This window comes from Undibacterium sp. TC4M20W (assembly GCF_049340245.1).
Lineage (GTDB): Bacteria > Pseudomonadota > Gammaproteobacteria > Burkholderiales > Burkholderiaceae_D > Undibacterium.
This window is the reverse complement of the sequence record NZ_JBMPPI010000013.1, coordinates 57,672-113,166: the sequence shown is the minus strand read 5'-3', so window position 1 is coordinate 113,166 and position 55,495 is coordinate 57,672. Positions and strand designations below refer to the sequence as shown.

Annotated in this window: 58 protein-coding genes (2 of these 58 only partly in view); 38 read left to right on the top strand and 20 right to left on the bottom strand. The window is 52.3% G+C overall.

Features of this window, described 5'->3' with window-relative positions; genetic code table 11:
* Positions 1-808: the 5' portion of a sigma-54-dependent transcriptional regulator gene (locus ACO0LL_RS16825; protein ID WP_422952002.1), read on the bottom strand. 539 nt of this gene lie to the left of the window's left edge; 808 of the gene's 1,347 nt are visible here — the first part of the coding sequence; the start codon lies at positions 806-808; the stop codon falls past the left edge of the window.
* A 4-nt stretch (positions 809-812) separates the two neighbouring features.
* Positions 813-2,693, bottom strand: coding sequence for an ATP-binding protein (locus ACO0LL_RS16820; protein WP_422952001.1), 1,881 nt, complete (start codon positions 2,691-2,693; stop codon positions 813-815).
* 210 nt (positions 2,694-2,903) lie between these two features.
* Here ACO0LL_RS16820 and ACO0LL_RS16815 point away from each other — a divergent pair, with 210 nt between their 5' ends.
* The 3 genes from ACO0LL_RS16815 (at position 2,904) to ACO0LL_RS16805 (ending at position 5,371) form a co-directional block, all read left to right on the top strand.
* Positions 2,904-3,434 (top strand): hypothetical protein, encoded by a 531-nt coding sequence (locus tag ACO0LL_RS16815; protein WP_422952000.1) that lies wholly within the window; start codon positions 2,904-2,906, stop codon positions 3,432-3,434.
* Positions 3,435-3,448: 14 nt separating this feature from the next.
* Entirely contained in the window at positions 3,449-4,348 is a 900-nt protein-coding gene (locus ACO0LL_RS16810) for a fatty acid desaturase family protein (RefSeq protein ID WP_422951999.1), read from the top strand.
* A gap of 108 nt (positions 4,349-4,456) precedes the next feature.
* Positions 4,457-5,371: a hydroxymethylglutaryl-CoA lyase gene (locus ACO0LL_RS16805; protein WP_422951998.1), complete on the top strand. Its 915-nt coding sequence runs from the start codon at positions 4,457-4,459 to the stop codon at positions 5,369-5,371.
* 51 nt (positions 5,372-5,422) lie between these two features.
* On the opposite strand, the gene ACO0LL_RS16800 is transcribed toward ACO0LL_RS16805, so the two are convergent.
* The 5 genes from ACO0LL_RS16800 to gstA form a co-directional block, all read right to left on the bottom strand.
* Positions 5,423-5,713, bottom strand: coding sequence for a DUF427 domain-containing protein (locus ACO0LL_RS16800; protein ID WP_422951997.1), 291 nt, complete (start codon positions 5,711-5,713; stop codon positions 5,423-5,425).
* A gap of 4 nt (positions 5,714-5,717) precedes the next feature.
* Positions 5,718-6,986: an ergothioneine biosynthesis protein EgtB gene (egtB, locus tag ACO0LL_RS16795; protein WP_422951996.1), complete on the bottom strand. Its 1,269-nt coding sequence runs from the start codon at positions 6,984-6,986 to the stop codon at positions 5,718-5,720.
* Positions 6,949-7,926, bottom strand: coding sequence for an L-histidine N(alpha)-methyltransferase (gene egtD, locus ACO0LL_RS16790; RefSeq protein ID WP_422951995.1), 978 nt, complete (start codon positions 7,924-7,926; stop codon positions 6,949-6,951). The genes egtB and egtD overlap by 38 nt, the downstream gene beginning before the upstream one ends.
* Before the next feature lie 756 nt (positions 7,927-8,682).
* Positions 8,683-9,060, bottom strand: a complete 378-nt coding sequence (locus tag ACO0LL_RS16785) for a nuclear transport factor 2 family protein (RefSeq protein ID WP_422951994.1) — start codon at positions 9,058-9,060, stop codon at positions 8,683-8,685.
* A 98-nt stretch (positions 9,061-9,158) separates the two neighbouring features.
* Positions 9,159-9,764 (bottom strand): glutathione transferase GstA, encoded by a 606-nt coding sequence (gstA, locus tag ACO0LL_RS16780; protein WP_422951993.1) that lies wholly within the window; start codon positions 9,762-9,764, stop codon positions 9,159-9,161.
* Positions 9,765-9,892: 128 nt separating this feature from the next.
* Here gstA and ACO0LL_RS16775 point away from each other — a divergent pair, with 128 nt between their 5' ends.
* Positions 9,893-10,807 carry a LysR family transcriptional regulator gene (locus tag ACO0LL_RS16775; RefSeq protein ID WP_422951992.1) on the top strand — a complete coding sequence of 305 codons (915 nt, stop codon included), beginning with the start codon at positions 9,893-9,895 and terminating at the stop codon, positions 10,805-10,807.
* Here the strand turns inward: ACO0LL_RS16775 and ACO0LL_RS16770 are convergent.
* The 3 genes from ACO0LL_RS16770 to ACO0LL_RS16760 all read right to left on the bottom strand — a co-directional run bounded on the left by ACO0LL_RS16770 (position 10,770) and on the right by ACO0LL_RS16760 (position 14,077).
* Positions 10,770-11,558 (bottom strand): alpha/beta fold hydrolase, encoded by a 789-nt coding sequence (locus ACO0LL_RS16770; RefSeq protein ID WP_422951991.1) that lies wholly within the window; start codon positions 11,556-11,558, stop codon positions 10,770-10,772. The two genes, ACO0LL_RS16775 and ACO0LL_RS16770, sit on opposite strands and share 38 nt — an antisense overlap.
* A complete protein-coding gene (locus ACO0LL_RS16765; RefSeq protein WP_422951990.1) occupies positions 11,555-12,565 on the bottom strand; it encodes a M14 family zinc carboxypeptidase in 1,011 nt (336 codons plus the stop codon). The genes ACO0LL_RS16770 and ACO0LL_RS16765 overlap by 4 nt, the downstream gene beginning before the upstream one ends.
* Positions 12,566-12,688: 123 nt before the next feature.
* Positions 12,689-14,077: an ankyrin repeat domain-containing protein gene (locus tag ACO0LL_RS16760; protein ID WP_422951989.1), complete on the bottom strand. Its 1,389-nt coding sequence runs from the start codon at positions 14,075-14,077 to the stop codon at positions 12,689-12,691.
* A gap of 131 nt (positions 14,078-14,208) precedes the next feature.
* Between ACO0LL_RS16760 and ACO0LL_RS16755 the strand changes: the two genes are divergently transcribed.
* The 7 genes from ACO0LL_RS16755 (at position 14,209) to ACO0LL_RS16725 (ending at position 19,226) form a co-directional block, all read left to right on the top strand.
* The gene (locus tag ACO0LL_RS16755; protein WP_422951988.1) at positions 14,209-15,384 is read left to right on the top strand and encodes an aminotransferase class V-fold PLP-dependent enzyme; all 1,176 of its coding nucleotides are present in this window, start codon (positions 14,209-14,211) and stop codon (positions 15,382-15,384) included.
* 77 nt (positions 15,385-15,461) lie between these two features.
* On the top strand, positions 15,462-16,019 hold the full coding sequence (locus ACO0LL_RS16750) for a helix-turn-helix domain-containing protein (protein WP_422951987.1): 558 nt from the start codon (positions 15,462-15,464) through the stop codon (positions 16,017-16,019).
* 35 nt (positions 16,020-16,054) lie between these two features.
* On the top strand, positions 16,055-16,582 hold the full coding sequence (locus ACO0LL_RS16745; protein WP_422951986.1) for a GNAT family N-acetyltransferase: 528 nt from the start codon (positions 16,055-16,057) through the stop codon (positions 16,580-16,582).
* Between the two features lie 31 nt (positions 16,583-16,613).
* The gene (locus ACO0LL_RS16740) at positions 16,614-17,351 is read left to right on the top strand and encodes a metallophosphoesterase family protein (protein ID WP_422951985.1); all 738 of its coding nucleotides are present in this window, start codon (positions 16,614-16,616) and stop codon (positions 17,349-17,351) included.
* A 7-nt stretch (positions 17,352-17,358) separates the two neighbouring features.
* Positions 17,359-17,907: a cysteine hydrolase family protein gene (locus ACO0LL_RS16735; protein ID WP_422951984.1), complete on the top strand. Its 549-nt coding sequence runs from the start codon at positions 17,359-17,361 to the stop codon at positions 17,905-17,907.
* A 138-nt stretch (positions 17,908-18,045) separates the two neighbouring features.
* Positions 18,046-18,837, top strand: a complete 792-nt coding sequence (locus ACO0LL_RS16730; RefSeq protein ID WP_162061251.1) for a TIGR00266 family protein — start codon at positions 18,046-18,048, stop codon at positions 18,835-18,837.
* Between the two features lie 164 nt (positions 18,838-19,001).
* On the top strand, positions 19,002-19,226 hold the full coding sequence (locus tag ACO0LL_RS16725; protein ID WP_422951983.1) for a hypothetical protein: 225 nt from the start codon (positions 19,002-19,004) through the stop codon (positions 19,224-19,226).
* 90 nt (positions 19,227-19,316) lie between these two features.
* Here the strand turns inward: ACO0LL_RS16725 and gshA are convergent, their stop codons facing one another.
* Positions 19,317-20,957 carry a glutamate--cysteine ligase gene (gshA, locus tag ACO0LL_RS16720; RefSeq protein WP_422951982.1) on the bottom strand — a complete coding sequence of 547 codons (1,641 nt, stop codon included), beginning with the start codon at positions 20,955-20,957 and terminating at the stop codon, positions 19,317-19,319.
* 264 nt (positions 20,958-21,221) lie between these two features.
* Between gshA and ACO0LL_RS16715 the strand changes: the two genes are divergently transcribed.
* Positions 21,222-23,369, top strand: coding sequence for a S9 family peptidase (locus tag ACO0LL_RS16715; RefSeq protein ID WP_422951981.1), 2,148 nt, complete (start codon positions 21,222-21,224; stop codon positions 23,367-23,369).
* 76 nt (positions 23,370-23,445) lie between these two features.
* Positions 23,446-23,838, top strand: a complete 393-nt coding sequence (locus ACO0LL_RS16710) for a VOC family protein (protein ID WP_422951980.1) — start codon at positions 23,446-23,448, stop codon at positions 23,836-23,838.
* A gap of 65 nt (positions 23,839-23,903) precedes the next feature.
* Here the strand turns inward: ACO0LL_RS16710 and ACO0LL_RS16705 are convergent, their stop codons facing one another.
* Positions 23,904-24,656 (bottom strand): substrate-binding periplasmic protein, encoded by a 753-nt coding sequence (locus ACO0LL_RS16705; RefSeq protein WP_422951979.1) that lies wholly within the window; start codon positions 24,654-24,656, stop codon positions 23,904-23,906.
* 457 nt (positions 24,657-25,113) lie between these two features.
* On the opposite strand from ACO0LL_RS16705, the gene ACO0LL_RS16700 reads away from it, so the two are divergent.
* The 7 genes from ACO0LL_RS16700 (at position 25,114) to ACO0LL_RS16670 (ending at position 31,825) form a co-directional block, all read left to right on the top strand.
* Positions 25,114-25,626, top strand: coding sequence for a DUF1269 domain-containing protein (locus ACO0LL_RS16700; RefSeq protein WP_422951978.1), 513 nt, complete (start codon positions 25,114-25,116; stop codon positions 25,624-25,626).
* A gap of 140 nt (positions 25,627-25,766) precedes the next feature.
* Positions 25,767-26,501, top strand: coding sequence for an ABC transporter ATP-binding protein (locus ACO0LL_RS16695; RefSeq protein WP_422951977.1), 735 nt, complete (start codon positions 25,767-25,769; stop codon positions 26,499-26,501).
* Positions 26,501-28,060 carry a putative ABC transporter permease subunit gene (locus tag ACO0LL_RS16690; protein ID WP_422951976.1) on the top strand — a complete coding sequence of 520 codons (1,560 nt, stop codon included), beginning with the start codon at positions 26,501-26,503 and terminating at the stop codon, positions 28,058-28,060. Before ACO0LL_RS16695 ends, ACO0LL_RS16690 begins: the two co-directional genes overlap by 1 nt.
* A gap of 105 nt (positions 28,061-28,165) precedes the next feature.
* Complete coding sequence (locus ACO0LL_RS16685; protein WP_422951975.1) at positions 28,166-29,407, top strand: efflux RND transporter periplasmic adaptor subunit; 1,242 nt, start codon at positions 28,166-28,168, stop codon at positions 29,405-29,407.
* Positions 29,407-30,162 carry an ABC transporter ATP-binding protein gene (locus ACO0LL_RS16680; RefSeq protein WP_162043854.1) on the top strand — a complete coding sequence of 252 codons (756 nt, stop codon included), beginning with the start codon at positions 29,407-29,409 and terminating at the stop codon, positions 30,160-30,162. The genes ACO0LL_RS16685 and ACO0LL_RS16680 overlap by 1 nt, the downstream gene beginning before the upstream one ends.
* Positions 30,159-31,382 (top strand): ABC transporter permease, encoded by a 1,224-nt coding sequence (locus tag ACO0LL_RS16675; protein ID WP_422951974.1) that lies wholly within the window; start codon positions 30,159-30,161, stop codon positions 31,380-31,382. The genes ACO0LL_RS16680 and ACO0LL_RS16675 overlap by 4 nt, the downstream gene beginning before the upstream one ends.
* Positions 31,383-31,429: 47 nt before the next feature.
* Complete coding sequence (locus ACO0LL_RS16670; RefSeq protein WP_422951973.1) at positions 31,430-31,825, top strand: YccF domain-containing protein; 396 nt, start codon at positions 31,430-31,432, stop codon at positions 31,823-31,825.
* A 68-nt stretch (positions 31,826-31,893) separates the two neighbouring features.
* Here the strand turns inward: ACO0LL_RS16670 and ACO0LL_RS16665 are convergent, their stop codons facing one another.
* Positions 31,894-32,550 (bottom strand): thiol:disulfide interchange protein DsbA/DsbL, encoded by a 657-nt coding sequence (locus ACO0LL_RS16665; RefSeq protein WP_422951972.1) that lies wholly within the window; start codon positions 32,548-32,550, stop codon positions 31,894-31,896.
* Between the two features lie 408 nt (positions 32,551-32,958).
* On the opposite strand from ACO0LL_RS16665, the gene ACO0LL_RS16660 reads away from it, so the two are divergent.
* The 6 genes from ACO0LL_RS16660 to ACO0LL_RS16635 all read left to right on the top strand — a co-directional run bounded on the left by ACO0LL_RS16660 (position 32,959) and on the right by ACO0LL_RS16635 (position 39,740).
* Complete coding sequence (locus ACO0LL_RS16660) at positions 32,959-33,462, top strand: hypothetical protein (protein WP_422951971.1); 504 nt, start codon at positions 32,959-32,961, stop codon at positions 33,460-33,462.
* Between the two features lie 144 nt (positions 33,463-33,606).
* Positions 33,607-34,740: an SMP-30/gluconolactonase/LRE family protein gene (locus ACO0LL_RS16655; protein WP_422951970.1), complete on the top strand. Its 1,134-nt coding sequence runs from the start codon at positions 33,607-33,609 to the stop codon at positions 34,738-34,740.
* Complete coding sequence (gene glpD / locus ACO0LL_RS16650) at positions 34,737-36,299, top strand: glycerol-3-phosphate dehydrogenase (protein WP_422951969.1); 1,563 nt, start codon at positions 34,737-34,739, stop codon at positions 36,297-36,299. The genes ACO0LL_RS16655 and glpD overlap by 4 nt, the downstream gene beginning before the upstream one ends.
* A gap of 229 nt (positions 36,300-36,528) precedes the next feature.
* Positions 36,529-37,407 (top strand): DUF1700 domain-containing protein, encoded by an 879-nt coding sequence (locus ACO0LL_RS16645; RefSeq protein ID WP_422951968.1) that lies wholly within the window; start codon positions 36,529-36,531, stop codon positions 37,405-37,407.
* A gap of 68 nt (positions 37,408-37,475) precedes the next feature.
* A complete protein-coding gene (locus ACO0LL_RS16640; RefSeq protein WP_422951967.1) occupies positions 37,476-38,279 on the top strand; it encodes a head GIN domain-containing protein in 804 nt (267 codons plus the stop codon).
* Between the two features lie 438 nt (positions 38,280-38,717).
* Positions 38,718-39,740, top strand: coding sequence for a substrate-binding domain-containing protein (locus ACO0LL_RS16635; protein WP_422951966.1), 1,023 nt, complete (start codon positions 38,718-38,720; stop codon positions 39,738-39,740).
* Positions 39,741-39,908: 168 nt separating this feature from the next.
* Here the strand turns inward: ACO0LL_RS16635 and ACO0LL_RS16630 are convergent, their stop codons facing one another.
* Positions 39,909-41,075, bottom strand: coding sequence for a diguanylate cyclase domain-containing protein (locus tag ACO0LL_RS16630; protein ID WP_422951965.1), 1,167 nt, complete (start codon positions 41,073-41,075; stop codon positions 39,909-39,911).
* Between the two features lie 112 nt (positions 41,076-41,187).
* Here ACO0LL_RS16630 and ACO0LL_RS16625 point away from each other — a divergent pair, with 112 nt between their 5' ends.
* The 8 genes from ACO0LL_RS16625 (at position 41,188) to ACO0LL_RS16590 (ending at position 46,268) form a co-directional block, all read left to right on the top strand.
* Positions 41,188-42,456, top strand: a complete 1,269-nt coding sequence (locus ACO0LL_RS16625; RefSeq protein WP_422951964.1) for a TIGR03862 family flavoprotein — start codon at positions 41,188-41,190, stop codon at positions 42,454-42,456.
* A 95-nt stretch (positions 42,457-42,551) separates the two neighbouring features.
* A complete protein-coding gene (locus ACO0LL_RS16620) occupies positions 42,552-42,878 on the top strand; it encodes a hypothetical protein (protein ID WP_162043845.1) in 327 nt (108 codons plus the stop codon).
* A gap of 134 nt (positions 42,879-43,012) precedes the next feature.
* Positions 43,013-43,504, top strand: coding sequence for a YbaK/EbsC family protein (locus tag ACO0LL_RS16615; protein WP_422951963.1), 492 nt, complete (start codon positions 43,013-43,015; stop codon positions 43,502-43,504).
* Positions 43,501-43,716, top strand: a complete 216-nt coding sequence (locus ACO0LL_RS16610; RefSeq protein WP_422951962.1) for a DUF1289 domain-containing protein — start codon at positions 43,501-43,503, stop codon at positions 43,714-43,716. Before ACO0LL_RS16615 ends, ACO0LL_RS16610 begins: the two co-directional genes overlap by 4 nt.
* A 55-nt stretch (positions 43,717-43,771) precedes the next feature.
* Positions 43,772-44,410, top strand: coding sequence for a 2-hydroxychromene-2-carboxylate isomerase (locus tag ACO0LL_RS16605; RefSeq protein ID WP_422951961.1), 639 nt, complete (start codon positions 43,772-43,774; stop codon positions 44,408-44,410).
* Positions 44,407-45,315 (top strand): MBL fold metallo-hydrolase, encoded by a 909-nt coding sequence (locus tag ACO0LL_RS16600; protein WP_422951960.1) that lies wholly within the window; start codon positions 44,407-44,409, stop codon positions 45,313-45,315. The genes ACO0LL_RS16605 and ACO0LL_RS16600 overlap by 4 nt, the downstream gene beginning before the upstream one ends.
* A gap of 38 nt (positions 45,316-45,353) precedes the next feature.
* Positions 45,354-45,731 (top strand): VOC family protein, encoded by a 378-nt coding sequence (locus ACO0LL_RS16595; RefSeq protein WP_422951959.1) that lies wholly within the window; start codon positions 45,354-45,356, stop codon positions 45,729-45,731.
* A gap of 3 nt (positions 45,732-45,734) precedes the next feature.
* A complete protein-coding gene (locus ACO0LL_RS16590; protein WP_422951958.1) occupies positions 45,735-46,268 on the top strand; it encodes a GNAT family N-acetyltransferase in 534 nt (177 codons plus the stop codon).
* Here ACO0LL_RS16590 and ACO0LL_RS16585 read toward each other — a convergent pair.
* Together ACO0LL_RS16585 and ACO0LL_RS16580 are read right to left on the bottom strand one after the other, a co-directional pair.
* Positions 46,261-46,647 carry a DUF488 domain-containing protein gene (locus ACO0LL_RS16585; protein WP_422951957.1) on the bottom strand — a complete coding sequence of 129 codons (387 nt, stop codon included), beginning with the start codon at positions 46,645-46,647 and terminating at the stop codon, positions 46,261-46,263. The genes ACO0LL_RS16590 and ACO0LL_RS16585 overlap by 8 nt on opposite strands.
* 80 nt (positions 46,648-46,727) lie before the next feature.
* Positions 46,728-47,033 carry a putative quinol monooxygenase gene (locus ACO0LL_RS16580; RefSeq protein ID WP_422951956.1) on the bottom strand — a complete coding sequence of 102 codons (306 nt, stop codon included), beginning with the start codon at positions 47,031-47,033 and terminating at the stop codon, positions 46,728-46,730.
* Between the two features lie 142 nt (positions 47,034-47,175).
* Here ACO0LL_RS16580 and ACO0LL_RS16575 point away from each other — a divergent pair, with 142 nt between their 5' ends.
* On the top strand, positions 47,176-48,135 hold the full coding sequence (locus ACO0LL_RS16575) for a GlxA family transcriptional regulator (RefSeq protein WP_422951955.1): 960 nt from the start codon (positions 47,176-47,178) through the stop codon (positions 48,133-48,135).
* A gap of 596 nt (positions 48,136-48,731) precedes the next feature.
* Here ACO0LL_RS16575 and ACO0LL_RS16570 read toward each other — a convergent pair.
* Positions 48,732-49,586: an enoyl-CoA hydratase-related protein gene (locus ACO0LL_RS16570; RefSeq protein WP_422951954.1), complete on the bottom strand. Its 855-nt coding sequence runs from the start codon at positions 49,584-49,586 to the stop codon at positions 48,732-48,734.
* 94 nt (positions 49,587-49,680) lie between these two features.
* Between ACO0LL_RS16570 and ACO0LL_RS16565 the strand changes: the two genes are divergently transcribed.
* From ACO0LL_RS16565 to ACO0LL_RS16555, 3 genes are all read left to right on the top strand, one after another.
* A complete protein-coding gene (locus ACO0LL_RS16565; RefSeq protein ID WP_422951953.1) occupies positions 49,681-50,679 on the top strand; it encodes an NAD(P)H-dependent flavin oxidoreductase in 999 nt (332 codons plus the stop codon).
* 22 nt (positions 50,680-50,701) lie between these two features.
* A complete protein-coding gene (locus tag ACO0LL_RS16560; protein WP_162043836.1) occupies positions 50,702-51,004 on the top strand; it encodes a DUF1330 domain-containing protein in 303 nt (100 codons plus the stop codon).
* Between the two features lie 123 nt (positions 51,005-51,127).
* Complete coding sequence (locus tag ACO0LL_RS16555; RefSeq protein ID WP_422951952.1) at positions 51,128-52,243, top strand: carbonic anhydrase; 1,116 nt, start codon at positions 51,128-51,130, stop codon at positions 52,241-52,243.
* 26 nt (positions 52,244-52,269) lie between these two features.
* Here ACO0LL_RS16555 and ACO0LL_RS16550 read toward each other — a convergent pair whose 3' ends face one another.
* The 3 genes from ACO0LL_RS16550 to ACO0LL_RS16540 form a co-directional block, all read right to left on the bottom strand.
* Entirely contained in the window at positions 52,270-52,704 is a 435-nt protein-coding gene (locus ACO0LL_RS16550) for a DUF3052 family protein (RefSeq protein WP_422951951.1), read from the bottom strand.
* A gap of 120 nt (positions 52,705-52,824) precedes the next feature.
* On the bottom strand, positions 52,825-53,283 hold the full coding sequence (locus ACO0LL_RS16545; RefSeq protein WP_422951950.1) for a cache domain-containing protein: 459 nt from the start codon (positions 53,281-53,283) through the stop codon (positions 52,825-52,827).
* Positions 53,284-53,431: 148 nt separating this feature from the next.
* Positions 53,432-55,495: the 3' portion of a molybdopterin cofactor-binding domain-containing protein gene (locus ACO0LL_RS16540; RefSeq protein ID WP_422951949.1), read on the bottom strand. 183 nt of this gene lie beyond the right edge of the window; only the last 2,064 of its 2,247 coding nucleotides appear in the window; its start codon lies off the right edge, out of view; its stop codon occupies positions 53,432-53,434.

Below are 55,495 nucleotides of genomic sequence, written 5' to 3'. Positions count from 1 at the left end.
CACCTATCGGAAAGAAACTGCCAGACTGCAAGAAGCGCAATAGCTTGACTTGCATGGGCAGAGGCATTTCACCTACTTCATCAAGGAATAGCGTGCCGCCATCGGCAGCGGCAATAAGCCCTTTGCGGTCACGGTCGGCACCGGTGAAACTGCCTTTGCTGTGACCAAATAGTTCACTCTCGAATAATTCTGCAGGTATGGCACCGCAATGCACCGCAATAAATGCTTTGCCTGCGCGTTTGCCCTGGGCATGCAGGGCGCGTGCCACCAGTTCCTTGCCAGTACCACTGGGGCCAGTAATCATGACTGGTACATCGGTAGGCGCAATGCGGCGTATCAGCGAGCGCAATTCTGCCAGTTCAGCACTGATGCCTATCAGGCCCATGCTGTTGTCGTCTGGCAGGGCGCGGGCGCGCCATACGGCAAGTTCTCGTTCCAGTCGGCTTTTGTTGAGCGCGCGGTCAACCACGACGCGCAAGATGTCGGGATCAAGCGGCTTGGGTAAAAAATCCCAGGCTCCAAGACTGATGGCACGCAGCGCCAGTTCACGGTCTGCATGACCAGTCATGACGACCACGGGTACAGGGGCGAATGCTGGCAATAGCGCCAGACCCTCATCGGGTGTGAAACTAGGTGGCAAGGCCAGGTCCAGCAAGACCAGATCAAAGCTGTTCTCCGCCAGCAGGGCATGTACCTGTTCTGCCGTGGCCGCGACCTTGACGACATAACCGAGGCTGGCCAGCCAGTTGCCACACAGGCGTTGAAAGGCTGGCTCATCATCGACCAGTAAAATAGTTTGCATGCTCATGGTGTCATGGTGATGTGGGTAAATAAAATTCAAAACAGCAATTCCAGCCGGGACAAGTGATCAGCGCAACGCTGCCGCCATGCGCCTCCACCAGCCTGCGCACTATCGCCAGGCCCAGGCCAGTACCACCGGGGCGGCGGCTCTTGAAAGCCTGGAACAAATCGGCTTTTTGTTCTGCCGGTATGCCGGGGCCGTTATCGCAGATGCGCAGTCTCAGCATCTGTTTGTCTGTCGTTGCTTCGATATGGATGCGCGCATCTGGTCTGCCGCGCAACATCGCCAGTGCATTATTGAGCAGGTTGTTCAGAATTTGCTCAGTACGCATGCGGTCTATATTGCCGCGTAAATTCTCTTCGATATCGCTGCTGATTTGTACGCCATTCGCCATGGCAGTAGGGCGTAGTTGCGCGATGATGTTATCAATCAGTTCTGCCATATCGACAGGCTGGCAATTCAGGCGCACCTCACCGGAATAACTGAGCAAATCCTGTATCAGATGATCGGCTCTTTCTATCTGCTCGCGTATGTCATTTCGTACATCAGCAGGACAGGAAACGGCAGCCATACTGATGATGTTCAGGGGGTTGCGCAATTCATGGGCAACGGTAGCAGCCAGCCCGCCCAGCTCCGTCAGATGTGCCTGTTGCAGGCGCTGTTTTTCTTGATCTGCATAGCGCAGCAACTGGTCAAGCCGCGCGGCGGCGGCGGCCAGCAGGGCACCGAATACTGCACCCACTTTTTGCACACTGGGGGTCGCGCCCTCCCAGTGTCGCAATTCGTAATGCCATTCTGCGTGGGCAGACTGTGCCTGCTGCCGGTAACAGATGACGCAGGTTTGCTCAGCAGTGTGGCTGTCTGGTGCTCCAGCGTGGAATAGCAAGACAGGCATAGGTTGGCGCAAATGGGTTTCCAATAACGCTGATGCAACCGAGCTCAGTTCCTGCCAGTTCGTCGCCGACTCTAACTGCATGCGCCAGTTGCTGAGCACGGCTGCTTCCAGATGCGCGCCGGGAAAAACCAGTTTTTCCATAAAGCTGCGCATCGGTCTTTCCAGTATCAGCATGATGAGCAGCATGCCTGTACCCAAAAGCCATAACTGCCACAACGGTAAGGCCGCCAGCGGACTAAAGCCGGTTTGCGCCACCAGGCTCAACACCAGACCTGCAATGGCGACTGTCAGCACGCTCAGGGCCAGCCAGGCCAGGAAACGGTTGGCCCACAGGTTTACTGCCATCATGTCATAACGCAAGATGCCGAGCACCAGCAAGACCGCATAGAACGGCAGCAAGATCACGCTGTAGGGGAAGATGTCTATGCCAAACGAGGCATTCAAAAACATCAGCGTAGAGGCCGAGCCCCAGACCCCGGCCAGGCAAACCGCCAGGATTTGCCCGCGCTTTTTCGGCGCTGCAGCAGGCCATGCCATCAGCAACAGCAGATAAGCCCAGGTACTCAGGCCACTGACAAAAATGCCGGGTATCCAGCCCCAGGCTGGAAATACGTAATAGCGCTGGAATTCCAGCCAGGGCAACAGACTGCCCATATCAAAGATGGCAATGCCCAGCATCAGTGTGAGAGCCGCTGCATACCAGGCAATGATATGAGCAGGCCGCAAACGACCCAAAAAGCGTAGTACAAAATGCAAAAAGAACACGGCATTCACAGGGCCGGTATTGACCAGTATCTTGCCCAGTTCACTGATCCTGGCATCGCCCAGATTGATCGCCAGCTGGCCTGTTGCCCACAGGCCTATGCTCACGCAAAACAGCGCCAGCGCCTTCATGCCCGGCTGTTGCCCTGCCTTTACCCACAGCCAGATAGCCAGCAAGGGGCTGATGGCGCCTTGCAAGGCGAGCGAGAAAAAATAAAGTCCGTAGGCATTCATGACTGATAGCTGTTAAGCATCTTGATAGCAAATTTCAGTCAACTATATAGCAAGCTTACAGTTTTACTGAGGCATAAATTAAATTTTCTTAAGAAACAAGGGCTTATGAAAAATCTTTGACTGGCACGCAGTTTGCGAATAAGGAGACAGGCAGTTTTTATACCTGCCAACCGAAAAAGCCGTAAGCAATCAAGCGCAGCAGGAAAAATCATGGCCTCAACTACATCAAGCTTCTCCCATTTCAATTTGCTGTCAAAGGCCAACTGGCTCAGGTTCAACCGCCTCCTGGCCTGGTCCATGCTCGTCACACCTGTGTTGCAATTTTTTATCAGATCAAACCTTGCTTATGCCTTGTTGGTGGATTTTGGTCTCTTGCTCGCGCATGGGATTTTATCGCTGATCTTGTTTGGTTTACCCAAAGTCAAGCGGCAAAAATTTGCGTTTTCCATGCATGTGATGGGTTTTCGCCGGTATTTACTGAGCCCGCGCAATGAATTCCTGCTGACTGGTTACCGCATCGTCCAGGCTCTTTCTGTGTTTCCACTACTGTTCATTCCTGGCGCCAGATGGCTGGCATTACTGTTGTTTTATCCACTATTGAGAATGCCGGTTTCTTTCATACAGCATTTGTACAGAGCGATGAACTTTGCTTTTCAGCGCTGGGGTATCAAGTATCTCGATGCTGGCCTGGTCGTGTGCATCTACCTGTTCTTTTTCTTTGCCAACTTACTGCGTCCCTGATCAGGAGTAGGAACATGAACCATAGTGCTACCCTGACTGATGCGGTATTTCCTGTCGTTCGCCATAGCGCAGTCGCATCCCGCCAACATACTGCTGTAAGCACGCTGAACCGGCGCGAAGCTGGCTTGCCGAATCTGAGCAGCCTGGGCCTTGATTTGTTAAATGCCAGCAAATTACAAAGCATGATCTGGCCAGTGCTGCCACTGCTTACCCTGGCTGTCTATGCCATGGTTTTTTCCATGCAGTATTACCTTTTGCTGCCGCTGGTTTTCATCTTGCATTTCCTGGTCTCGGTGACTTTTACCCATGATGTCTTGCATGGCGCTGCCGGTTTCAAGCCGCGCAGCACAGAATGGGTCTTGTTTGCCATGAGTATCCTGTTGCTGGAGAGTGGTCATGCCTTCCGCCAAGCGCATCTGCACCACCATAGTCATTGCCTGGAGCATGATGATTTTGAAGGTAGCCCTGCACACCTGAGTTTGCTGGGCGCGCTGAAAGCCGGGCCTACCTATCTGGCCCGTCATTGGCTGCATGCTTACCGGCTCGCCAAAAGCCCGGTACAAAGGCGCTGGATGCTGGCCGAACTGTGTGCTGCCATCCTCGGAATTGTGATTGCCATACTTGTTTTGCCCTGGACTGCTGCGCCGCTGACTTATTGCGTATTCATGTACATAGGTTCTTGCCTGTATCCGGTCACTACGGCCTGGTTGCCGCACTTCAAGCCTGACAACTGCATACTGGGGCAAGCCAGGAGCTTGCGTGGCAAGATCATACCGGCCTTGCTGTTCAATCTTTCTTATCATCTTGAACACCATCTGTACCCGCAAGTGCCCAGCTATAACTTGCCGCAATTGGCAGACAGGCTGGACCCATATTTCGACAAGTTGGGTGTTGCCGTATTGCATGTGGTTTGAATTGGTCTTTTGGCACAAGTAGAAATACGGGGGAGGTTCAGGCTTTAGCCAGCTTGGGGGTAAAATGATGTTATTGCCTGCCTTTACTGGCGCCCTAGGAAAAACAACATGAATGCATCACTGCCCAAGCAAGTCAAAATTGTCGAAGTAGGACCGCGTGACGGCTTGCAAAATGAAAAAGAAAGCATACCCGCCGACGTCAAGATAGAGCTGGTGAACCGCCTGACTGCGGCTGGCTTTGTGAACATAGAGGCCGCCTCTTTTGTCTCGCCCAAATGGGTGCCGCAAATGGCGACCTCGGCAGAGGTCATGGCAGGCATTACGCGCAAGCCTGGTGTCATCTATTCTGTGCTGACGCCGAATATGAAAGGCTTTGAAGCTGCACTGGCAGCCGGTGCCGATGAAGTAGTGATTTTCAGTTCAGCCTCGGAAGCCTTTGCACAAAAAAACATCAATTGCTCGATTGCTGAATCAATAGAGCGTTTCCGCGAAGTGGCTGAAGCCGCAAAAGCAAACAAGATACGCTTGCGCGGCAGTATCTCTTGCGCCTTCGGTTGCCCTTATCAGGGTGAAGTCGCCATTGATAGTGTCTCTGATGTGGTACAGCGTTTGCGTGATCTCGGTTGCGATGAAATCGACATCGCTGACACCATAGGTGTAGGCACAGCGCGGCAAGTGCAAAACGTCATGCAAAGAGTATCGCAGGACTTTCCTGTTGAGGCTTTGTCCGGCCATTTCCACGATACCTATGGTCAGGCGCTGGCGAATATCTATGCGAGTCTGGAAGTCGGTATTTCCATCTTCCATTCATCCGTTGCTGGCCTTGGTGGTTGCCCATATGCCAAAGGTGCAACCGGCAATGTATCGACAGAAGACGTACTCTTCCTCATGCAGGGTCTGGGCATACAAACTGGCATAGATTTGAATGCCGTGGTGGATGGAGGGCAATTCATTTCTGCCCATCTGGGGCGCAAGGCAGTCAGCCGTGCTGGTAATGCTTTGGCGGCGAAACGTCTTGGCTAAAATCAGTGTCATATATCATGCAAGCAAGTTGATGCTTGCATGAGGCCATGTTCAGGCAGAAACTTCTACCCCGCGCCAGAAGGCAATGAAACCGTTTATTTCTTTAGCCGCATCCTTGGGTTCAGGGTAATACCAGGCAGCATCTGCATTGACTTCACCGTTGACGACAACATCGTAATAGCTGGCTGTGCCCTTCCATGGGCAGACCGTGTGTTTGTCACTATCGCGCAAGTGTTCGGGATTGACGCTATTTTTAGGGAAATAGATATTGCCTTCGAGCTTCACAATCTCGCCATCGCTGGCCTGGGCGATGACAGTATCTTTCCATTTTGCGGTAGGCATAAAACTATTCCTCAATAAGTGATCGTGCCAGGCGCAGGCCGGTCAACTGCCAGCGTGCTGTTGCCGGGAAAAAATTGCGGTAACTGGCGCGGCTGTGGCCTGCCGGGGTAAAGGCAGAAGAACCGCGCAAGACATACTGGTTGACCATGAATTTGCCATTGTATTCACCCACTGCACCTGCTGCCGGGACAAAGCCGGGGTAGGGGCTGTAACTGCTGCTGGTCCATTGCCAGCCATGACCAAACAACTGGCTCAGTTGGCCTTCAAGTTCATGCTGCTGTGCTGCATATTCCCATTCAGCTTCGGTAGGCAGGCGCGCCCCTGCCCAGGTCGCAAAGGCACTGGCTTCAAAATACGAGATATGTCCAAGCGCCTGCTGCGGATTCAGCGGCAGCAAGCCATGCAGGCCAAATTCTTGCCAGCCTTGCTGGAAATCATAGCGCCAGTACAACGGGTGACGCAGGTCTTGCTGTTGTATCCAGTCCCAGCCTTCAGACAGCCACAGGGCGGAATTCTGGTAGCCACCATCTTCTATGAATTCCAGGTATTCAGCATTGCTGATCAAACGCGTTGCGAGCTGGAAAGGCTCAAGGAATTGGCGGTGGCGCGGCCCTTCATTATCAAAGGAAAAGCCCTTGCCCTCGTGGCCAATTTCACACAGGCAGGCATCATAGTCTTGCCAGCTCAGGGTGTTGGAGGCGGGCATGGGTTTGCGCATGTCTGCTGCGGGATACAAAGCCGGGAATAAAGGATTGCATGACAGCAGATGCTTGATGTCAGTCAGCATCAGTTCCTGATGTTGCTGTTCATGTTGCATGCCCAGTTCCAGCAGGGATGCAAAGCGGGCATCGCTGAGCTTGTCCTGGCATTGCAATATGCGTTCATCGACATTGCGCCTGTAGGCCAGCACGGTGTCCAGCGATGGACGTGTCAGCAAGCCACGTTGCGCACGCGGGTGTTTGTCACCGACACCGTTGTAATAGGAATTGAACAGTACTCTGAAATCAGTGTGAAAAGCCTGGAAATCGTCTTCAAACTGCTCAAGGATAAAGGTTTCGAAAAACCATGTCGTATGCGCCAGATGCCATTTGATGGGGCTGGCATCGGGCATGGATTGCGCCATGCAGTCTTCGGCAGAAAGAGGCGCAGCGATCGCGACTGAGCGCAGGCGGATTGCTTGCCAGCGTTCAACTATGCCTGCCTGCTGCAGGTTTTGCCCAAGCTCTGTGAGGTGATCAAGCAGCTTTGGCATGGATAACGGCGAACCATTCATTTTTGTCCGTCCAGTGACAGCTATGGGAAAAACCAGCATCGGCCAGCAAGGCATTAAAGCCCTGTATGCTGTATTTATAGCTGTTTTCCGTGTGTATGTGTTCACCCTTGATAAAATTTCTTTGCCCACCCGGCCAGGTGACCTGGATATTTTCCCTGGCGCGCAAATGCATTTCTATGCGGGATTTTTCTGTATTGAAAAAAGCCTCATGCTGCCATTGATTGACATCAAAATCAGAATGCAGCAAATGATTGATGTGACGTAACAAATTCAGGTTAAAGGCCGAGGTAACACCCAGGCTGTCAGCATACGCCGCATCCAGCAAGGCTTTGTCCTTGATCAGATCTACGCCGATGAGTATACCCGCATCATTGTCACACGCCGCACGCAAATGGCACAGAAATGCCAGTGCTTCTTCCGGTTCAAAATTACCTATGGATGAACCAGGGTAAAAGAACAGCCGCTTGTCGCGTCTTACTTCTGCTGGCAGTTTCCAGTCCTGTGCCAGATCCAGCCCCAGTGCCGTCATCTCTATATGCGGGAAGCGCTGCTGCAAGCGGCGTACCGCATCTTGCAAATGATGGACAGAAATATCAATGGGGACGTACTGGTCAGGGTGCAATACCGGGAACAGCCGCGCTGCCTTGGCGCAATTACCCGCGCCCAGATCAATCAGGCTGCCACCCAGACCAATGACCCGCGCCATGTCGCCCATGTGCTGGGTAAAAATTTCTGCTTCAGTGCGGGTGGGATAATATTCCGGCAACACGCAAATCGCTTCAAACAGGACCGAGCCTACCGCATCATAAAAATACTTGGGTGAGGTATGGGCGGCATCGGCCAGCAGGCCATTTTCCAGCTCGCGGATAATATGGGGTGCGGTGGTGCGCGCAGTGGTGACGTTGTTGGCCGTGTTAGCCAGGCTATTGGATTCGGGCATGGTTTTGGGGCTAAGAAATTCAATCGGCAGACCAACAGGTTTTGGTCTGTGCTTGATACTCAATACGGCCTTGCTTTCAGCCCGTCTTTATGCGGAGCTTGCCTGTGAGTCTGGTTGTGGACTCTGGTGTGGCACAGTGTACAACTTATTGTTTGAAAAATCTTGGGACGGTGTTTTCTCGGGTGGTTTTCCTACAAAGTGGGGTAATCTCAATAACGTGATTTCTTTGAGTTATTGAAGGAGTTCACTAGACAGGCATCCCACGCCAATTTTTTCCAAGCACTAACCTAGTTGGATGCTTTCAATTACCAAGAACTTTATTAACGTCATTCCAGCATGGGGTTAGCTGGAATCCAGCGGCGTTCGTCGTATACTGTTGTAGCGTCTAATGTTTGATTCGTATTGCGCAAGTCTTTGCTTTTCAAATACATGTATCGTCATTTAAGATTGCAGGCCGGTGGTAGACCGGCAGCTACTCACTTTTCTTGCTTTCGCCAAGAAAAGTAAGCAAAAGAAGGCGACCCAGGCGTCGCCGCCCCCTAAAGGGGGTTCCCGTTTGTGCAGTACAAAAAATGGGAAGGCCCGAAACTCGCTACGCTCAAACAGCGGTCCTTCTCTTTCCATTTTCTGTACTGCACAAACGGCGTCGACACATGGGAACTGCTAAGGTCAAAAACAACATCAAGGTCAAAAGCAACGTCAAAAGCAACGTCAATACGACCTGAGTCCATATTTTTGAAAATCAATTGATTTTATTCAGGCATCCATCAACTCAAAATGAAACACCTTACTCACAATCTGCCACCTGCCATCCAGTTTCACCAGCGTTAAAAAATCAGTAAAAAACTTGTTGGCAATTGCGCATTCGACGCGGGCGAAGGCGGTGACGGGGCCGGCGATTTCCAGGGAGATGATGCGGTCGCGGCGGGTTTCGTTTTTGCTGGCGGGGGCGGGGCGTTTGTCGACGGCGGGGAAGTATTGCTGCATGTCCAGGTGCAGTAGGTGTCCTTCGGTGGCGCAGTAGTAATGGGCTTCGGGGTGGAATACCTGGGCGAGTATGCTGGTGTCGCTGTGGTACAGACCATCGAAGTAGCGATTCAGCATGGCGATAATGTCGGGGTATGCAGTTTCCATTGTTGCCTTTATAAATGTGAATACGGTAGCGTCATCCATGAGCTACCGTATTGTCTGCCGTTTCGGGATTTTTTGCCAAAGCGGCTTTCGTTTCAGATTCAGGCAGGCAAACCTTCTGCTTTCAGCGCAGCTTGTACATGCGGCCTGGCCTTGACGCTGGCGAGAAATTTTTGCAGGTGGGTAAAGTCACTGATATCAAGGTTCACATGTTTGCTCCAGCCGCTGACGGTGAACAGATAAGCGTCGGCGACGGTGAAGGTGTCACCGGTCAGGTAAGTGCGGCCTTCGAGACGGCTGTTGACCCAGGCGAATTTTTTGCGCAAAAGTTCTGCGACTCGCGTCTTGCCTTCCGCGGGCATGTCCGCATCAAACAGTGGTGCGAAGGACTTGTGCAATTCTGAGCTGATGTAGTTTTGCCATTCAAGCACGCGGTAACGTGGCAAGCCAGATGCTGGCAGCAAATCGCGGTTTTCTGCGCTTTCAGCGATGTACTGGGCAATGATGGAACCTTCAGTCAGTATCTCGCCATTATCAAGTTCTACCGTGGGCACCTGGCCTTTGGGATTGATGGTGTAGAAATCCACTCCATCGGCAGTTTTGTGAACATAGGTATCGACTTTTTGCAAAGTGAAATCCAGGCCAGCTTCACGCAGGATGATGTGTGGGGACAAAGAGCAGGCACCGGGGGAGAAATAGAGTTTCATGGGTTTGGGCTTTCGATAAAGGTTGACTGATTGCGCTGTCACGATGAGCAGGGCGTGACGGCATACTATGCCAAACGAAATAGTTGATAAACTAGGCGAAAGTTACTTTATAAATTACATGGTGTAATGTGAATCGACATTTTGCAGATGTATTGCTGGGCAGCATAGAATTGTTTTGCCTGGCGGCAGAGCTGGAAAGCTTCAAGGATGCGGCCAATGCGGCCGGCTTGACGCCAGCAGCGGTCAGCCGTTCTATAGCCCGACTGGAAGAGCGCATAGGTGTGCGCCTGTTTGTGCGCACCACGCGGCAATTGCGGCTGACCGAGGCTGGGCGTGCCTACTTCGTTCAATGCCGGCAGGCGCTGAACCAGTTGGTAGAGGCTGAGCGTGAGGTGTCCGGTCAGCAAATGCAACCGGCTGGCCTGGTGCGCATCAGCATGCCCACGCCTTATGGGCATTACCGGGTATTGCCCCTGTTGGCAAAATTCCGCCAGATGTACCCGCTGGTCAAACTCGATTTGCAACTCAGCAACCGCAATGTTGATCTGACCGCCGATGGCTTTGACCTGGTCATACGTGGCCGCAACCCGCCGGATTCAGGCATGATTGCGCGCCGTCTGGAAGACACTGAAATTGTCGTCTGTGCCACGCCAGAATATCTACAGCGTTTTGGCGTGCCGACCAGACTGGAAGACCTGGACAGGCATGAATGCCTGCAATTTGTCTTGCCCAGTGCAGGACAAAACATCGTCTGGATATTCAGGCGCGATGGCGTGGATGTCGATTGGCCGACCAAAGGTGGCCTGACCTGTTCAGAAGATTTGCTGGGCATCATCACCCTCGCAAAAAATGGCGCTGGCCTGTTGCAGGCTTCCCGCTTCATGGTCGAAGATGATTTGCGTATGGGCCGCATGGTCGAGGTGCTGCAAGAATTCAAAGGGCGCACCCGGCCATTTTCCTTGCTCTACCCGCGTGACCGTCACCTGCCCTTGCGCGTCAGGGTGTTCATTGATTTTCTGGTGGCAGAACTGGCGCAAAATTGACATCCACCTGCCAGTTCACAACTTGTTGTATGACCCAGTCCGCATCATCGAGTGGCAAGTCATGGCCTGCCGTGGGATGCATGTGCAGAGGGCAATGCCATAAGCCTGCGAGTTTGCTTGAGCAAGCTGCATTGACGAGTTTGTCCTGTTTACCTGCGAGCAAGAGCAACGGAACATTACCCGAATATGGTGGTGCACGAAAACGCATGGCGGCCAGTAATTGCCGCAGGATATTGCCGACGCTAATAGGTTTTTCCTGTGCATATGCAGTCCAGCGCTTGATGATTGCTTTGGCCTGTTCTGCAGTTTGCAGATTGCTGGTGATGCGCAAGATCAAGCGTTCGCGCTGCTCGCTTGAGCCAAATAACATGGTTGCAATCAATGCCGGATAATTTGCTGGTCTCAGTCTATGGTAAAAGGGATTATGCGGTGCCACGCTGGTGTTGATCAGCACCACGCGTTGCAAATCATCGGGATACCGGTCTGCCCAGGCTAGCGCCACCATGGCACCCAGTGACACGGCCAATACCTGCACGGGCTCTGCTATCCCATGCACCTGCAATTGCCGGTGGCAATGCTCTGCCATTGCGGCTACCGTGGTCAGGCTGTGCTCAGCATGTAATTGACCGTTGCCAGGGAAGTCCAGGCATAGCACGCGCTCCGCCCCAACAGTTTGCTGGAAGCGTGCAGGAAAATCTCCCCAGTGCCTGCTCTCGCGCATGAGACCGCGCAATAGCACCCAGGTCGTCATGGTCTATACCAGCGTGCGACAGCCCGCTCCTGCAAGCGCAGGCGGGTAGGGCCCTGTGCCAGCCATTGCGCATGGCCGCAGGTTGCCCGCATCAGAAAATCCAGCCAGGAATTATGCCGTCGTAAAACCCGGCTCAATCTGTGTTGCGCTACCGGGTTGAACATGCCATGCCGCGAAAATAACTGGCGAGGGTTTTTCTTGACCCATAGCCACGATCCCATTTCCAGCGTCAGTGGCAAAAAGGTTTTGCTGCTGTCCTGTTGCGCCTGCAGGTAGAGGTAATCCCAGATATCGCCATGGGTGCGGTATTGCAGGCTTTGCGGTTCAAACAGGTAGGAATGATTCGGGTGGGTCTGCTCAAATAATTCTTCCAGCGCCAGGATGTCAGCCAGATGGTCTATGGGATGCACACTGTGCGCATGCGGGAACCAGACGCGGTCACGCAAGCCAAAGCCTGAATGGCAATCTATCGCCATGCTGAAAGGGCGGGCCAGCAATTCCTGTTGCACGGTGCGGCACAGCGCCAGGTTCTCTGCCTCCATCTCTGCGCCGGCAGCACCGCGATACCATGGCAGGCGCGGGCTGTAACGATGTCCACCGAGCAGGAACGGCACCTTGTCCTGCGCTTCGACCGGCGCATTGCGCATCAGATCGACACCGCTGGGATTGCAGCGCGTCGCCTGCCACATGCCACCCGGATTGATCAGCGGCATGAACACCAGACGCACATCCTGCAACATGTGCTGCAAACTCTTGTCCCACGACAAGCGCGTCAGCAAGCCGCGCAGGAAAGTCAGCAAGACTTGCGTGCCTATGCGTTCCAGCCCGTGTATGCCACCAAAAAAACCGATGGCAGGCAGACTGGGATCAGGGTTGCCGAGCGCCAGTTTATACACCGGAAATTGCCTGCTCTTGACCGCGACCTCGCACAAGACATCGACCTCCAGCTGTCCACGACCCAGGGCGATAATACGTTCCAATTCATTCAGTTCAGGCAGGGCAGACATGGCGCGTGCTTAAAAGTTAACCACGCCATGCTAGAGGAGCTATAAGCAGAATGCAAGAAACACGCAGCTTTTACCGAGAATTGATCAATTATGACCAACAGATGACAGATTTTTAAAATAGATTTATATAACCGACCAAACAGCAGTTTTCAGGCATAGCTGATAATTTTTGGTATTGGCTATATAGTCTTCTTTACCATCTATGATGACAATCTGCTTGCCGCCGGACACAAAAATCTTGTCATTTTTGAGTCGTGCCTTGTGACGGCTGATAAAACCTGGGTCATCGCCCTGGGTATCAAACGGGCTGATTTTTAGTGACTTCGTATCCAGTTTATAGACGGCTGTGTGACCAGCAATTCTCGCATCCTGATAGCCTAATCTGCCGATGATGAAAATCGCATCATCAACCAGGGTCGCTGTATGAAAATCCGTGGGCGGAAAAATTTCTCTGGCATAGCTATAGATATTGATGTCACCGCTCTTTTCAAACACAGTGACATCGTTATAGATACAGAAATCAGGGTCATAAAAGTCTTCGTGCTCACCACCAATTTCTATGATGCGGCCATCTGGCAAAATGCTAGTTGTCCGGCCATAGCGTTCATAGCACCAGATGATGTTGTCATCGTGACTTCCATCATCATGAAACGTTTCACTTGCACGCCATGCAGACGCGCCCGAGCGTATCATCGCCAGCCAAAACGGCTTATTGGTCTTGACCGCATTTCCTGTACCGAATTCCCTATATCTTGCTGCAAGATAGTCTGTTTTACTTACCTGCGGGTTTTCCTTGTAGGCTATTCCCAGTAATTGCGCGTGCATTTCTGCGCTGATGTCGTTGATATCTTCTCCCATGTTGACCAGGAGTTTGATGACATCCATATTGCTTGCTACTTCTATAGCGCGTTCGGGAATATGATTTTCCGTGTAGATATCAGCACCATGCTCAATAAGAAAGCGGACACAATCCAGTTGCCCAAGTGAGGCGGCGCTGATAAGAGGTGTGTTCAGAAATTCATCGCGGGCTTCAATGTCAAATCCAGTATTGAGCAAGAATTGCAGCATTGCTACATGATTATTCTTGATGGCATATTGCATGGCGCTTGCACTGCAACGACCAACTGCGTTTTTGTTTGCGCCTAGTTCCAGTAGTAATAAAACTTTCTGATCATCACCAAGTTGCACTGCCATCAAAAATGGCGTACGCGACCAAAAATCTACTGTCTCCAGGTTTCCAGTTTCTGAGATTTTTTGTCTAATGCTTGCATTCGTCCCAAACACTACTTCATGCATCACATCTGTCCACTCAAGCTGGTATTCTGCTGCACCTGCATCCAGCAGTAATTTGACTATGTCAAAGCGACCATTGTTGGACGCGACTCTGAGTGCAGACTCTCCATACTCAGTGATGTGATCAATATCTGCACCTTGGGCTATCATCTGCCTTACTTCGTCGTATAGTTCAGTACCATTTTTATAAACGGTTTGTAACAAATTTGGTGTATTCATTTTATCTATTCAAAGGAACTTTTCATCTTCGTGCATATCTCTTATAGAGACGCATGCTGAAATGAAAGCAGGACATTTGAAAACAGATTAACACACGCTTAATCTAGGTTAATTTAAAACAGGAGTTTGTTTTGTCTAATAATTTGCAACACATCGCGGCAGATGATGAAACCTACTGGTCAGGCATACGTGATCAGTACACAGTCTCACCCGATTTCATCAATCTCGAAAACGGCTATTTCGGTGTACAGGCGCGGCCTGTGTTTGAAGCTTTCCAGCGTTATCAGGCGCAGGTGAATGCCGAGACTTCGTATTTCTTGCGGGTGCGTTATGCGCCGATGTTTGTGCAAGTCATGCAGGCGCTCAAGGATTTTTGTGGCGTGGATGAGGGCGAGCTGGTACTGACCCGCAATCTGATCGAGGGCATGAATATTCTGTTGCAAGGTTATCCCTTGCATGCGGGGGATGAAGTCATCCTCGCTACCCATGATTACGATCTCGTCATCGATACCCTGCTGATGTTGGAACAGCGCAAACAGATACAACTGCGGCATTTGCAATTACCTTTCGACCCTGTCAGTGATGAAGAAATCGTCGCCCAGTATGAGCAGGCGATTACACCCAGGACCAAACTCATTCTCGTCACTCATATCGTGCACAGGACAGGGCAGATCATGCCAGTTGCCAAAATCACTGTCATGGCGAAACGTCACGGTGTTGATGTCATGGTTGATGCGGCGCATTCCTTTGCTCATCTGAACTACCGCATGACCGAGCTGGGGGCTGACTTTGTCGCCGTGAATTTGCACAAATGGCTGGGTGTGCCGCTGGGCGTGGGCATGCTGTATATACGCAAGAACCGGGTCGCGGATATTGCGCCGCTGTTTGGCAATGCCAAATTTGCCGACAATGAGATTTTCAAATTCACGCAAGTCGGTACGGTGCCGCCAGCAAATATCCTGACGGTGGTCGATGCGCTGCAGTTTCATGCATCCATAGGTTCCGCCAACAAGGAAGCGCGCCTGCGCTACCTGACGCAATATTGGGTCAATCAGGTGCGTGGTTTGCCCGATGTGCGCATCATGACCCCTACCGATCCACAACGCTCGTGCGCGATTGCCGGTTTTGGTATCGCTGGCAATTCTGGTCATGCGATTGTTGATTACCTCATGCGCGAGCATAAGATATTTACCGTCACGCGCGATCTGGATGGGCATGACATCGTCAGGGTGACGCCGCATTTATATACCAGCCTGGAAGACCTCGACAAGCTGGTGGCAGCGATTAAACAACTGACGCAAGCCTGATCGCGCGGGATGTAAGCACAAAGGCAATAAAATAATTTCCAGTTTACAGGATTTAATTATCCTATATAATGGAAATAATGGATATCAATACGATTATTGCCCGCAGGGTGCGTGACTTGCGCGATCAGCAAAAGCTGTCGCTGGATGCGCTGGCCAAGCGCAGCGGCGTCAGCCGTTCGAATATTTCGCTCATAGAAAGAGGCGAGAGCAGCCCCACCGCAGCCGCGCTAGACAAACTGGCGGTGGGCCTGGGGGTGACTCTGGCGTCTCTGTTTGAAGACAGCACGCCTGCTGCCGCGGCTTTGCCAGTCTCGCGTCTGGCCGAGCAGGTATGCTGGACTGATCCCGCTTCTGGCTACATGCGCCGCAACCTGTCTCCCGGCCTGCCTTCACCCCTGCAACTGGTCGAAGTTGAATTCCCGGCGGGGCAAACCGTGCGCTATGACAGTTTCCACCGTGATGTCGATATACAGCAGCAAGTCTGGATACTGGCGGGCCAGATGCGTCTCTCCGTTGGGGAGCAGGTCTGGGACTTGCAGACCGGCGATTGTCTTTCCATGGCGCTGGATAAGCCGATTACTTTCCATAATCCTGGAAAAATCGTGGCACGTTATCTCGTTGCACTGTGTAAGTAGCAGTCTCTTTCAGTTTTCAACTCATGGAGTAAATCATGTCTGAGCAAGTCCACATCCAGATTCTCGATGCCGCAGCAGCGCAGGCAAATGTAGCTGCATTGACCGATGTCTTGACGGACTGTGTAGCCGGTGGCGCATCCGTCAGTTTCATGTGGCCTTTGCCGCGCGAACGTGCGCTGCAATTCTGGCAGGGCGTGGCTGAAGGCGTGGCGCGCAAGGAGCGGGTCTTGCTGGTTGCCAGCGATGACAGCGGCGATATCCTGGGCACGGTACAATTGATCACCGCCATGCCAGACAACCAGCCGCACCGCGCCGATGTCGCCAAGATGCTGGTACACAGGAGGGCGCGTCGCAAGGGCATTGCACAGGCACTCATGGCGGCAGTTGAGCAAGCTGCCAAAACCGCAGGCAAGTCTGTGCTGGTGCTTGATACCGTCACAGGTGGCGATGCCGAACGCCTGTATGAACGTGCAGGTTGGCAGAAAGTGGGCGTGGTACCCAATTATGCCCTGATGCCGGATGGCGAATTTTGCGGGACGACTTTCTTTCACAAACAGATATAGCAGATTCAGCAGATAGAGTGGAGTAAACCAAATGCGCATCGCAGTGATTTCAGATATACACGGTAATCTGGCCGCACTTGAAGCAGTGACCGCTGATCTGCGTTTGCGTGCTGTTGATCAGGTCGTCAATCTGGGCGACAGCCTGTCTGGCCCCTTGCTGCCAAAGGAGACTGCAGATTTCTTGATGGCGCAAACTGGCTGGATACATCTGGCAGGCAATCATGAACGCCAGATACTGGAGCTGAACGAGCGCTCACGCTCTGGCGATAAGTATGCGCACCAGCAAACCACGGCAGAACAAAAAGCATGGATGGCTGGTTTGAAACCAGTGCTGCAACTCAATGCAGAAGTCTTGCTCTGTCATGGCACGCCAGCCAGCGACACCACGACCTTGCTGCAGGTAGCAGACAGGAATGCCACTGCGCAAGAAATTGAAGACAGGCTTGGACAGCAGGCCTCCACTGTCATCGCCTGTGGCCATAGCCATGTCGCCCGCAGTGTACGTACGGCGGCAGGGCAACTCATCGTCAATCCTGGCAGTGTTGGTCACCCTGCTTATGAATATGATTACCCTTACCCGCACAGGATAGAGTCAGGTTCACCCGATGCGCGTTATGCCATCCTGGAAAAGATGCCGCATGGCTGGACAGCCAGCCTGATCAATGTCCCTTATACCTGGCAGCACATGGCAGAACTTGCAGCCTTGCGTGGGCGTGAAGACTGGGTCAGTGCCTTGCAAAGCGGTTACGTGAATCAAGTCAGTCACTAAAATACTTATGAAAAATCAAAACACGGCACTCATCATCATCGACATGCAGCGTGGCATGGCTACACCAGAAGCTGGCCCTAGAAATAACCCCGGCGCTGAAGAAAATATTCGTCAGTTGCTGCTGGCCTGGCGTGTAGCTGGCAGGCCAGTGGTATTTGTCAGGCACATGTCGCGCACGCCAGGTTCATTATTCTGGCCGGGGCAGCCAGGTAATGAGTTTCAAGAAAATTTACTGCCGCTGACCAGTGAACATGTAGTCGAGAAGAATGTGACGGATGCCTTCGTCAATACCGGTCTGGAACGCTGGCTGCATGTGCGTGCGATCAAAGACTTGGTCATCGTCGGTGTCAGCACCAATAATTCAGTCGAGGCAACAGCCCGCAGTGCTGGTAACCTGGGTTTCAACACTATGGTAGTGGCTGATGCCTGCTTCAGTTTTGACAGACTGGATTTTAATGGCAAACCACAGACGGCAGAAGAAGTGCACATCAATGCGCTGAGCAATCTGCAAGGTGAGTATGCGACTGTGCTCAATACGGCAGTCTTGCTGGACTAAAGACACAGTCAGACATGCGCTGCGGTAATTTGCAACGAATATTACCGCTGCCACCACCTACCCCAAAACCCAAAAATTTCATAAAATGCCCGCACTGCCGCATGGGTCTGCGGATTAATTTACTGTATGGGAACTACCATGGCGATGGATGTCATAGATTACGAAATTTTTGGCGACGATATGCAATTCGTCGAAGTTGAACTTGACCCAGGCGAAGCCGCCATTGGTGAAGCCGGCACCATGTTCTACATGGAAGACGACATACAGATGGAAACCATCTTCGGTGATGGTTCTGCCGGTCAGACTGGCATCTTTGGCAAATTGCTGGGCGCTGGCAAACGCCTCGTAACAGGTGAATCCCTGTTCACCACGGTCTTCATGAACGGTGGTGTTGGCAAGAGAAAAGTTGCCTTTGGCGCGGCTTATCCTGGCAAGATCATTCCCATGCATCTGGATCAGCTCGGTGGTACGCTGCTGTGCCAAAAAGATGCCTTCCTTTGTGCTGCCAAAGGCGTGTCACTGGGCATCGCCTTTCAAAAACGTCTAGGTGCCGGTTTCTTTGGTGGCGAAGGTTTTATCCTGCAAAAGCTTGAAGGTGATGGCCTGGCATTTGTGCACGCCGGTGGCGCCATCATAGAAAAGACCCTGCATCCCGGCCAGACCCTGCGCGTCGATAGCGGCTGCGTTGTGGCGTTTACCCAAGAAGTGGATTTCGACATCAAGTTTGTCGGCGGCGTTAAAACAGCCTTGTTCGGCGGTGAAGGCATATTCTTTGCCCACCTGCGCGGCCCTGGCAAAGTCTGGCTGCAATCCCTGCCTCTGGCACGTCTGGCTAACCGCATCGTCGGCGCATCAAAAATTGGTGGCAGCCAGGGCGGTGAGCAAGGCTCGGTACTTGGTGGTCTTGGCAATTTGTTTGAAAAAGATTAAACCAATTTTTATGAGACCAGCCCGCTTGTGCTCTGCATAAGCGGGCTTTTTATTTTTGCGGCTCGATAAGCAATCTTTGCAGGAACTAAATTCGGCTTACTCCTGTCTATCTTCCTGCTTATAGCAGATTACTACTTTGATTTAACAAATTTACCCAGGTTGCCATGTTTAAAAAAATACTCGTTCTGTCCTTAGTACTTTCCAGCCAGCTGGCTATGACAGGCTGTGCCGTTGTCTATGACCTGGGGCAAGACTCCAACCAGCGTCAATGTGAAAAACTGCAGGACTGGAACGAGCGCAAGACTTGCCTGCAACAAAACAAGACGAGTTACGAGCAATATGAAAAGCAGCGCGAAGACTTGCGCAACAAGGGGACGGAAAAGAAATGAGGCAGGGGCTGGTGGCAGCCGGCAAGGTGCGCAACAGCCCCTGATAATAGAGGAGAAATGAGTAGAAATCAGTAGAAAAAGAAGCTGGAATTAATTTGCAGCTTGCGTTTCGATATTTTGCAGCAAGGATGCTTCATTAAAAGATTCGCAGCATATTTCACTGGAAGTGCGCGAGCCGTAATGCGAAATAAACTCATCAAAGCTGCCGCTTTGCGTGCTTTCCATCTCTGCCTGTTCCGCCAATGATTTTTCTGCCATTTTGGTATACAAGGCAAGTTGCTCAGGTGCAGGCGGGCGAGCGCGGAATTCATTTGCGAGGCGCGTGCTTTGCTGCAGGGCGAACTCGGTGAAAGAATTATTTGCGGCGCGTATCGCATCCAGTACCTTGGCTGATGGTGTCAGTTCAGGGTGCTGCAGTTTTTCAGTTTGTACCTGCATTGCCTGCGCGTGACAGGTGTCGCCACGCTGGGCATCAAGCAGGGCTGCTACCGGGGCAATACGTTCCAGTAATTCCTTGCCCCAGTCTTGCAATGAAATGGGTTCGCCATGGCGCGACAACATCAGGCCAGGGCGGCGGCCTTGTTTGACGGTCAGCGCAAAATTCTCGACATTTTCATCGCCTTCAACCTGATTGGTCAAAGGGCTTTCTTCCAGCGCACAGAACAACAGGAAGGCATCGAGGAAACGTGAAGTCTCAAGGCTGATGCCGAGCGGGTCGAAGGGATTGACGTCCATGCAGCGTACTTCTATGTATTGCACTCCACGTGCGCACAGCGCCTCTACCGGGCGCTCGCCGGTTTTGATGACGCGTTTTGGCCGTATCGTTGCATAAAACTCGTTTTCTATCTGCAGCACATTGGTATTGATCTGTACCCATTCACCGTTTTGCCGCGTGCCTATCTTTTCATACTCAGGGTAGGGCTGGCGCACTGCCAGCGACAGGCTGCGCATGTATTCCAGCAAGGTGTTATATGGCGGCACCAGGCCGGACTGGGCATTGTTCTGATAACCCAGGTCACTCATGCGCAGGCTGGTCGCATATGGCAGGTACAGGGTATCGTCCGATAAAGTTTCCAGTTGATGCGGGCGGCCACGCAGGAAAGGTGTCGATAGCGCAGGTGAAGCGCCAAACAGATACATCAGCAACCAGCTATAACGATGGAAATTGCGTATCAGGGCGATATAACTTTCAGACTGCACATGCATGGCACTGCCGCTGCTATGTTCGGCCTGCTGCAAGACTTTCCATAAATCTTCAGTCAGCGAATAGTTGTAATGGATGCCAGCGATGCATTGCATGCTCTTGCCATAACGCAGCGCCAGGCCGCGGCGATAGACGTGCTTGATCATGCCTATATGCGAATTGCCATACCAGGCGATAGGGATGTCTTTTTCTTCCGGCAGGCTGCAAGGCATGGATTGATGCCACAGCATTTCATTGCCCATGACGGTATAGGCAAAGCGGTGGATATTGTCGAGTTCGTCCAGCGCGGTGGCGATGTCTGGCTCCGCCGGGGTGATGAACTCCAGCAGGGATTCAGAATAATCGGTCGTGATCTGTGGATTGGTCAAGGCCGAACCCAGTGCCGGTGAGTGTGGTGTCAAAGCCAGTTTGCCATCCGCATGCACGCGCAGGGTTTCTCTTTCTATGCCACGCAGGCCACCAGCAAGCAAAGGACGGTTTGCATCACTATCTAGTAGCGCCAGGCGTCGGTTTAACAGAGTGCTCACGGTGTCTTCCTTCAAGATTTTGTTGTCTTTGCAATCAGATTTGCAAAAAATATCGAGCAAGCATAGCCGAAAAATGAAAATGGCATACGACAGCGCTCAAATTTCAAATATGAAAACTTTTTTAGTTTATAACAGTCTCATGACCAGCCGGTTTCAAGGTCAATGAAGTCCAATCAATCCCGCAATGCAGCAATGAAAGAAAAATTTCCTTGTTTTGTTGGCATCGCTTTAGAATGCTCTAATTAATTTCATACAGGAGTTGAAGTGTCTATCAAAAAGATGTCTGTACTCATGTCAGCCAGTGTACTTGGTCTGGCAACTTCCGGTCTGGTGCTGGCTGCTGAGCCCACACCAGGTTCTTCTCCCGTGCCACCCGTGGCAGCAAAGATCAAATGGCAGGAAACCCGACATGGCGAGGTCGTCACTGACGATTATCGCTGGCTGCAGAAAAAAGAAAATCCTGAGGTCATTGCTTACCTGAATGCAGAAAATGCCTATACCGAAGCACTGACTGCAGACATCAAACCCCTGTCGGAAAAACTGTATGCAGAAATCAAGGGCAGGATGAAAGAGGTGGATTTGTCCGTACCTGTGCGCCGTGGCAATTACTATTATTACTCGCGTACCGAGGCGGGCAAGCAATATCAGCTGTATTGCCGCCGTCGTGCAGGCTCTGACATGGCCTATGACGACAAGGCCGCAGAAGAAATCCTGCTCGATCAGAATGAAATGGCCAAGGGACAAAAGTTCTTTGCCGTTGGTGGCAGCTCCATCAGCCCGGATGAGCAATTGCTGGCTTATACGACAGACACGGTGGGTTATCGCCAGTACCAGTTGCAAATCAAGAATCTGCGCACCGGGCAAATACTCAGCGACAGTCAACCGCGTATAACCTCAATGGCCTGGGCCGCTGACAACAAGACCCTGTTCTATGTGCAGGAAGATGCCACCACCAAACGCTCTGACCGCCTGTTCCGCATGGAGATAGGCAAGCCGCCAGTAGAAGTTATGCACGAAGCCGTTGAGCAGTTTGACCTGCAGGTGAGCACCACCCGCGACAGGAAGTTCATCGTCGTCAATATCCACGCTACCGATACCAGTGAAGTCATGCTGCTGGCGGCAGATAAACCGCAAGAAAAATTCCACAGCGTGCTCGGTCGTGAGAAAGGTCATCGCTATCTTCTGGAACACCGCAATGGCGATTTGTATATCGTTACCAACAAGGATGCCAAGAACTTCCGCGTTGTGCGTGCACCACTGGCAACACCGGACAGCAAGCACTGGCAGGAAGTGGTCAAGCATGATCCTGAGGTACTGGTCTTTGGTGCCGACCTGTTCAAGGATTATATGGTTGTCACTGAAAAGACCCAGGCTCTGAATCGCGTCCGTATCTATGACTTCAACAACAAGCAATGGAAGACAGTAAAGTTTGATGACCCTGTGTATCTCGCCACCGGCGCAGGTACTCCCGAGTTTTCTGCCACCCGCTTCCGCATGTCGTATCAGTCACCGGTAACGCCAGTGACCACGCTGGATGTGGATATGGCGACAGGTCAGCGCTATGTACTCAAGCAGCAGGAAGTCGTCGGCGGCTATGATGCCAGCAAATATGAGAGCCGCCGCCTGTGGATGACGGCCAGGGATGGTGTCAAGGTACCCTTGTGGGCGGTGTATAAAAAGGGTGTGAAACTCGATGGTTCTGCACCTTTGCTGTTGTACTCGTATGGCAGCTATGGTTATTCCACCGAAGCGACCTTTACCTCCAGCCGCCTTAGCCTGCTGGACCGTGGCGTCATCTATGTGCAGGCACATATACGCGGTGGCCGTGACATGGGTGAGCACTGGCATGAAGATGGCATGCTGATGAAAAAGAAAAACACTTTCTATGATTTCATCGACAGTGCTGACTACCTCATCAAACAGAAATGGACCAGTGCAGACAGGCTGATCATCCAAGGCGGCAGTGCCGGTGGTTTGCTGATGGGGGCAGTTGTCAACATGCGTCCTGACTTGTTCCATGCCGTGCATGCTGCCGTGCCTTTTGTCGATGTCATGAACACCATGATGGATGCCAGCCTGCCCTTGACCACAGGTGAATACCTGGAATGGGGTAACCCGAATGAAAAACCGGCCTACGACTATATGCGCAGCTATTCACCGTATGACAATATCGCGCGCAAGGCTTATCCAGCCATGCTCGTGACCACAGGTTTGAATGACAGCCAGGTCATGTATTGGGAACCAGCCAAATACGTGGCCAAACTGCGTGATTTTAAAACCGATAAAAATCCGCTGCTGTTGAAAACCAATATGGCAGCAGGGCATGGTGGTGCATCAGGTCGTTACGATGCCCTGCGCGAAAATGCATTCAATATGGCCTGGATGCTGTCGCAATGGGGTATTAAAGAATAATTGGTTTGTCATTAATCTGGTCTCATCCTGCATGATGAGACCAGCTTCAGTCTGTTGAAAATATAAGGAATGAGGCATGAACTTCGCTTACACCATTATCTATGTCCCTGACGTTGCCGCATCGCTGGCCTTCTTTGAAAAAGCCTTTGGATTTGCTACCCGTTTCCTGCATGAATCAGGCATGTACGGCGAGCTTGATACCGGTGCTACGACGCTGGCTTTTGCTGCGCATGCCATGGGCGATATGAATTATTCCTGTGGTCATGTAGCTGCACACAGTTCAGAAAAGCCATTGGGAATGGAAGTCGCGTTTACCACCGCCAATGTAGCTGCTGCTCATGCGCAGGCGATTGCTGCGGGTGCCAAGGAATTGTCTGCCCCGGCTGAAAAACCCTGGGGCCAGGTAGTATCTTATTTGCGTTGCCCTGATGGCAGCCTGGTGGAATTGTGCACGCCTATGGGCGGCTAGTATCATTCAAACCGATGATGAGAAAATCCCGCTTGATAATGAGCCGAAGCTCGTCAGCGGGATTTTTATTCCCATGAAAAATATTTCTTTTGCAGTTTCTGTACCGTGCCATCTTTTTGCAAGTTTTCATAAGCCCTGCGCCAGGCACGTTCTTCTTCTTCGCTGACGCCTAAAGAACTTGCCATATACAGCTCGGCACCACCCATGGTCAGCCCGGTGTTAAAGTCTTCAAGACGATAACCAAATTCTTCTATCGCAGAGACCATCACCGGATAACCTGAATAAATCGCATCGAGCCCGCCCAGTTGCAATAACTTCAGCAGGCTTTGATAATCTTTTTCAAAGCGAATATTCCGAAAATTTTGCGCATGTAATTCTTGTTCAAGTGAAGAGCCACGTATGATACCTACCCGCAAACCGCGCAATTGCTCCAGTGAGGCAATTTCAATATTGATACTGCCAGCGGTCATCGTACGTTTGCCAAAAAACCGGTTGGGTGTCGAGGTCAGGTGGATCAGCCACTTGAAGCTGGTTTCCCGCTCTGCCGTTCTGTCCAGGGGGAAAACCCCATAAGTCTGGCCGTCTTTGGTCATCTTGACTGCTCTGGCCCAGGGATAAACACTCAGATCGGGTTTGCGCCCCAGTTGGGCTGACATGGCCGTAATTAATTCATGCACATAGCCTTGCGGAGCATTTTTCTGCAACCATAGATAAGGGGGAAGTTCGGCAGAGACCCATTTGATTTGCCCGTCGGCAGCGGGCTGCGCCTGACCGGGCAGGTTGAATAGTAAAGCAAGCAGGAAAATGAATTTTCTCATCTTAGTCCCATACTGCAAATGTAGCCAAAATGTAGTCCAATATAGCTTGATGTAGCCATTTTTTGGTCGTTTTACCAAGCTTGCAAGTCTGAGTAAAAATCATGTTCCCAGAGAAATTCCAGTATTCAGGCTATGGCCGGTCAGGTCAAGCGAATTTTTATCACGTAGGCTGTTTTTTTCTGCCAAATAAGTGTCCAGAACGAGAGTAATTTGCCATTTGTATTTTGCCTGGAATTGTCTATAACAATGATTAAGGCAGTTGCACATCCTGTCGTTTTTTTCTGCTGGAGATTATTGTAAAACCAAGATGGCCAGGCAAGCTTCAACGACAGGCCAACTGATCTTGCAATTAACCAGGCAGAGCATACGATGCTTGCTGTCTTGTCCCCTGACCATGGTGGTCACCGCGATATTCTCGCAACTGCCTCAGTGCTTTCTTACCTTAATGGAGATAGTCATGAGACGCAGACTGTATTTCATGTTGCCTGATCTGGCCAGCGCCAGGGCCATGCTCGATGAACTTTTACTTGCACGCATAGATGAGCGACACATGCATTTTTGCGCCAGGGAAGGCATGCTGCCAGCCGATATGCCGGAAGCTAATTCTTTCCAGAAAACGGACCTCATACATGGTGCTGAAGTTGGCATGCTCATCGGCGGTATCGCAGGCTTGCTGGCGGGTGGACTGTGGCTGATCTTTCCGCCCGAAGGCATAGAAATGCGCATACTGGCGGTACTGGTCTCTGCGATAGGTGGTTCGCTGTTTGGCTCCTGGGCATCTGGCAAGGCGGCCAAGTCCATACCCAGTTCCAGTCTCCAGCCTTTCATGGATGACATAGACAGCGGCAAAGTCTTGCTGATGGTGGATGTGCCCTTCAAGCGGATAGCAGAAATCCAGCAGCTGGTCAGTAATCGCCACCCTGAAATCCGCTTTGGTGGTGTTGATCCGCATGTGCCGGTGTTCAGTTAACAGTTAATTGATTGCTTTCTGCATGCGCGCACTCTGTCCTTTGTGAGCAGGGTGCGGCATCTTTGTTCCTCCAAAACGACCCGCTTGCATAAGCGCCAATTCGGCATACAATGACTGGTTTTTATACAACATTGCCGAACATGACAGTGAATGCCCTTGAGTTGCACCAGCTGTGCAAGAACTTTGGCCGCCCAGCCGTAGAGAACCTGAACCTCACCGTGCGTCGTGGTGAGTTATATGCCTTGCTGGGGCCCAATGGTGCGGGCAAGACCACGACATTGCGCATGGTGGCAGGGTTGATCTCTCCCGATTTTGGCAGCATCCATATACTGGGGCAGGAACTGGCTGCCGACCCAGCACTGGCCAAGAGCAAGCTCGCTTACCTGCCTGACGACCCCATGCTGTACAACAAGCTCAAGCCATTTGAGTATCTGGAATTTGTCGCTGGCCTGTGGGGTGTCCCGGCAGAAGTCGCTGAACCCAAGGCGCGTGAATTGCTGGAATGGCTGGATTTGTTGAAGCATGCAGACGAGCTGACCGAAGGTTTCTCGCGCGGCATGAAGCAAAAGCTGGCGCTGGCCGGTGCCCTGATACATCAGCCTGAACTGATCATCCTTGATGAACCACTAACGGGTCTGGACGCTGCCGCTGCCAGACAGGTCAAGGATGTCTTGTTGAACCATGTCAAACAGGGTGGCACGGTTATCCTGACCACCCATATTCTCGACGTGGCCGAGCGCCTGGCAGAACGCATAGGCATCATACAAAACGGCAAGCTCATTGCGGAAGGCACGCTGGAAGAATTGCGCAACCAGACCAGCCAGACTGCGGGTACTCTGGAAGAGGTTTTCCTGCAATTGACGGAGCCCGCATAATGGCGCGTGTTTTGCAATTCAAACCAGGCAGTGCCGCCTGGTTGCTGGCGCACGAGTGTCGTCTGGCTTACTACGATATGGGCGAGAACAAGCCTGGCCGCAAGGCGGCGCGTGGCATGGCTGCATTTAGTATTTGCTTCCTGGGGTTCATGTATCTGTCTGCCCACTTTGGTGTCTGGCTGCTCATGCGCAAGATGCCAGTCTTGCAAGATGCGCTGCCAGCACCCATGCTGATTGGCGCAGGTCTCGCCATGCTGGTGATTTTCAGTTTCATGCTGTCGCTGGGTTTGACGCGCAGCGTGCGGGCATTGTTCGAGCGTGGCGATCTGGATTTGCTGTTGTCGTCGCCGCTGTCATCACAGACCATATTCAAGGTCAGGCTGACCGGCATTATCTTTTCTGTAGGCATCTGGTTCTTTGCCTTGCTGACGCCAGTGGCGAATACAGGATTGATCTTGGGTCAATGGCGCTGGCTGGGTATTTATCCTGCCTTGTTTGCCATGGCTGTACTGGCCGCAGCTCTGTCGATGTTGCTGACCTTGGCGCTGGTCAAGAGCCTGGGGGTACGCAAGACCAAGACGGTGGCACAAATCCTTGGTGCCCTGACTGGTGCAGGCATGTTTATCATCACTCAGTTATTCGGCAATCTGGGCAAGGACATGCGTGAAGGCATGCTTCAACATATCATGCCCTGGTTCCAGCCCGGTGGTATGCTGGATGCAGACAGCATCGTGTGGACACCCGCAAAGGCCTTCTTTGGTTCACCAGGTGCCATAGCGGGTTTCCTGCTTTTCAGTGCCCTGATCTACTGGCTGACAGCACAGTCCACCCACAAGTTTTTTATCACTGGCGTGCAACAGGCAGTTGGACAAGTCCGCAAAGCTGTCCCTCAGGGGCGGGAGCAGGGTAGGGCAGGGCATGCCACCCACTTTGGCCGCAGCCTGCGCAGTACCATCATACTCAAGGAGTGGCGTCTGATAGCACGCGACCCTAACCTGATTTCCCAGGTCTTGCTGCAATTACTGTATATCGCTCCCTTGTTCTTTTTGATTTTCAAATCCAAAGCGCTATTACCAGGTGCCGCATCCGGCCTGGTGTTCCTGGCTGCATCGCTGGCCGGTTCACTGATCTGGATCATCATCGCTGCGGAAGATGCGCCTGACCTGTTGCAGGCAGCGCCAGTCAAAGGCAGTTTCATCCTCAGCAGCAAATTGCTGGCGGCAGTTTTGCCTATATTGATACTGATTTTACCTGCACTGCTGTGGTTGCTGATGCAACAATTTTTACTGGGCCTGGCCGTCATCGCCTGCACCCTGGCAGCGATGCTGAGTTCGGCGCTGATCCATCTGTGGCAATCCAAACCGGCCAGCCGCGCCCAGTTCAACAAGCGCGGGCAGACGCAATTGATGGCAAATCTGCTTGAGGCTGCCACCAGTTTTTCCTGGGCTGCCTGCATCTTTGTTGGGATGCAATATGGCATCTGGGTGTTTGCACCTATTGCCGTTGCTACACTTGCCCTGGGTGTCGCCTGGTTTAGCCGTATTGAACGAAATCTTTAATCATTAGTCTATTATCATCAGCCTATTATTGGTCTTTTTTTTGTGTTTTTCTGGCTTCTTTCTGCTTCATTGCTGCGTACCTAACAACCTGGGAAATCTCTTACCATGCCTGTGTTCACGAAGAAACGCGTTTTTGTAGCCCTTGCCGTACTGCTGGTTGGCGGTGCTGTCGCCATGTACTATCAAAAGGAAAACAGCAAGGCCAAGGAAGAGGAACCCAAGTACAAAACTGCTGCCGCTGACAAAGGCAATATCACCCAGACTGTCACGGCCAGCGGCACGCTCAATCCGGTGGCACTGATCAATGTAGGTTCGCAGGTATCTGGTACGGTGGTGGAATTGAAGGCCGACTTCAATGACCGCGTCAAGCAGGGCCAGGTTTTGCTGAAGCTCGACCCGACCATCTTCAATGCCCAGATCAAGCAAAGTGAAGCCAGTCTGGCATCTGCCGAGGCATCAAAACGCCTGGCGCAAGCCACGCTGGATCGTAACCAGAAGCTGGTCACACAAAACTATATCTCTGGCACCGCCATGGACCAGGCCAAACGCGAAGTCGAAGTGGCAGATGCCAATATCAAACTGGCGCGTGCACAACTAGACCGTGTCAAGGCTGACCTCAACAACAGCGTCATACGTTCACCTATAGATGGCGTCATCATCAAGCGCACGATTGATATGGGGCAGACTGTGGCAGCCTCTTTCCAGACGCCTAACCTGTTCCAGATTGCGCGTGACCTGACCAAGATGCAGATCGATACCAGCGTATCAGAAGCCGATGTCGGCTTGCTCAAGGATGGTTTGCCTGCGCGTTTTGTCGTCGATGCCTACCCTGACCGTGAATTTGAAGCCAAGTTGCGCCAGTTCCGCCTCGCGGCGAATGTGCAGCAGAATGTGGTGACCTATAACGTGGTGCTGGATGTCGATAACAAGGATGAATTGCTGAAACCCGGCATGACAGCGCAGGTGCGCCTGGTCGTTGGCAGCCGTGAAAACGTCGTGCGCATACCTACCGCTGCGCTGCGTTACAAGCCCAGCGAAGAAGAGCAGGCCAAAGAAGCCAAGGCGCTCAAGGACAAGGAAAAAAATGCCAGCGGATCGGCTGCTGCCTCAGCTTCCGCCAGTGCCAATTTGCCAGCGCCTGACGTTGATGATGACGTGGCCTTCCGTACCAAAAAAGACCTGACCCGCACCTTCAAACTCTACAAACTCGATGACAAGAATCAGGCCAAAACTGTCGATGTCAAAATCGGTTTGTCGAATTTTAAATACACCGAAGTCATTTCCGGTGATTTGAAACCTGGTGACAAAGTCATTACCCGCGCACTGGATAAAGCCGGGGCACGCTGATGAGCGATACCCTGATAGCGATACGCCAGGTGACCAAGAGTTATTTCTCTGGCGGCGTAGAAACCAAGGTCTTGCATGGCATAGATGTGCAGGTGCCGCGTGGCGATTTTTTGGCCGTCATGGGCCAGTCCGGCTCCGGCAAATCCACGCTGATGAATATACTTGGTTGTCTCGACCAGGCCAGTAGCGGTTCTTATCTGCTCAATGGGGTTGATACCCTGAGCCTGTCGCGTGCTGAACTGGCAACCATACGCAACCGCACTATCGGTTTTGTATTCCAGAGCTTCAACCTCATCAAGCGCATGAGCGTGGCAGAAAATGTCGCCCTGCCTTTGATCTATGCGGGTGTCGGGCGTGACAAGGCACACAAGAAGGCGCTGGTGGAACTTGAAAGAGTGGGGCTCAAGGAGTATGCCAAACGCCTGCCGAATCAATTGTCTGGCGGCCAGCAACAGCGTGTGGCGATTGCCCGTGCCCTGGTGGCTGATCCGCCATTGATACTGGCAGATGAACCTACCGGCAACCTGGATACACAGACCAGTGAAGACATCATGCGTTCGCTACAGCAATTGAATGCAGACCGTGGCATCACCATTTTGCTGGTCACGCATGAGCCGGATATTGCCGCCTATAGCAAACGCCTGGTACGGCTCAAGGATGGTCATGTGTTATATGATGGCCCGGCGGCAGAGGGCTTGCGCCAGCTGGCGGCCTCACATGCTGAATACTCAGAAGCACAGGGAGGTAGCAAATGAATTTCCTCCAGGTTTTTATAGAGGCATTCCGTTCCATGAATGCCAATCGCTTGCGCACGGCCCTGACCATGCTGGGCATTATCATCGGTATTACCTCGGTCGTCATGATGCTGGCCGTTGGTGAAAGCGCGAAAAAATTCATCGCCAAGGAGCTGGAAGTATTGGGCAGCAATCTGATGATTATCTCGCCAGGCGCGAACCGTACCCAGGGCGTGCGCGCACGTACTGGTACTGCCCCTTCTTTGTCGGTAGAAGATGCATTGGCCCTGAATGACTTAAGCAGCCTGAATGGTGCCGCGCCTGCCTTGCAGGGCTTTTTCCAACTGACGGTAGGGAATGACAATTCCAATAATGCCGTGCTTGGTGTCACGCCAGAAATGTTCAAGGTGCGTAACTGGAAAGTCGATCAGGGCAATGAATTCAGTGATTCCGACATCCGTGGTGCGGCACGCATGGTCATCATAGGCAAGAAACTGGCTGATCAATTTTTTTACAAAGATAATCCCATAGGCCAGTTCGTGCGCATCGACAATGTGCCCTTCCAGGTGGTTGGCGTATTACAGGGGGAGGGCCGCATGTTTGATGGTGGTGACCTCGGTGAGATGGTGCTGATCCCGATTACCTCTGCCCGCGCGACCCTGATGCGCAGCCCTTTCCCGCGCAATGTGCATTATGTCGTGGTGCAGGGCAAGAGCGACAAGCAGTTGAAGGACGCAGAAGAAGACATCAAGGACATGCTGCGTGACCGCCACCATATCAAGGCCGGACAGGAAGATGATTTCCGCATCGATAACCTGGCCTCGATTGCCGAGACCGGTGCCAAGATCAGTGCGGGCCTGGCTGCCATGCTGGGTGCCATTGGTGCCATCTCTCTCATCGTAGGGGGCATAGGCATCATGAATATCATGTTGGTGTCAGTCACTGAACGTACCCGAGAAATAGGTATACGCATGGCGATAGGTGCCAAGCCACGTGACGTGTTGTTGCAGTTCCTGACCGAGGCTGTGGTGATTTGCCTGGTTGGCGGCATCATAGGCATTTTGCTGGCGATGGCGGGTGCGGCGGCGATTACTTCTACCGGTAAACTCGAAGTCGTCATAGGTTTGCAAGCGATGGTTGTGGCCTGCGGCTTTGCCAGCTTTGTTGGCATCTTCTTTGGTTTTTACCCTGCACGTCGCGCTTCACGTTTATTACCTGTAGATTGTCTGCGCTATGAGTGATATATGTTTACCACTAAGAAATGAAAAAAAATAAGGAGTAGCGAGCGATGAGTTTACTAGGTAATATTTTGTGGCTGATACTGGGTGGATTTTTTACTGGCCTGGCATGGTGGTTTGCAGGTCTGCTCGCTTTTATCAGCGTCATAGGCATACCCTGGGGCAGGGCCTGTTTTGTCATAGGTCAGTTGAGCTTCATGCCTTTTGGTAAAGAAGTCGTCAACCGCGCCGATGTCAGCGGGCAGGAAGACATAGGTACCGGGGCACTCGGCCTGGTGGGCAATATTATCTGGTTCATCTTTTTGGGCCTCTGGCTGGCATTGGCCCATTTGATGTCTGCTCTGTTTTGCTTTATCACCATCATAGGCATACCTTTTGGCATACAACATCTGAAGTTGGCAGCAATTGCCATAGCGCCTATAGGTAAGACGGTCGTGGATAAATAAAGCCAGAACAAAAAAACAAAAAAGCTCAGGATTTTTAGTCCTGAGCTTTTTTGTTTTGGTGCAGCGGATTATTTCTTGCTCTTCGCCATCAGGCCTTCAAGTACCTGCATGGTCGCTGCGCCCAGCTGGTCGCGTGAAATATTGCTATTAGCGCCACCTACCATCGCCGGATTGGTCAGGAAACGGCCATCGACAATAAAGGTCGGGGTGCTATCGACCTGGTAGCTGGAAACCAGCTTGCCCAGACTTTGTAGTTTGCCAAGTACAGAGAAAGAATTATAAAAACTCACGAACTTGGCTTTGTCTATGCCATTCTTGACTGCCCATGCAATATTGTCATCGTCGCTGGACAAACGGTTTCTTTCCACATGCCAGCTAGCCAGTACCTTCGCATGCAGGCTGGCTTCCAGATTCATGGCTTCCAGTGTCAGGAACAGATGTGCTTCTGGGTCTTTGGCACCGGTCAGTGGCAAATGGATGCGGCGGAAAACGATATTGTCGCCCTGCTTTTTCACCCACTCATTGATGGTTGGTTCCAGCGCATTACATGCCGGGCAGTGGTACATGAAAAACTCGATGATTTCAATTTTCTTGCCCGTGGCCTGGGTGGCTTGCGGGTTTTTGAGGGTAATGAAATCGCTACCTTCTTTTGGGGCGGCTGGAGAGGCGAGCGCTGTCGCAGAGACAAAGCCCAGGGTGACAAGTAATAAGCGTAAGAAGCGCATGGGTTCCTTTTATCAGATAGCAAAAATCGGGTAGCAAAAATCAGGTAGCAAAAATCAGGTAGCAAAACAAGGCGCTGAGCTTACCAGTATTTTGGCAATCTGGCAGCGACTCAGCACATTAGTGGTTGAAGACTGCTGTTGGACAGGCAATTGGCGGAATTGTTCACGGATATTGTTCACGGATATGAAGTCTTGATACAAACAGACTATAAATTGCGACATATTCATGAAATATCTTTAAATAGCAGTGCAAACGACCAAAATCTTGCGCAAAAACTTGCGTGACGCCGGTATTCGTAGAAAAATGAAACCGTACTCCCCGTCAGTGACCGGAGTAACGGGGGAGATGTCAGCCCAGCAGCAATCACCGCTTTAGCCCAGATTAGCCCAGACTATGGAGCATCTGCAATGATGACCGTGCCCATCGTGATTGACTTCGAAGCCTCAGGCTTTGGCAAAGGTAGCTACCCTATTGAGGTAGGTTACTCGCGCCGTCATGGTGAAGGCTGGTGCACTCTCATCAGGCCAGAATCTGACTGGCAGCACTGGGACGTCCACGCTGCCCGCATACACTGCATTCCGCGCGAAATTCTGGTTGAGAGAGGCAAGTCAGCCAGCCTCGTGACCGAGCAACTGAATACTGAACTGGCGGGTATGACGGTATATACCGACGGCTGGACCCAGGACTATGTCTGGATGGCGCTCTTATATGATGCGGCCGACAGGGTACCGAATTTTCGCCTGGCCGATTTGCGCGAGATCATCAGTCCACAGCAGGAAGGCCTGTGGCATGCCACCAAGGACCAGGTGCAGGAAGATTTGAATATTTCACGCCACCGGGCCAGCAATGATGCACGGATTTTACAGATGACCTGGTTGCGTACCTATGATGCAGTGCACTGCCACGGCTGAGAAACTGCATGCACCTTTGTTTGTCTTCCCGCAACATCCCTTAAAATAAATATCAAAATTATATTCAGGCAGTGCAAAATACAGGCTTGCCTGGATTTCCCCGCGGGAAATCTGCTTGCGCTGTGCGGAAATGCGAGGAGATGAGTGTTGAAAAAATGGATCATACGCCTGTTATTGCTGGTCATAGCCCTGATAGTGATCCTGGCAGCCTATCTCTTGCTGGCACCTGTGCCTATCAATCCGGTTGCCTGGCAGGCCACGCCTTTTGCCGGTTATTCGCCACCGCATGCACGTAATGAAAAACTGGCTGCGCTGAAAACCATAGATATAGGCGAAGAAACCGGCCCCGAGCATATCGCCATGGGACCGGACGGCAAGCTGTATGCCGCTGTCACCTCCGGTGCGATCTTGCGTATGCAGCCAGATGGCAGCCAGCGTGAAGTCTGGGTTAATACTGAGGGCAGGGTGCTGGGCTTCATGTTTGATGCGGCAGGCAATATGATTGCAGCAGATGCGTTTCGCGGCATACTCTCGATTGCGCCTGACAAGCAAATCACTGTCCTCGCTGACAAGATAGGCGACAGCCCCATCCTGTATGCCGATGCCGTTGTCGTTGCCAAATCCGGCAAGATTTATTTCACGGATGCCAGCCAGCGCTTTGGTGCCAAGGAATCTGGCGGCACCTTCCACGCCAGCGTACTCGACATCCTCGAACATTCAGCGACCGGGCGGGTATTGGAATATGACCCCGCGACGAAACAGACGCGCCTGATTGCCGATGGGCTGTGCTTTGCCAATGGCCTGGCACTCAGTGCTGATGAACAAAGCCTCATCGTTGCCGAAACCGGTGAATACCGTATCTGGAAAATAGCGGTCACTGCTGACTCCCTGCATATCAAAAACAAGCCAGATAAAAAACTGGCCACTATCCTGCTGCGTGATTTGCCCGGCTACCCTGACAATCTCATGCGTGGCCGCGATGGCCGTATCTGGCTGGGCCTGGCCAAACCACGCGGCGCGGCGATTGATAACATGGCAGAGACACCCTGGCTGCGCAGCATTACCCTGCGTCTGCCACGCGTATTGTGGCCAGTGCCACCAGCCTATGGTCATGTGCTGGCATTTAATGAGGCTGGCAAAATCGTCGCTGATTTGCAAGATCCCACAGGGCATTATCCAGAAACCACAGGTGTCACCGAAACCGAAGACCGCCTGTATATCCAGAGCCTGCATGCGCATGGCATAGGCTGGTTACCGAATCACCTGGTCAAGAAATGAAAAGCATGCCCGCCATCCCTGAAGTCGATGTACTCGTCATCGGTGGCGGTATCAATGGCACCGGCATCGCCCGCGATGCAGCCGGGCGTGGCCTGAGTGTGCTGTTATGCGAAAAAGATGATCTGGCCTCGCATACTTCATCAGCATCGACCAAGCTCATTCATGGTGGTTTGCGTTATCTTGAATATTATGAATTTGGCCTGGTGCGCAAGGCCTTGCAGGAACGTGAAGTGCTCATGCGCTCTGCACCGCATATTATCAGCCCTTTGCGTTTTGTCATGCCGCACGACAAAGGGCAGCGTCCGGCCTGGATGATCAGGGCGGGCCTGTTCCTGTACGACCACCTGGCGAAACGCGAATTATTGCCCGGCGCAGAATCCATCAACCTGCAAAAACATATCGCCGGACAACCCCTGCTGGCAGACTTTCGCCGTGGTTTTGCCTATTCTGATGGCTGGGTCAATGATGCCCGTCTGGTTGTGCTGAACGCCATGCAGGCGGCAGAAAAAGGGGCCACCATCATGACGCGCACCCGTTGCGTGTCGGCCAGACGGCAGGCGGAACACTGGCTGGTGCAATTGCAAAAGGCCGATGGCAGCATGATGATGGTGCAAAGCCGCAGCCTCGTGAATGCTAGCGGCCCCTGGGCCATCAATACCTTGCAGCAGGTCCTGCATCAGGGTGCAGTCCAGCATTTGCGCCTTATCAAGGGTAGCCATATCGTTGTGCAGCGCCTGTTCCATCACCCTTATGCGTATATCTTCCAGCATCCTGATGGCCGTATCGTATTTGCCATACCCTATGAACAAGACTTTACCCTGATAGGCACGACCGACCTGGATTACCAGGGCTCACTCGATGAAGTGGCAATCAGTGAAGCAGAAGTCGCCTACCTGTGTGAACTGGCCAGCCATTACTTTACCCAGGCCATCAGCCCTGCCGATGTCTTGTGGTCATATTCAGGCGTACGCCCGTTGGTGGAAGAAACCGTGGAAACAGGCAAGGAAAAAGCTGCCGCCCTGACCCGCGATTACCGGCTGGAACTTGATACTGCCGGTGCACCGGTGCTAAATGTATTTGGCGGCAAGATCACCACTTACCGCAAACTGGCCGAAGAGGCCTTGTCCATGCTGGCACCCCTGCTGAATAATGCCAACTCTGCCTGGACAGAACATGCCTGCCTGCCCGGCGGTGATATTTATGGCGAGTCGCCAGAAAACCGCGCCGTCAGTGAATTTCACTTATTCATACACCAATGCCAGCAACAATATGCCTGGCTGCCGCCGCATCTGGCAGAACGCTATGCCCACGCCTATGGCAGCCGTATCCACGTCTTGCTTAAAGATAAATACTCACTGGCCGACATGGGCGAGATGCTGGTGCCGGGTCTGTATGTGGCTGAAGCGGCCTATCTGGTCACGCATGAATGGGCACGCACGGTTGATGACATACTCTGGCGCCGCAGCCGACTGGGCCTGCATTTGCTGGGGGAAGACACCAGTCATTTGCAGGAATGGCTGGACCTCCATACTGCGCCAATCCAGTTACCCGTTCTCTAGCCTGTATCAGCCCGACATTCAGCCTGACATGTAGCCTGACATTCAGCCTGACATGCAGATGTCATAGCAAACTACTATCATCCTCGTTTCCTGGTGCAGCATACGGCTGCTGACTATCCCCGAGTTTCGCAGTTTATCCCCAGAAATTTGCGCACTGTCGCAAGTCTGTGGCTAGCTTTCCCGGCTTTGCTTATTCTGATCATACCAAATCAAAAAACGGGAGATGGCCATGAACAAGACTGCATATATGAACGCGTTGCGCCAAGCCCTGGATGGCTTGCCCGCCAGCGTCATTGAAGACACCATGTGGGAATATGAGCGCAAGTTCGTCGATGCCATGGTGGCAGGCAAGTCTGAAGAAGAAATCGCAGCGGGCCTGCCCAAGCCTGAACTGCTGGCGGCACAAAAGAAAACCAGCATGCGTTATCAGGCATTAAAAACAAATTTCAGCCTTGGCAATGTTGCGGGTTTGCTGGTTGCCCTGATAGGTCTGATGATTTTTAACCTGTTCATGCTGATCCCGGCTGTGGCCTACTTCAGTCTGCTGTGCTCAGCCTATATAGTGGCCATGGTGATGTATGTGGCTGGCATAGGCATCACTGCTGCCAGCATCTCTGGTGTTGAACAGTTCAACTTTGATATCCCTGTTGGCAGGCACCATGTTCATAATCACAACGATAATCATCGTATCCGCAATCACAATGTCAGGGTGGATGTGACAGAAACAGGCATACTCATTGATGGTGAAAAACAGGATGAACATGGCCAGGCGGCAGCTTCGCTACCTGCCGCACCGGTAACGGCATCTGTGGCTTCGGCGACATCCACTACTTCAGCTACTTCAGTTGCATCAGCAACAGCCTCAGCCTCAGCCGCCTCCGCAACTGTGGTCACACGCACGGTCAGCACAGAAAGCCAGACAGAAAAATTGCATGTAGAGCTTGGTAATCACTTTTCCGGCACCAAGTTATTCTCAGGTTTGGGTTTGCTGCTGGCTTCGATTGCCCTGATGATGTTGAGCATGTTCATGACCAAATACACCTTCATCGGCTTCAAGCATTATTTACGCTGGAACTTGTCGCAATTGCAGCTGGGTCATGCAGCCTGATGAGTTCGCAGTTTTCGATTTTTAGTTTTACTTGGTTTTTTAGTTTCATTTAGCTTCAGGAGGAAAAAATGAAAAATATCATACGCACAGGCATAGGCATGTTGGGCCTGGCCGTCGTGTTGACGGCATCCAGCGTGGTCTTCATGAGGGCGCATGCCAGCAATGTTGTCAGTAGCGGCTCGGCAGCCAGTGAAGTCCGCCCCGTGACGGCATCCATCGTCAATATCGTACTCAGCGGCCCTATCGACCTGGCACTGAAACAGGCGGCAACGCCAGAGCTGCTCGTCAAGGGCGATGCAAAGCTGGTGTCCAGGGTGACCACCAGGCTGGAGGGCAATACCTTGTTTGTCGGTACCCGCGGGATCTATATCTCCGTCGGCAAGACTGAGCAAACCAGGATAGAACTGAGTTTACCCGGCCTGGAAAAACTGCAGACTTCTGGCAGCGGTGACGCCGTCATCAAAGGATTCAAGGGCAATAAACTTGAAGTAAGCCTGCAGGGTTCAGGCAATATCAACCTTGATGGCGATTATCAGCAAGTATTTGCCAGCCTGAATGGCAGCGGCGACCTGAATCTGGGTCTGGGTAATAGTGAGTTGCTGGAGCTTACTTCCAACGGCTCTGGTGACAGCATCCTCAAAGGCCAGGTCAAAAGCTTTACTGCCAGATTGTCGGGTTCCGGCGATTTGAAAGCATCTGCACTCAAGAGTGCTGTGGTCAACCTGAATTCCATGGGTTCATCTAGCAGCAAGGTATTTGCTGGTCAGGAAATCAAGCTCAAAGTCACTGGTAGTGGCGACGTGCATGTGTCTGGCAACCCGGCAAAACGCAATGTAGAGCGCCATGGTTCAGCAGATGTACATTGGGAGTAAGCAGCTTATCGCATGACAATCACATGATAATCAGGTGTTTTAATACAGGATAAACCCAAATTGGTGCAGCTTGAACTGTTGTTAATTGGTTCGCCTTAGTAGGTGTTGTTAAAAAGAATGAAATTTTCTACAGGAAATTTTTACTTGTAGAAAATTTTATTCTTTATATCATTCATTTTTATGCTTAATATTCGACGCTGAGTCGCTGGTAATGAAACTCTATTTACTTGACGCTTTTTTCTGCAATAATCATTGCGCAGTTGTAAGTATTTGTTTCAATCGAAAAAATTAAAATTTGTGTGCGCGCTGTTTGTGCATGCAGATTTTTCTGACCAACCTGACCTGCCAAGAATCATGACTGCTACCAAAAGTAAGTGCCTTACCGCGTTATTTGTTGTGTTCAGCTTTATCAGTGCTGCTGCCGCGCAAGAAAATCCCATGCAGTTTCTAAGCCGTGCCAATGCCAAAGTGGCCAGGGCCGCGTCTTTGAAAAACCGCTGGGAAGGCCCGGTTGATGGACCTGCACTGCAAAAGAAAAAGAAAATAGTTTTCATCGCAGCAGACCTGAGTGATGCGGGCATCAGCAGTGTGTTTAACGGCGTGCGCGAAGCCAGCACCGCCGCAGGTTGGGAAGTCTTGCCTATCAACTGCCGTGGTCGTTGCAACCAGGGCGCATCCATCATCAGCCAGGCGCTGGACATGAAAGCCGATGGCATCATCCTGGCAGGAGTAGATGTCACCAGCCAGAGCAAGGGTATGGCAGCGGCAGTCAAGGCCAAGATTCCCGTGGTTGGCTGGCATGCCGCGGCGAAAAGCGGCCCGACTGACGGCTTGTTTACCAACATCGCCACCAATCCCAAAGAGGTTGGACAACTGGCTGCCCTATATACGGTGGTCGATTCGAATAACAAGGCCGGCATCGTGGTCTTCACTGACTCCAGCAATCCTTTCCTGCTGGCCAAATCCACCGCCATCGTAGAAACCATACGTCAATGCGAGGGTTGCAAATTGCTGAGCCTCGAAGACGTGCCTCTGGCAGAGTCACATATCAAGATGAAGGGTGTCGTCGAAAGCCTGGTCAAACGTCACGGCGCGAAGTGGACCCATGTCATCGGCGTCAATGATTTCTATTTTGATTTGCTGGAAGTGCCAACAACAGCCAGCCTGGTTGCCAGTAATAAACTGGTCGCTGTCGCTGCCGGTGATGGCTCGCCAACTGCGTACAAGCGCATACGTGCCAACAGCCTGCAAACCGCGACCGTGCCTGAACCTCTGGGCATGCATGCCTGGCAAATCGTCGATGAACTGAACCGTGCTTTTTCGAATGCCGAGCATAGCAACTATGTAAGCGCCCTGCATCTGGTGACGGCACAGAATATTGCGTATGACGGCGGGCAAAAGAATATGTTTGAGCCGGCAAACGACTTCCGGACTCACTATCAAAAGTTCTGGTCAAAGTAATCTCTGATTAAGCTACTGCGCGGCCTTATTTTGAGCCTGCAGATTGGTAAATTCGTCGCCGTACTAAAGTACGACTGCGCTTCTTAACCCAAACTCACGCCGCTCGCTACGCTTACTCAGAGTTACTTGCTAGGTGTTAATAAAGCCGGATTTCCGGCTTTTGTTTTTTTATGCGCGCTGGGTTACTGCAGCAAGGATGTTTTCTGGTACTGACTTGTCGATGTACATGCGTTGGTCGGCGGTTTGCATGAGTTTGTCGGCGCTGCGGCCGTCGGTGGGGAACAGGGCGCTGCCGAGGGCGGCTTCGATTTCTATGCTGTGTCCCTGTATGGTGCAGGGGCCTTCGAGTATTTTCTTCAGGCGTAGCAGGGTGCTGTCCAGTTGGGATGCCTGGTTGACACCAAAGGTCAGGGCGACGAATTCGTCGCCGCCTATGCGGCCTACAAAGTCGGCGTGGCGGCAAAAGCTTTTGAGGCGTTTGGCCACTTCCTTGAGCAGCAGGTCACCGGCCTGATGGCCAAAGCGGTCATTGACTGACTTGAAATGGTTCAGGTCTATCAGGATAAAGCCAAAGCCCTGCTGGTTGCGCCCGCTCTGGGCAATCGCCTTGTCCAGCATTTCATCCACATGACGGCGGTTAGGCAAGCCGGTGAGTACATCTTCCCTGGCCATTTCCAGTATGCTTTTCTGCGCACGCAGATTGCAGCAGACGCTGACGCCATAAGTCCAGCCCAGCAGGCACAGCACCACGATAAGATAGATAAAATTCAATAAGGGATGTTTCGCCAGTTCAGCATTGTTGTTGGAAATGAATGCCAGATGCCAGCGCATGATAAAACCTATCGCCATGATGCTTAAAGAAATCGCCCCTATGCAGGCTGCCAGCAAGTCAAGGTCACGGGTTTTCCAGATCAGGATAAATGCCGTACTCAGCATCAGGCTGGCAGCGATGACGTCATGGAACAGATAACGGCGTATCATATCGTCCCGGTTGATGAATGCCAGCAGGATGAACGCCGGGATCAGTATCAGGCCCCAGCGCCAGCGTATCTGGGATGGGTAACCGCGAAAACGCAGCGTGCCTTCCAGCATCAGCAGGGTAGTGGTCAGGGTCAGGGAGTTGTTAAAGGCGACGATCAGGGACATGGGGATGTCGATGAGGGGGATCAGGCGTATCAGCAAAAAAGCCGGTGCGACCATCGATGCCGCCGCCGCCCAGACGCCGGTGCCGGGCATGTCGCGGTTGATATGCCAAACAGCCAGCATGACCAGCATGGAAATCACGCTGATGCAGGCAACTACTAAATCTAGCGTAGCACGATCCAGATTGACCATAGGGGTACCTGGTTGTAACTTCTGGTGAATTCAGGCAGATACACATCAGCTTTGTTTGCAGGGACTGGTGCCGGGAAGCAGTACCTGCAAAACCATATTATGACGCAAACTTATGCAAACAAAAGCGAGTAATTATCATCATCCACAAGCCAGCAGCGTTGCCGTTATCGGCGCCGGGCCAGCGGGCCTGATGGCTGCCGAAACTCTGGCCCTGCGGGGCATCGCTGTCGATGTCTATGATGCCATGCCTTCGGCAGGACGCAAGTTTTTAATGGCAGGCAAAGGGGGCATGAACCTCACACATTCTGAAAATTCTGTCTCTTTCATGACACGGTATGCCGAACGGGAAGCACAACTGACCCCCATGATAGGCCAGTTTGATGCAGCAGCCCTGCGTGCCTGGGTAAAGGATCTGGGCATAGAAACCTATGTAGGCAGTTCTGGCCGGGTGTTCCCGGTCGATATGAAGGCCGCGCCCCTGTTGCGTGCCTGGCTGCATCGCCTGCGTCAGCAAGGTGTGCGCTTCCATATGCGGCATCGCTGGCTGGGCTGGGATGAGCAAGGCCAGCTACGCTTTGCGACTCCGGATGGTGAAGTCTGCCTGCCTGCAAGGGCACAGGTATTTGCACTTGGCGGTGGCAGCTGGGCCAGGCTGGGGTCAGACGGTGCCTGGGTAAGCCTGCTCAGACAGCGTGGCATGGATGTAGCAGATTTGCAGCCCGCCAATTGTGGCTTTGATCTCGACTGGACCACATTTTTCAAAGACAAGTTTGCCGGTCAGCCTTTGCTGACAGTGGCAGCCAGGGTAAAACACAGTACTCAGCCCATGCGCAAGGGGCAGTTTGTCATCACCTCTACAGGCGTAGAAGGCAGCCTGATTTATGCGCTCTCTGCTGCGCTGCGTCAGCAATTGCATAACCAGGGCAAGGCAGTGCTGGAGCTGGATTTATTGCCAGACACGCCGCTGGAAAAAGTACTGACAGAGCTTGAACATCCGCGTGGTTCACGTTCTCTTTCCAGTCATTTGAAAAGCCGTCTGGGTCTGGATGCATTAAAAATGGCTTTGTTGCATGAATGTCTGGATAAAACAGAGTTTAGCCAGACACAGTTATTGGCACAGGCCATCAAGGCCTTGCCAGTTGTGCTCAAGGCTACCCGACCCATCGATGAAGCCATCAGCAGCGCCGGTGGCCTGCGCTTCGATGCCCTCGATGAAAACCTCATGGCGGTACAGCATCCCGGCCTGTTTTTTGCCGGTGAAATGCTGGACTGGGAAGCACCCACCGGCGGTTACTTGCTGACAGCCTGCTTCGCGACAGCCAGACAAGCCGCAACAGGCGCAGCCAACTGGCTGGAAAACAATCTTGATGACCTGAAATAGTTTCTGCCGGCAAGCGCAGAAATCGGTACAATAATAGTTTCCGCGCTGCATCATTTGATTCTATTCATGAATTTGCATTTCAGGTATTTGTCCGTATGAGTGATTCCCATAACGCTGCGCGCGCCAACGTTACGTGGCGCGGTGCTATACAGGTAGTTCCTGGCAAGATCGTGCCAGCAAAGATAGTCAGCTTTACTTCTGCCAGCATACAAATGCAGTGCAGTGCTGCTCTCAAAGAAAAGCAGACTTACCAGATGATGATGGAAGTCCCCAAACCGGGTGACGCTTCACAACGCACCCAGGTGGTGTGCAAGGCCACCTGTATTTATTCCATCTTGAGCGGCAATGAATATCGCGCCGCCATGAAATATTTTGAAGTGCCCGAACAGCATACTGCTCTGCTAGCCCACTGGCATGGCTGAGGCTTGATTGAGTCCTGATTGAGTCCCGATTGAGTCCCGATTGAGACTTGACCAGGGCCAGGACATACCTGCATGATGAGCAGACTGACTTTGCTTATGATATAAACAGGCTTTGATTTATTTGCCTGCGCATCATGTCCAAAGATACTGTTTTACCCGAAACCGCCCAGCGCGTTGCCCAATTGCTGCACAGCCTCGGGCATGACCAGACTGTGGTCATGTTGCCAGAAACCGGCAAGACTTCTGCCGAGGCCGCAGCAGGCCTGGGTTGCCAGGTCGCAGAAATCGCCAAATCAATCGTTTTCCGCCGCCTTGCCGATGATGTTGCCGTCATGGTCGTTGCCAGTGGCATCAACCGGGTTGATGAACACAAGGTCGCAGCGATTGTCGGCCCTTTGGGCAAAGCTGATGCCCGCTTCGTCAAGGAAAAAATCGGCTATGCCATAGGCGGCGTCTGCCCTATCGGCCATGTAGAAAAAACCGTCATGCTCATCGATGAAGACTTGCTGCAATACCCGCATGTCTGGGCTGCTGCCGGTCATCCACATGCAGTCTTCAGACTGACACCCGAGCAATTGAAAAACATGACAGGTGCACCTGTCGCTGATGTGGCCTTGCGCGCATGAATATCCTGTATGAATTTGACCCGGCCCAGTTTGTCATTAAGCCTGGTGCAACCGTGCCTTCACCCTGCGTGAATATCTGCCGCATGGATGAGAAGACAGGCTTGTGCACAGGCTGCTATCGCAACATCGATGAAATCATTTGCTGGAGCAAGGCAGACAATCACAAGAAGCTGGAAATCTGGGATCTGGTGCAGCAAAGAATGCTGCCCTGAATATTGCCCAAGTTATTGACCAAGTAGCGCACATGCCATCACGAAAGGATAGTGAGTGAAACAACTGGACTGGTATTTCGATTTTATTTCTCCTTTTGCTTATTTGCAGAGTGAAATGCTGCATCAATTGCAAGGCGTGTCGCAGATCAATTACCGCCCGGTTTTATTCGCTGGCCTGCTCAATCACTGGGATAACAAGGGCCCGGCAGAAATTGCGCCCAAGCGTCAGTGGACGTTTGAGCATTGCGTCTGGCTGGCACACAAGCATGGCATCCCTTTGCGCATGCTGCCTGAACATCCCTTTAACCCCCTGCCTTTGTTGCGCCTGTGTCTGGCCCTGGGCAGCACGCAAGCAGTGGTGCAGCGGCTATTTCGCTTCGTCTGGCGCGATGGTCATATACCGGCGCAGACAGAACACTGGCAAGCCCTGCTGGATGAGTTGCAAGTAACACCCGCCATGCTCGATGATGCCGCCGTCAAGGAGGCATTAAAACGCAATGGTGAACTGGCCATTGCCGCCCGCGTATTTGGTGTGCCGACCGCCGTCGTCGATGGCCGCTGCTTCTGGGGGCTCGATGGTACAGACATGCTGCAGGCCTATCTGCAAGGCGATGCCTTCTTCGTATCGGCAGAACTGGCAGCTGCGCAAGCCATGCCTTATGGCCAGCAACGCAAGATAGCAGGTAAGACATGATGCAACTGCCTGACTGCATGCAAGTGTTTGAACGGGGCTGGTTGTCCTCGAATAATATCCTGTTCATTGATGAGCATCAGACCGCTCTGGTTGATAGTGGCTACTTCAGCCACGCTGCACAGACCATGGCGCTGATACAACATGCCCTGAATGGCCGCAAGCTGGATTTGCTGGTCAACACCCATCTGCATTCCGACCATTGCGGTGGTAATGCCAGCTTGCAGCGCCAATATGGTTGCCGCACCCTGATCCCGGTTGCCGATACGGCTGCAGTGGCAGCCTGGGATGAGGCTGCACTGACTTATGTTGCGACAGGCCAGCGCTGCGAGCGCTTCAGTTTTGATGCAGCAATACAGCATGGCGATGCATTGCAACTAGGTGGCATGGACTGGCAGGTCATGGCTGCACCTGGACATGATCCCCATTCCATGATCCTGTACTGCGCACAGGAAGGCATACTGATTTCTGCCGATGCCCTGTGGGAAAACGGCTTTGGCGTGATCTTTCCCGAGCTTGAAGGTGAATCCGGTTTTGCCGAACAGGCGGCGATATTGCAAGTCATACGTGAACTCAATCCGCGCATCGTCATCCCCGGCCATGGCCCGGTCTTTGACAATGTGACGGCAGCCTTGCAAAGGGCAGAATCACGGCTCGACTATCTGCGTACCGACCCGCGCCGCAATGCCCGCAATGCAGTCAAGGTCATGCTGGCTTTCATCTTGCTCGAATCACAGCAAATGAGTCTCGCTACCGCCGTCACACAACTCGGCGGCACACGTACCATAACTTCTTCTGCCAGCCTGCTGGGTATAGAGCCGCATGTGCTGATACCGCAAATGGCTGATGAACTGGTCAGGGCAGGGGCCGCAAGGCTGGAAGGCGATATGCTGATCAGCGCACGATAGTCTATTGTCCATTCAATTAAATCCAAACTGGAAATACCATGCTGCATCACATCTCTCTGGGTGTCCGCGATCTGGCGCTGGCTGGCGCATTTTACGATGCCGCCCTCGCTGCCCTTGGTTACCGTCGCGTGTTTGAAGATGACACCGCAATAGGCTATGGCCTGTACGACGATAAAGATATCCTGTGTCTTAAATTGAGGCCAGACGCGAGACCGCCGGGCCCAGGTTTTCATCTGGCGTTTACTGCCAGCACGCGCAAGGCAGTCGATCTTTTCCATGCGGCGGCACTGGCCATCGCTGGAAGTGATCATGGCGCACCGGGTTTGCGCCCTGATTATGGCGAGTATTATTACGCTGCGTTTTTGATTGACCCGGATGGGCATCACATAGAGGCAGTGACCACGGTCACCGAATAAAGCATGACGCCTCCGGTATACATACGGCCTGCCACGCAAGACGATGCGCTTTGTCTGTCGGTGCTGGCGACCCAGGTTTTTCTTGACACCTATGCGACTACTGGCATACGGCCAGCAATAGCAAGAGAAGTACTGCAATCATTCTCGATAGCTGCCATCGCCACTCTGCTGGACTTGCCGGGCACTTTCTTTCATGTCGCCGAAAGTGATGGGCATCTACTGGGATTTTCCCAGATCACTGTAGGGCGCAGGCAAGAGCTGGTCAGCGCTATTTGCCCTGCTGAACTCGACAGGCTGTATGTGCAGGAGCCTTTCACCCGCATGCGCCTGGGCAGCCAGTTACTGCATGCTGCTGAAACCAGCGCGGCTAGCCATGGCGCTGATCTCATGTGGCTGACACCCTGGGCACACAATGCCAGAGCCTTACAGTTTTATGCGAAGCAGAATTATGCAGATATAGGCAGGACCAGTTTTCTGATGGATGGCGAGGCACATGAAAATCGTGTGCTGTGCAAGCAGTTAAAAGCGCTTAAATAATATCTGCGCCACGCTCATCCAGTAATTGCCTCAGTATGGATCTGTGGCAGTGGCTCTCATCTTCACAATAGCAACCCACAGAAAAATTCGTGGTCTTCGACATCGCTGCTAGCAAATCCAGTACCTTGCTGGCATCTGCTTCCTGCATTTCTGCCCTGAAGCTGCGTTCAAATTTTTTCCATTCAACTGGTGTACTGGCAGCTTTTCCCTGTGCCATCAGGTCTGCACCCGGTGACAGATTGGGCAACCAGACATCATAGTAATCACGGCTGGCAAATTCAGTTTTGGGCACGCCGCGTGGTGGTCGTCTCACCGTGCCTATTCGCAGGCCTTCACCGGCAGCGCGTGCAGTTCCCAACTGGACTATGCGTATGCTCATTTCTCTCTCCTCATCTGGAGCCGAACAGGGTGGCTAAGAATAAAAATGCCGCCTGCCCGGTCATGCCTGGTACTGATTGATTATAGTGCCTGATTTTTCAATCCCAATACTTCGATTTTTTCTATACTGGGCGGGCCGGTAAATAATTCTTCAGCCTTTGCCATCAAGGCTTGCGCAATCGGCCCTTGCAAATGTGCCTGGCGACCAGCTTCCGTCTCAAACGCATCAAAGACACCAAAAACATTGTCAGACAATTGCAGGGCAAACCAGATGGGTGTCGTGCTTTCCTGATTGGCCAGGGCCAGGCCCATTTCCAGAAAGGCGGCGACATCGGCAGCTTTGCCGGGTTTGGCTTCAAAGCGGGCGAACAGGGCGTGCTTGATCATGATTTTTCTCCTTGTGCTTGTATCCATATTTGCATCGCAGGATTGCGATGAAGTGAGACTTTACAGATCAAAGGACTTGCGTGATACTGGCGCGATTGACATCTTTGGTATGAATCCTGCCACAACCTCATTTGACATTACGATGAACATCAACATCCTCGCCCTTGATGGCGTTTTCGATACCGGCCTGTCCATCGTCCTTGATGCACTGACGACCGCGAATGAATTATCGTCTTTGCAGGCCAACCCGGCGCCACCTTTTAAAGTGTCGTTGGTGGGCACGCGGCGGCGTGTGCAAACTGCACAAGGCATGAGTGTGACGGTAGCGCGGGCAGATGAAGTACCCGCACCTGATCTGGTTATCGTCCCCGCGCTGGGTTACAAAATGCCGGATACCCTGATGCAGGCGCTGGCACGCCCTGATGTGCAAGACGCGAGTGTGGCTTTGCGCGACTGGGCAGATGATGGCGTGCGTATCGCCGCTGCCTGCATAGGCACTTTTGTACTGGCAGAAAGCGGTGTGCTTGACGAGCGGGATGCGACGACCACCTGGTGGCTCAATCCCCTGTTCCGCCAGCGTTATCCATCAATACGTCTGAACACCAGCCACATGATAGTTCAGTCCGGCCAGTTCCTGACTGCGGGTGCAGCCTTCAGTCATATGGACATGATGCTGTGGCTGATACGCCAGAGCAATCCTGAGCTGGCAAATCTGGTTGCCAGTTATCTGGTGGTTGATAGCAGGCCTTCACAAACGGCCTACATCATTTCTGATCACCTCGCGCATGCTGACCCCATGGTGGAACGCTTCGACCGCTGGGCGCGCAGTCATCTTGACCAGGGCTTTAACCTGGACGAGGCAGCCGATGCACTGGCGACCAGCAAGCGCACGCTGGCGCGGCGTATTCATGAAGTATTGGGCAAGACACCGGTGTCGTATGTGCAGGATTTGCGTATCGAAAAAGCGGTGCATTTGTTGAAGACGTCGAATCATAGTGTGGAGCAGATTGCTGGGCTGGTGGGGTATGCGGATGGGGTGACTTTGCGGACTTTGTTGAGGCGGAGGTTGGGGAAGGGGATACGGGAGATCAGGGTAGGGTGAGGGGTTTGCTGCTCGCTCATCGCCTCGACGATATGCGTTCGAGCCAACGACACTTTGATTTACGGACAATCTAATTTACGTCATTCCAGCATGCCTTTAGCTGGAATCCAGTGGCGTTCCTGGCACACCATATCGCTTTTTTATATCGTACTTTGAATAAAACGATTGCCCTCCGTGGATACAAGCCGGGTCTCGGCCCGGCAGCCGAAATACTTTCTTTGGTCGCCAAAGAAAGTATTCAAAGAAAGGCGACCCAGGCATAGCCGCCCCTGCGGGGTTCCCATTTGTGCGGTACAAAAAATGGGAAGGCCCGAAACTCGCCTTCGGCTCAAACAGCGGTCCTTCTTTTTCCATTTTCTGTACCGCACAAATGGCGGCTACACATGGGAACTGCAAAAATCAAAAGCAACACCAACGTCAAAAGCAACACCAACGTCAAAAGCAACACACGCGTCTGTTTGCGTAGGTTGGGCTACGCTTCATCAGCCCAACATTGGGCCTGGAATTAACGTAAATACTTATTGCGCTTTGTTTCAATCATTTCATAATTTTTTTGAAATGATTGACGTGGTTTGAGTGTATTTCAAACTACACACCTACTTCAAATTATAAGCCGCCTCAGAAAACGAACTAATAGGTGCCAGATCCGCATACTCGGTAGCCCTGCCCTGCTGCTTAGCCATGAAAGCCTCCATAAGGTTACTGCTTTGCCAGATACCTGATTGCAACCAGCCCATTTGTTGCAGGGCGTCGTGGGTGCTGTGGTCGCGGGCGTAGTGGATGGCTTGTTTGCTGCCCCAGATGGCGACCGGGGGTTTTTCGGCGATTTCTGTGGCCATTTGCAGTGCCGCTGCCAGCATGGCTTCCTGGGTATCGAATAGCTCATTGAGCAAGCCAACTGACAGTGCGCGTTGTGCGGGCAGGCGGCGGCCGGTGTAGGCCATTTCGTGGACTATGCCTTCGGGGATGAGCTTGGGCAGGCGCTGCAAAGTGCCGAGGTCGGCGGTCATGCCTATGTTGATTTCCTGTATGCAGAAAAAAGCATCGCTGCTGGCCAGGCGTATGTCGCTGGCGCAAATCATATCGACGCCGCCACCTATGCAGCCGCCGTGGATGGCGGTGATGACAGGCATGCGCAGGGATTCGATAAGATTGAAGGCATGGTGCATGTCTTTAAGTGCCAGGGCGATATTGGCGCGGCCAACGGCGCTGGCATCGTCGAGTGTGATACCACCACCGGCGAAGACATCCAGTGCCATGCCAGCTGTAAAGTGTTTGCCAGTAGAAGAGATGATGAGCACGCGCGCATTTGCCTGGTTTTGCAGGTTTTGCAAAATCTCTGTCAGCTCGCGGAAAAACACAGGCTGCATGGTGTTCAGCGTAGCCGGGCGGTTTAGGCGCAGGTGGGCGATTTTATTGCTGATACTGAAGTCAAAACATTGATAAGTCATGGTGTCTCCACAGGATTTTTATTTGCACGGTAAAATCATACTGGATATATGCAAGAAATCTGTTGTCTGTGCTTCAGCTTAGAGGATATCAACTATGACTCAAGATTCACCTGTACTGCAATCTGCATCACGCCTGCCATCCGCTTTGCAACATCTTAGCCTGCCCGTCATAGGCTCACCCCTGTTCATTGCCAGTGGCCCCAAACTGGTAGCGGCGCAATGCAAGGCTGGCATCGTCGGCTCTTTCCCGGCCCTGAATGCCAGGCCAGCCGAGTTGCTGGATGTCTGGCTGACAGAATTGCAGGCCGAGTTGACAGCGCACCAGGAAGCGCATCCAGATGCATTGATAGGCCCGATCGCCGTCAACCAGATCGTCCATCAATCCAATGACAGGCTCGCGCATGATGTTGAAGTCTGCGTCAAGCATCAGATACCTATCATCATTTCATCGCTGCGTGCACCACCGCCAGAAATGCTGGATGCGATACACAGCTATGGCGGCATCGTCATGCATGATGTGATTTCGATACGCCATGCGCAAAAAGCGCTGGAAGCCGGTGTTGATGGCCTGATACTGGTGGCAGCCGGTGCGGGTGGTCATGCGGGTGGGTTGTCGCCGTTTGCCCTGGTCGGTGAAGTACGACGCTTCTTTGATGGCCCGATCGCTCTGTCAGGTTCTATTGCGACTGGTGATGCAGTGCTGGCAGCACAAGCCATGGGTGCCGATTTTGCTTACATAGGCTCACGCTGGCTGGCTACTGTTGAATCAAATGTGGATGATGCATATCGCCAGGCCATTCTCGACTCAGCGGCGGCGGATATTGTCTACACCAATCTGTTCACCGGCGTGCATGGCAATTACCTCAAAAAATCCATCGTCGCTGCCGGCTTGGACCCGGACAATTTGCCCGTGGCCGACAAGAGCCAGATGAACTTTGGTTCTGGTGGCGGCAGCAAGGCCAAGGCCTGGCGCGATATCTGGGGCGCTGGCCAGGGTGTGGGTTTGATGGATGATGTGCTGACCGTGGCAGAAGTCGTGGCACGTTTGAAATTGGAATATGCGGCGGCGAAAGCGCGCGTATTATCTTTATGATCAATTAATTATCAGGAATATCATGAGTAAAGCTTATGTCGTTGCAGAAATCCAGGTCACCAATGCCGATGCTTATGCCGAATACCGGCCACTGGCAACTGCCAGCGTAGCCCAGTATGGCGGGCAATTCCTGGTTCGCGGTGGTACGCGGGTACAAAAAGAGGGCAGGGACGATGCCCATAATGAAGGCTGGCGCTCGGTACTGGTTGAATTTCCCAGTCTGCAGCAGGCGCAGCTCTGGTATGACTCGGTTGAATATGCGAAAGCCATGGAAATTCGCCATGCCAATTCCATAGGTCGTCTGTTCATCGTTGAAGGCATATAAGCCGGGACAGTGGCAGCGGGTTCGGCATAAAAACCACAAATTGCTCGCAGGATTCAAGTTTGCAAAGAGACTTGCCGTAACTAAGGTATCTCTGTGCAAACCGAATCCTGAATGCTATCCATTATGCGCCGCTCCCTCGCCTTGCTATTCCCCATGTTGTTGGCCCTGTCTGCCCAGGCGAACGACCCGCCGCCATCCAAACCCATCAAGCCGGCATCAGCAAAAGAAGAAGCATCCAGTTCGGCTTCAGCATCTGCCTCAGCTTCCGCCAAGGAAGAGCGCAAGTCATCTTCCAAAGAAGGCAAGGAAAGCAAGGAATCCGCCAAAGAAGCTGCTGCCCGCGCCAAGGAAGCCCTGGCTGCCGATGAACTGGCGGCACGCATAGCAGAGCGCCTGAGTGTTATTCGCAAAGACAAGGATGAGGCCGCAGCACGCAGCCAGCCAAGGCCGGTCGTAAGGCCAGCCTACGCGCCATCCGTGCGCAGGCCGGAGAGTGCCAGGGCAAAAACAGATCATGGTACCAATAGTGCTGCGGCAGCAGGAGCGCTGGCCGCCAGCCATGCGGATATACACTGGAGTTACCAGGGCGAAGGCGGCCCCTTGAACTGGGGCAAGCTCAATACCGCAAATGCCAAATGCGATAGCGGTGACAGGCAATCCCCTATCGACATACGTGATGGCATCAAGGTCAATCTTGATCCTGTTGCCTTTGACTATAAACCCAGCCGTTTCTCTGTCATTGATAATGGTCATACCATACAGGTCAATATAGGTGCGGGTAACTATATCAATGTGCTGGGCCATAATTATGAGCTGGTGCAATTCCATTTCCATAAACCGTCTGAAGAGCGTGTGAATGGCAAGAGTTTTGAAATGGTTGCGCATCTGGTACACAAGGATGCCGATGGCAAGCTGGCCGTGGTCGCCGTGCTGATAGAGCGTGGCAAATCACATAGCCTGGTGCAGCAGGTATGGAATAATCTGCCGCTGGAAAAAAATGATCCCGTGCAGGCGTTGACGACCATGGACATGAATGACATCCTTCCCGTCAAGCGTGACTACTATACCTATATGGGTTCGCTGACGACGCCACCTTGCAGTGAGGGTGTGTTATGGCTGGTCATGAAAGAGCCGGTAGAAATTTCACCTGACCAGTTGATCATATTCAGCCGCCTGTACCCCATGAATGCACGGCCCATACAAAAGAACTCTGGTCGTTTGATCAAGGAATCGAATTAAGCAACAAGCATTGCCATGAGATGTTTCTATGAGGCCGGCCAGTCCGGCCTCAATTCTTTGCGCACCACCAGTTTTAAACCTGACCATATCTCGCTGACGGCGCAGACCTTGATATCGACATAGCCCATAGGTAGCGCCACTTCTCTTATTGTGTCTTCCGTAATATCGGTCGGTACTTTCGAGGCTTTCTTGGGCCAGGATACCCAGATTGCGGCGTCACTTCTCAAGCTGCTTTTATAGTTCAGCAATTCCTTGATCAGGACAGCTTTCTTGTCAGTGAACAGATGGACGATATCTGTCGCAGACGCAGGCTTTTTGTCAAACACTACGCCGTCTGGCAAGGCTGCCAGCAAATCCAGATAGTTTTCAGGCGCATGTTTGGCGCAAACATGGCTGCCAGGCTGTATGCCGAGCTTTTTAACCAGTGGTGTGCCAGAGTATCCGGTGGAGTTAGCGTTCATCGTCAATCAAAATGAAAACAGCACCTGGCTGGCAGATGCTGCTTGAATATCAATCAAGATTGAAATTAATTTCAATTTCAAATTTTTATTCAGCCCTGCTCAAGGGCAAACTAATCTGTATTACTTGTAGATACCGCATGCAACGATTATATCGCCTGATTTTTCAAAATAGGTCGACTTCAGTTCTATAGCCTTGGTGGTCGGGTTCGGCCATTTGTAATCTATCCAGCCCTTACCCTTGCTCTTGGCGATTGTCAGCAACTCTTCGATAAAAGCCTTGTTGTCTACATCTTTGAGCGTACTGAGATTTTTGCCCAACAGCTTGGCATTGGCACCATGCGCCAGTATTTTGCCATTTAAATCCAGTACAAAAATATACAGATCGCGGTCGACGAAACTGCCAGTGACACTATTAAATTCAGTATAAGCGCTTTCATTACCCTTGGTCTTGATATAGGCAGTCGCCTTTTTTACCATGGCCTCTGCTTCTTGTGCTGTGCCATGTTCTGCTGCGAATGCTGCTTGGTTGAGAAAAAAGCTGAATAAAGTCAGTGTCAGGAATTTAATGAAACTACGCATGATAAGTCTCCTTTATTGTTGTGGGATACCAAATTCCGGTAGTTCATCAAACTCCAGGAATCTGATATCTCACAACATACAACTATCTGCGCTTCATTACTATCTAACTTGCATACAAGTAACAAAAATTAGCTTTGCTTATGCGGGCTTATGCTGGCTTATAAGGCAGCTCACGCCAGCGCTTGCCACTGACCCTGGCGATGGCATTCGCAAAAGCCGGTGCCAATGCAGGCAAGCCAGGTTCACCCATACCAGTAGGCGCATCTGCACTGGGCACGATGTGCACGGCAACTTGCGGCATGTCGGTAATACGCGGCACGACAAAATCACCGAAGTTGCTTTGCTCAACCACACCATCCTTGAGCGTGATGGCAGCACCTGGCAGACACATGGACAGACCCATGAGAGCAGCACCCTGTACCTGGGCCTCCACGCTTTTGGGATTGACCGCCAGATTGCAGTGCACACCGGCAGTGACCTTGTGCAGTTTGGGCTGACCATTCTTCATGGATGCTTCAACCACGTAAGCAACCACGGACGAGAATGACTCATGCACAGCCACACCATAGGAACGGCCTGCTGGCAGTTTCTTTTTGCCATAACCAGACTTTTCTACCGCCAGTTGCAATGCCGCTTTATGCCGTGGATGTTTGTCACCCATCAGTTTCACACGGTAAGCTACCGGGTCTTGCTTGGTAGTTTGGGCAATTTCATCGATCAGGGTTTCCATGACAAAGGCAGTGTGGGTAGAGCCCACGCTGCGCCACCATAAGACCGGCACATTGATCTTGGGATGATGGACGGACAGGCGCATCGGCATTTCATACGGTTCTTTCATGCCCTCGACTGCGGTGATATCGACGCCATCCTTGACCATCATGGATTCAAACGGCGTGCCACCAACGATGGACTGGCCGACGATGACATGATCCCAGCCAAGGATATTGCCCTGCGCATCAAAGCCTATCTCAGCCTTGTGCAAATGCATGGGGCGATAATAGCCACCCTTGACATCATCTTCACGGCTCCACAAGGTGCGTATTGGTGCATCCAGCCCCGCAGTTTGCGCTGCCTTGGCAACATTACAGGCTTCCACCACATAATCACTGGTAGCAATTGCCCTTCGGCCAAAGCCGCCACCTGCATACTGGGTATGCACTGCAATATTTTCCGGCTTCAAACCCAGGGTCTTGGCGGCTGCAAAACCATCGAGGCCGGGCATTTGCGTACCCATCCACAATTCTGCCTTGTCACCTTTGATGGCAACCGTGCAGTTCAGCGGTTCCATAGGGGTATGCGCAAGATAGGGGAAGACAAATTCAGCATTCAGCTTATGCGGTGCTGTCGCTATTTTTGAGACATCATCATTAAACTTCAGGGCACCCGGCTTCCTGGCCAGTTCCTTATAGGTCGCCAGCATTTTGGTGGAATCGACTTTTTCAACGCCATCAGTATCCCATTCCAGCTTCAGTACGTCGCGGGCCTGTTTGGCTGGCCAGTAACCGGTGGCAATAATCGCCACGCCTTCGCCACCGCGGTCTGTCGGCACGCGCAGCACTGCCTTGACGCCCTTGATGGCTTTTGCCGCAGTATCATCAATAGTCTTGACCCTGGCACCGAATACCGGTGGACGTGCGACTACCGCAGTCAGCATGCCGGGCAGGTGAGTATCAATACCAAAATCCTGGGTGCCTGTAGATTTTGCTTTGGCATCAAGACGGCCTGTGGGTTTGCCTATGAGGCGGAAGTTTTTCGGGTCTTTCAGTGTGACTTTTTCTGGTACTGGCAATTTCATCGCAGCATCGGCCAGCTCGCCATAGCCCAGCTTCTTGCCGCCGGGGCCAATGACATTGCCATTCTCAGTGCGCAGGCTGGCAGGATCAACTTGCCACTGGTTGGCCGCTGCCTGTACCAGCATCGCGCGGGTGCGGGCACCGAGTTCGCGGTATTGCGTATAGGAATGGGCGATGGAGTTCGAGCCCCCTGTCAAATGCATGCCAAATGCCGGGTCGACATAGGCTGGGTGATTATTGCCATTCGCGCTTTGGACCTTGGACCAGTCGGCATCGAGTTCTTCTGCCAGTATCAGTGGCAGGCTGGTTTGCACGCCCTGACCAAATTCCAGACGGTTGAAGGTAACAGTGACTGTGCCATCCTTTGCAATCTGTACGAAAGCACCCGGTTGTTCAGTAGGCTTCAGGCCTGCAGGTGC

Excerpts from the sequence above, each read along its gene's own strand:
- ACO0LL_RS16820 (WP_422952001.1), bottom strand. The coding sequence starts at position 2,693 with ATGAATGCCTACGGACTTTATTTTTTCTCGCTCGCCTTGCAAGGCGCC.
- ACO0LL_RS16815 (WP_422952000.1), top strand. The coding sequence starts at position 2,904 with ATGGCCTCAACTACATCAAGCTTCTCCCATTTCAATTTGCTGTCAAAG.
- ACO0LL_RS16810 (WP_422951999.1), top strand. The coding sequence starts at position 3,449 with ATGAACCATAGTGCTACCCTGACTGATGCGGTATTTCCTGTCGTTCGC.
- ACO0LL_RS16805 (WP_422951998.1), top strand. The coding sequence starts at position 4,457 with ATGAATGCATCACTGCCCAAGCAAGTCAAAATTGTCGAAGTAGGACCG.
- ACO0LL_RS16800 (WP_422951997.1), bottom strand. The coding sequence starts at position 5,713 with ATGCCTACCGCAAAATGGAAAGATACTGTCATCGCCCAGGCCAGCGAT.
- egtB (WP_422951996.1), bottom strand. The coding sequence starts at position 6,986 with ATGAATGGTTCGCCGTTATCCATGCCAAAGCTGCTTGATCACCTCACA.
- egtD (WP_422951995.1), bottom strand. The coding sequence starts at position 7,926 with ATGCCCGAATCCAATAGCCTGGCTAACACGGCCAACAACGTCACCACT.
- ACO0LL_RS16785 (WP_422951994.1), bottom strand. The coding sequence starts at position 9,060 with ATGGAAACTGCATACCCCGACATTATCGCCATGCTGAATCGCTACTTC.
- gstA (WP_422951993.1), bottom strand. The coding sequence starts at position 9,764 with ATGAAACTCTATTTCTCCCCCGGTGCCTGCTCTTTGTCCCCACACATC.
- ACO0LL_RS16770 (WP_422951991.1), bottom strand. The coding sequence starts at position 11,558 with ATGACGACCTGGGTGCTATTGCGCGGTCTCATGCGCGAGAGCAGGCAC.
- ACO0LL_RS16765 (WP_422951990.1), bottom strand. The coding sequence starts at position 12,565 with ATGTCTGCCCTGCCTGAACTGAATGAATTGGAACGTATTATCGCCCTG.
- ACO0LL_RS16760 (WP_422951989.1), bottom strand. The coding sequence starts at position 14,077 with ATGAATACACCAAATTTGTTACAAACCGTTTATAAAAATGGTACTGAA.
- ACO0LL_RS16750 (WP_422951987.1), top strand. The coding sequence starts at position 15,462 with ATGGATATCAATACGATTATTGCCCGCAGGGTGCGTGACTTGCGCGAT.
- ACO0LL_RS16745 (WP_422951986.1), top strand. The coding sequence starts at position 16,055 with ATGTCTGAGCAAGTCCACATCCAGATTCTCGATGCCGCAGCAGCGCAG.
- ACO0LL_RS16740 (WP_422951985.1), top strand. The coding sequence starts at position 16,614 with ATGCGCATCGCAGTGATTTCAGATATACACGGTAATCTGGCCGCACTT.
- ACO0LL_RS16735 (WP_422951984.1), top strand. The coding sequence starts at position 17,359 with ATGAAAAATCAAAACACGGCACTCATCATCATCGACATGCAGCGTGGC.
- ACO0LL_RS16730 (WP_162061251.1), top strand. The coding sequence starts at position 18,046 with ATGGCGATGGATGTCATAGATTACGAAATTTTTGGCGACGATATGCAA.
- ACO0LL_RS16725 (WP_422951983.1), top strand. The coding sequence starts at position 19,002 with ATGTTTAAAAAAATACTCGTTCTGTCCTTAGTACTTTCCAGCCAGCTG.
- ACO0LL_RS16710 (WP_422951980.1), top strand. The coding sequence starts at position 23,446 with ATGAACTTCGCTTACACCATTATCTATGTCCCTGACGTTGCCGCATCG.
- ACO0LL_RS16705 (WP_422951979.1), bottom strand. The coding sequence starts at position 24,656 with ATGAGAAAATTCATTTTCCTGCTTGCTTTACTATTCAACCTGCCCGGT.
- ACO0LL_RS16700 (WP_422951978.1), top strand. The coding sequence starts at position 25,114 with ATGAGACGCAGACTGTATTTCATGTTGCCTGATCTGGCCAGCGCCAGG.
- ACO0LL_RS16695 (WP_422951977.1), top strand. The coding sequence starts at position 25,767 with ATGACAGTGAATGCCCTTGAGTTGCACCAGCTGTGCAAGAACTTTGGC.
- ACO0LL_RS16690 (WP_422951976.1), top strand. The coding sequence starts at position 26,501 with ATGGCGCGTGTTTTGCAATTCAAACCAGGCAGTGCCGCCTGGTTGCTG.
- ACO0LL_RS16685 (WP_422951975.1), top strand. The coding sequence starts at position 28,166 with ATGCCTGTGTTCACGAAGAAACGCGTTTTTGTAGCCCTTGCCGTACTG.
- ACO0LL_RS16680 (WP_162043854.1), top strand. The coding sequence starts at position 29,407 with ATGAGCGATACCCTGATAGCGATACGCCAGGTGACCAAGAGTTATTTC.
- ACO0LL_RS16675 (WP_422951974.1), top strand. The coding sequence starts at position 30,159 with ATGAATTTCCTCCAGGTTTTTATAGAGGCATTCCGTTCCATGAATGCC.
- ACO0LL_RS16670 (WP_422951973.1), top strand. The coding sequence starts at position 31,430 with ATGAGTTTACTAGGTAATATTTTGTGGCTGATACTGGGTGGATTTTTT.
- ACO0LL_RS16665 (WP_422951972.1), bottom strand. The coding sequence starts at position 32,550 with ATGCGCTTCTTACGCTTATTACTTGTCACCCTGGGCTTTGTCTCTGCG.
- ACO0LL_RS16660 (WP_422951971.1), top strand. The coding sequence starts at position 32,959 with ATGATGACCGTGCCCATCGTGATTGACTTCGAAGCCTCAGGCTTTGGC.
- glpD (WP_422951969.1), top strand. The coding sequence starts at position 34,737 with ATGAAAAGCATGCCCGCCATCCCTGAAGTCGATGTACTCGTCATCGGT.
- ACO0LL_RS16645 (WP_422951968.1), top strand. The coding sequence starts at position 36,529 with ATGAACAAGACTGCATATATGAACGCGTTGCGCCAAGCCCTGGATGGC.
- ACO0LL_RS16640 (WP_422951967.1), top strand. The coding sequence starts at position 37,476 with ATGAAAAATATCATACGCACAGGCATAGGCATGTTGGGCCTGGCCGTC.
- ACO0LL_RS16635 (WP_422951966.1), top strand. The coding sequence starts at position 38,718 with ATGCAGTTTCTAAGCCGTGCCAATGCCAAAGTGGCCAGGGCCGCGTCT.
- ACO0LL_RS16630 (WP_422951965.1), bottom strand. The coding sequence starts at position 41,075 with ATGGTCAATCTGGATCGTGCTACGCTAGATTTAGTAGTTGCCTGCATC.
- ACO0LL_RS16625 (WP_422951964.1), top strand. The coding sequence starts at position 41,188 with ATGCAAACAAAAGCGAGTAATTATCATCATCCACAAGCCAGCAGCGTT.
- ACO0LL_RS16620 (WP_162043845.1), top strand. The coding sequence starts at position 42,552 with ATGAGTGATTCCCATAACGCTGCGCGCGCCAACGTTACGTGGCGCGGT.
- ACO0LL_RS16615 (WP_422951963.1), top strand. The coding sequence starts at position 43,013 with ATGTCCAAAGATACTGTTTTACCCGAAACCGCCCAGCGCGTTGCCCAA.
- ACO0LL_RS16610 (WP_422951962.1), top strand. The coding sequence starts at position 43,501 with ATGAATATCCTGTATGAATTTGACCCGGCCCAGTTTGTCATTAAGCCT.
- ACO0LL_RS16600 (WP_422951960.1), top strand. The coding sequence starts at position 44,407 with ATGATGCAACTGCCTGACTGCATGCAAGTGTTTGAACGGGGCTGGTTG.
- ACO0LL_RS16595 (WP_422951959.1), top strand. The coding sequence starts at position 45,354 with ATGCTGCATCACATCTCTCTGGGTGTCCGCGATCTGGCGCTGGCTGGC.
- ACO0LL_RS16590 (WP_422951958.1), top strand. The coding sequence starts at position 45,735 with ATGACGCCTCCGGTATACATACGGCCTGCCACGCAAGACGATGCGCTT.
- ACO0LL_RS16585 (WP_422951957.1), bottom strand. The coding sequence starts at position 46,647 with ATGAGCATACGCATAGTCCAGTTGGGAACTGCACGCGCTGCCGGTGAA.
- ACO0LL_RS16580 (WP_422951956.1), bottom strand. The coding sequence starts at position 47,033 with ATGATCAAGCACGCCCTGTTCGCCCGCTTTGAAGCCAAACCCGGCAAA.
- ACO0LL_RS16575 (WP_422951955.1), top strand. The coding sequence starts at position 47,176 with ATGAACATCAACATCCTCGCCCTTGATGGCGTTTTCGATACCGGCCTG.
- ACO0LL_RS16570 (WP_422951954.1), bottom strand. The coding sequence starts at position 49,586 with ATGACTTATCAATGTTTTGACTTCAGTATCAGCAATAAAATCGCCCAC.
- ACO0LL_RS16565 (WP_422951953.1), top strand. The coding sequence starts at position 49,681 with ATGACTCAAGATTCACCTGTACTGCAATCTGCATCACGCCTGCCATCC.
- ACO0LL_RS16560 (WP_162043836.1), top strand. The coding sequence starts at position 50,702 with ATGAGTAAAGCTTATGTCGTTGCAGAAATCCAGGTCACCAATGCCGAT.
- ACO0LL_RS16555 (WP_422951952.1), top strand. The coding sequence starts at position 51,128 with ATGCGCCGCTCCCTCGCCTTGCTATTCCCCATGTTGTTGGCCCTGTCT.
- ACO0LL_RS16550 (WP_422951951.1), bottom strand. The coding sequence starts at position 52,704 with ATGAACGCTAACTCCACCGGATACTCTGGCACACCACTGGTTAAAAAG.
- ACO0LL_RS16545 (WP_422951950.1), bottom strand. The coding sequence starts at position 53,283 with ATGCGTAGTTTCATTAAATTCCTGACACTGACTTTATTCAGCTTTTTT.